Source organism: Pseudoalteromonas sp. PAR1 (assembly GCF_947311895.1).
In the GTDB taxonomy this organism is placed as follows: domain Bacteria; phylum Pseudomonadota; class Gammaproteobacteria; order Enterobacterales; family Alteromonadaceae; genus Pseudoalteromonas; species Pseudoalteromonas lipolytica_C.
Genome location: NZ_CAMZMY010000002.1, coordinates 230686 through 288356, shown reverse-complemented (window position 1 = coordinate 288356; position 57671 = coordinate 230686). Strand labels below are relative to the sequence as shown.

The 57671-nt window shown below is 41.3% G+C and carries 48 protein-coding genes and 1 pseudogene (2 of these 49 only partly in view); 31 read left to right on the top strand and 18 right to left on the bottom strand.

Going from position 1 to position 57671, the window contains the following annotated elements; genetic code table 11:
• On the top strand, positions 1-2010 hold the 3' portion of the coding sequence (locus QL229_RS02810) for an EAL domain-containing protein (protein WP_281546460.1). 990 nt of this gene lie to the left of the window's left edge; only the last 2010 of its 3000 coding nucleotides appear in the window; its start codon lies off the left edge, out of view; the stop codon is at positions 2008-2010.
• Between the two features lie 16 nt (positions 2011-2026).
• Here the strand turns inward: QL229_RS02810 and QL229_RS02805 are convergent, their stop codons facing one another.
• Complete coding sequence (locus QL229_RS02805) at positions 2027-2356, bottom strand: stress response translation initiation inhibitor YciH (protein WP_135923902.1); 330 nt, start codon at positions 2354-2356, stop codon at positions 2027-2029.
• 133 nt (positions 2357-2489) lie between these two features.
• Here QL229_RS02805 and QL229_RS02800 point away from each other — a divergent pair, with 133 nt between their 5' ends.
• The 4 genes from QL229_RS02800 to QL229_RS02785 all read left to right on the top strand — a co-directional run bounded on the left by QL229_RS02800 (position 2490) and on the right by QL229_RS02785 (position 6434).
• A complete protein-coding gene (locus tag QL229_RS02800; protein WP_135923903.1) occupies positions 2490-2795 on the top strand; it encodes an STAS domain-containing protein in 306 nt (101 codons plus the stop codon).
• The gene (locus QL229_RS02795) at positions 2795-4465 is read left to right on the top strand and encodes a fused response regulator/phosphatase (protein ID WP_235382064.1); all 1671 of its coding nucleotides are present in this window, start codon (positions 2795-2797) and stop codon (positions 4463-4465) included. Before QL229_RS02800 ends, QL229_RS02795 begins: the two co-directional genes overlap by 1 nt.
• A gap of 45 nt (positions 4466-4510) precedes the next feature.
• Positions 4511-5170 carry a GAF domain-containing protein gene (locus QL229_RS02790; RefSeq protein ID WP_281546459.1) on the top strand — a complete coding sequence of 220 codons (660 nt, stop codon included), beginning with the start codon at positions 4511-4513 and terminating at the stop codon, positions 5168-5170.
• Between the two features lie 73 nt (positions 5171-5243).
• On the top strand, positions 5244-6434 hold the full coding sequence (locus tag QL229_RS02785; protein ID WP_054553227.1) for an amino acid aminotransferase: 1191 nt from the start codon (positions 5244-5246) through the stop codon (positions 6432-6434).
• A 75-nt stretch (positions 6435-6509) separates the two neighbouring features.
• Here QL229_RS02785 and QL229_RS02780 read toward each other — a convergent pair whose 3' ends face one another.
• From QL229_RS02780 to QL229_RS02745, 8 genes and pseudogenes are all read right to left on the bottom strand, one after another.
• Positions 6510-7259, bottom strand: coding sequence for a DUF3379 family protein (locus QL229_RS02780; RefSeq protein WP_281546458.1), 750 nt, complete (start codon positions 7257-7259; stop codon positions 6510-6512).
• Positions 7259-7801: pseudogene (locus QL229_RS02775) on the bottom strand (sigma-70 family RNA polymerase sigma factor); the annotation flags it as partial. The gene QL229_RS02780 and the pseudogene QL229_RS02775, both read right to left, overlap by 1 nt.
• Positions 7802-7879: 78 nt before the next feature.
• On the bottom strand, positions 7880-9529 hold the full coding sequence (locus QL229_RS02770) for a BatD family protein (protein ID WP_281546457.1): 1650 nt from the start codon (positions 9527-9529) through the stop codon (positions 7880-7882).
• Positions 9523-11400 carry a VWA domain-containing protein gene (locus QL229_RS02765; protein ID WP_281546456.1) on the bottom strand — a complete coding sequence of 626 codons (1878 nt, stop codon included), beginning with the start codon at positions 11398-11400 and terminating at the stop codon, positions 9523-9525. The genes QL229_RS02770 and QL229_RS02765 overlap by 7 nt, the downstream gene beginning before the upstream one ends.
• A gap of 1 nt (position 11401) precedes the next feature.
• The gene (locus tag QL229_RS02760; protein WP_135923911.1) at positions 11402-12388 is read right to left on the bottom strand and encodes a VWA domain-containing protein; all 987 of its coding nucleotides are present in this window, start codon (positions 12386-12388) and stop codon (positions 11402-11404) included.
• Positions 12381-12821, bottom strand: a complete 441-nt coding sequence (locus QL229_RS02755; RefSeq protein WP_138557445.1) for a DUF4381 domain-containing protein — start codon at positions 12819-12821, stop codon at positions 12381-12383. The genes QL229_RS02760 and QL229_RS02755 overlap by 8 nt, the downstream gene beginning before the upstream one ends.
• A 2-nt stretch (positions 12822-12823) precedes the next feature.
• Positions 12824-13768: a DUF58 domain-containing protein gene (locus QL229_RS02750; RefSeq protein ID WP_138557446.1), complete on the bottom strand. Its 945-nt coding sequence runs from the start codon at positions 13766-13768 to the stop codon at positions 12824-12826.
• 3 nt (positions 13769-13771) lie between these two features.
• Entirely contained in the window at positions 13772-14728 is a 957-nt protein-coding gene (locus QL229_RS02745; protein WP_281546455.1) for a MoxR family ATPase, read from the bottom strand.
• 358 nt (positions 14729-15086) lie between these two features.
• Between QL229_RS02745 and fadI the strand changes: the two genes are divergently transcribed.
• The 3 genes from fadI to QL229_RS02730 all read left to right on the top strand — a co-directional run bounded on the left by fadI (position 15087) and on the right by QL229_RS02730 (position 19291).
• The gene (gene fadI / locus QL229_RS02740; RefSeq protein ID WP_063529462.1) at positions 15087-16397 is read left to right on the top strand and encodes an acetyl-CoA C-acyltransferase FadI; all 1311 of its coding nucleotides are present in this window, start codon (positions 15087-15089) and stop codon (positions 16395-16397) included.
• Positions 16397-18622 carry a fatty acid oxidation complex subunit alpha FadJ gene (gene fadJ, locus QL229_RS02735; protein ID WP_281546454.1) on the top strand — a complete coding sequence of 742 codons (2226 nt, stop codon included), beginning with the start codon at positions 16397-16399 and terminating at the stop codon, positions 18620-18622. Before fadI ends, fadJ begins: the two co-directional genes overlap by 1 nt.
• A 138-nt stretch (positions 18623-18760) precedes the next feature.
• The gene (locus QL229_RS02730) at positions 18761-19291 is read left to right on the top strand and encodes a GNAT family N-acetyltransferase (RefSeq protein ID WP_138557449.1); all 531 of its coding nucleotides are present in this window, start codon (positions 18761-18763) and stop codon (positions 19289-19291) included.
• Between the two features lie 14 nt (positions 19292-19305).
• On the opposite strand, the gene QL229_RS02725 is transcribed toward QL229_RS02730, so the two are convergent.
• A complete protein-coding gene (locus QL229_RS02725; protein WP_135923918.1) occupies positions 19306-19692 on the bottom strand; it encodes an MmcQ/YjbR family DNA-binding protein in 387 nt (128 codons plus the stop codon).
• Positions 19693-19882: 190 nt separating this feature from the next.
• On the opposite strand from QL229_RS02725, the gene yeiP reads away from it, so the two are divergent.
• The 7 genes from yeiP to QL229_RS02690 all read left to right on the top strand — a co-directional run bounded on the left by yeiP (position 19883) and on the right by QL229_RS02690 (position 27192).
• Positions 19883-20455 (top strand): elongation factor P-like protein YeiP, encoded by a 573-nt coding sequence (gene yeiP, locus QL229_RS02720; protein WP_135923919.1) that lies wholly within the window; start codon positions 19883-19885, stop codon positions 20453-20455.
• Positions 20456-20632: 177 nt separating this feature from the next.
• Positions 20633-21361, top strand: coding sequence for an RDD family protein (locus QL229_RS02715; protein ID WP_135923920.1), 729 nt, complete (start codon positions 20633-20635; stop codon positions 21359-21361).
• Positions 21358-22308 (top strand): stage II sporulation protein M, encoded by a 951-nt coding sequence (locus QL229_RS02710; protein WP_138557450.1) that lies wholly within the window; start codon positions 21358-21360, stop codon positions 22306-22308. Before QL229_RS02715 ends, QL229_RS02710 begins: the two co-directional genes overlap by 4 nt.
• Positions 22298-23758 (top strand): hypothetical protein, encoded by a 1461-nt coding sequence (locus QL229_RS02705; protein WP_281546453.1) that lies wholly within the window; start codon positions 22298-22300, stop codon positions 23756-23758. The genes QL229_RS02710 and QL229_RS02705 overlap by 11 nt, the downstream gene beginning before the upstream one ends.
• Positions 23748-24896 carry a hypothetical protein gene (locus QL229_RS02700; RefSeq protein ID WP_253038079.1) on the top strand — a complete coding sequence of 383 codons (1149 nt, stop codon included), beginning with the start codon at positions 23748-23750 and terminating at the stop codon, positions 24894-24896. Before QL229_RS02705 ends, QL229_RS02700 begins: the two co-directional genes overlap by 11 nt.
• A complete protein-coding gene (locus QL229_RS02695; protein ID WP_138557453.1) occupies positions 24893-25876 on the top strand; it encodes a MoxR family ATPase in 984 nt (327 codons plus the stop codon). Before QL229_RS02700 ends, QL229_RS02695 begins: the two co-directional genes overlap by 4 nt.
• A complete protein-coding gene (locus tag QL229_RS02690; protein WP_281546452.1) occupies positions 25873-27192 on the top strand; it encodes a DUF58 domain-containing protein in 1320 nt (439 codons plus the stop codon). Before QL229_RS02695 ends, QL229_RS02690 begins: the two co-directional genes overlap by 4 nt.
• Positions 27193-27270: 78 nt before the next feature.
• Here the strand turns inward: QL229_RS02690 and QL229_RS02685 are convergent, their stop codons facing one another.
• Complete coding sequence (locus QL229_RS02685) at positions 27271-27747, bottom strand: DUF4234 domain-containing protein (protein ID WP_199527869.1); 477 nt, start codon at positions 27745-27747, stop codon at positions 27271-27273.
• A 375-nt stretch (positions 27748-28122) separates the two neighbouring features.
• Here QL229_RS02685 and QL229_RS02680 point away from each other — a divergent pair, with 375 nt between their 5' ends.
• Positions 28123-28317: a hypothetical protein gene (locus tag QL229_RS02680; RefSeq protein WP_135923927.1), complete on the top strand. Its 195-nt coding sequence runs from the start codon at positions 28123-28125 to the stop codon at positions 28315-28317.
• On the opposite strand, the gene QL229_RS02675 is transcribed toward QL229_RS02680, so the two are convergent.
• Together QL229_RS02675 and QL229_RS02670 are read right to left on the bottom strand one after the other, a co-directional pair.
• The gene (locus QL229_RS02675) at positions 28314-30551 is read right to left on the bottom strand and encodes an EAL domain-containing protein (protein ID WP_135923928.1); all 2238 of its coding nucleotides are present in this window, start codon (positions 30549-30551) and stop codon (positions 28314-28316) included. The two genes, QL229_RS02680 and QL229_RS02675, sit on opposite strands and share 4 nt — an antisense overlap.
• Before the next feature lie 53 nt (positions 30552-30604).
• Positions 30605-33325: an insulinase family protein gene (locus QL229_RS02670; RefSeq protein ID WP_281546451.1), complete on the bottom strand. Its 2721-nt coding sequence runs from the start codon at positions 33323-33325 to the stop codon at positions 30605-30607.
• 196 nt (positions 33326-33521) lie between these two features.
• Here QL229_RS02670 and sixA point away from each other — a divergent pair, with 196 nt between their 5' ends.
• From sixA to QL229_RS02650, 4 genes are read left to right on the top strand one after another with little or no spacing between them, the layout of a single operon-like run.
• Positions 33522-33998: a phosphohistidine phosphatase SixA gene (gene sixA / locus QL229_RS02665; RefSeq protein ID WP_135923930.1), complete on the top strand. Its 477-nt coding sequence runs from the start codon at positions 33522-33524 to the stop codon at positions 33996-33998.
• A gap of 49 nt (positions 33999-34047) precedes the next feature.
• Positions 34048-34398: a RidA family protein gene (locus QL229_RS02660; protein WP_138557458.1), complete on the top strand. Its 351-nt coding sequence runs from the start codon at positions 34048-34050 to the stop codon at positions 34396-34398.
• Positions 34382-34858 (top strand): ASCH domain-containing protein, encoded by a 477-nt coding sequence (locus QL229_RS02655; protein WP_171040405.1) that lies wholly within the window; start codon positions 34382-34384, stop codon positions 34856-34858. Before QL229_RS02660 ends, QL229_RS02655 begins: the two co-directional genes overlap by 17 nt.
• Complete coding sequence (locus QL229_RS02650; protein ID WP_138557460.1) at positions 34855-35589, top strand: SDR family oxidoreductase; 735 nt, start codon at positions 34855-34857, stop codon at positions 35587-35589. The genes QL229_RS02655 and QL229_RS02650 overlap by 4 nt, the downstream gene beginning before the upstream one ends.
• 3 nt (positions 35590-35592) lie before the next feature.
• Here the strand turns inward: QL229_RS02650 and QL229_RS02645 are convergent, their stop codons facing one another.
• Both QL229_RS02645 and smrB read right to left on the bottom strand, forming a co-directional pair.
• On the bottom strand, positions 35593-36513 hold the full coding sequence (locus QL229_RS02645) for an AEC family transporter (RefSeq protein ID WP_138557461.1): 921 nt from the start codon (positions 36511-36513) through the stop codon (positions 35593-35595).
• Positions 36514-36537: 24 nt separating this feature from the next.
• The gene (smrB, locus tag QL229_RS02640) at positions 36538-37095 is read right to left on the bottom strand and encodes an endonuclease SmrB (protein WP_138557462.1); all 558 of its coding nucleotides are present in this window, start codon (positions 37093-37095) and stop codon (positions 36538-36540) included.
• 101 nt (positions 37096-37196) lie between these two features.
• Here smrB and prmB point away from each other — a divergent pair, with 101 nt between their 5' ends.
• Positions 37197-38132: a 50S ribosomal protein L3 N(5)-glutamine methyltransferase gene (gene prmB / locus QL229_RS02635; protein ID WP_135923936.1), complete on the top strand. Its 936-nt coding sequence runs from the start codon at positions 37197-37199 to the stop codon at positions 38130-38132.
• 65 nt (positions 38133-38197) lie between these two features.
• On the top strand, positions 38198-39295 hold the full coding sequence (gene aroC / locus QL229_RS02630; protein ID WP_135923937.1) for a chorismate synthase: 1098 nt from the start codon (positions 38198-38200) through the stop codon (positions 39293-39295).
• Between the two features lie 68 nt (positions 39296-39363).
• Here the strand turns inward: aroC and QL229_RS02625 are convergent, their stop codons facing one another.
• On the bottom strand, positions 39364-41370 hold the full coding sequence (locus QL229_RS02625) for a fused MFS/spermidine synthase (RefSeq protein WP_138557463.1): 2007 nt from the start codon (positions 41368-41370) through the stop codon (positions 39364-39366).
• A gap of 130 nt (positions 41371-41500) precedes the next feature.
• Between QL229_RS02625 and QL229_RS02620 the strand changes: the two genes are divergently transcribed.
• Positions 41501-43504, top strand: coding sequence for a winged helix-turn-helix domain-containing protein (locus QL229_RS02620; protein WP_138557464.1), 2004 nt, complete (start codon positions 41501-41503; stop codon positions 43502-43504).
• A 13-nt stretch (positions 43505-43517) separates the two neighbouring features.
• Here the strand turns inward: QL229_RS02620 and QL229_RS02615 are convergent, their stop codons facing one another.
• Positions 43518-44357, bottom strand: coding sequence for a LysR family transcriptional regulator (locus QL229_RS02615; RefSeq protein WP_138557465.1), 840 nt, complete (start codon positions 44355-44357; stop codon positions 43518-43520).
• 101 nt (positions 44358-44458) lie between these two features.
• Between QL229_RS02615 and QL229_RS02610 the strand changes: the two genes are divergently transcribed.
• The 8 genes from QL229_RS02610 (at position 44459) to QL229_RS02575 (ending at position 56060) form a co-directional block, all read left to right on the top strand.
• Positions 44459-45109 carry a glutathione S-transferase family protein gene (locus QL229_RS02610; protein WP_138557466.1) on the top strand — a complete coding sequence of 217 codons (651 nt, stop codon included), beginning with the start codon at positions 44459-44461 and terminating at the stop codon, positions 45107-45109.
• Between the two features lie 283 nt (positions 45110-45392).
• A complete protein-coding gene (locus QL229_RS02605; RefSeq protein ID WP_171040406.1) occupies positions 45393-46448 on the top strand; it encodes a GGDEF domain-containing protein in 1056 nt (351 codons plus the stop codon).
• 89 nt (positions 46449-46537) lie between these two features.
• A complete protein-coding gene (locus tag QL229_RS02600) occupies positions 46538-48979 on the top strand; it encodes an HD domain-containing phosphohydrolase (protein WP_138557468.1) in 2442 nt (813 codons plus the stop codon).
• A 122-nt stretch (positions 48980-49101) separates the two neighbouring features.
• Entirely contained in the window at positions 49102-52278 is a 3177-nt protein-coding gene (locus QL229_RS02595) for an HD domain-containing phosphohydrolase (protein ID WP_138557469.1), read from the top strand.
• Between the two features lie 90 nt (positions 52279-52368).
• Positions 52369-52938, top strand: a complete 570-nt coding sequence (locus QL229_RS02590) for an elongation factor P hydroxylase (protein ID WP_281546450.1) — start codon at positions 52369-52371, stop codon at positions 52936-52938.
• Positions 52928-54070 carry an ATP-NAD kinase family protein gene (locus QL229_RS02585; RefSeq protein ID WP_138557471.1) on the top strand — a complete coding sequence of 381 codons (1143 nt, stop codon included), beginning with the start codon at positions 52928-52930 and terminating at the stop codon, positions 54068-54070. Before QL229_RS02590 ends, QL229_RS02585 begins: the two co-directional genes overlap by 11 nt.
• A 2-nt stretch (positions 54071-54072) precedes the next feature.
• On the top strand, positions 54073-54351 hold the full coding sequence (locus tag QL229_RS02580) for a YfcL family protein (RefSeq protein WP_135923947.1): 279 nt from the start codon (positions 54073-54075) through the stop codon (positions 54349-54351).
• Between the two features lie 149 nt (positions 54352-54500).
• Complete coding sequence (locus tag QL229_RS02575) at positions 54501-56060, top strand: AbgT family transporter (RefSeq protein ID WP_138557472.1); 1560 nt, start codon at positions 54501-54503, stop codon at positions 56058-56060.
• Between the two features lie 135 nt (positions 56061-56195).
• Here the strand turns inward: QL229_RS02575 and QL229_RS02570 are convergent, their stop codons facing one another.
• Positions 56196-57671 carry the 3' portion of a DEAD/DEAH box helicase gene (locus tag QL229_RS02570; protein ID WP_138557473.1) on the bottom strand. 351 nt of this gene lie beyond the right edge of the window, so 1476 of the gene's 1827 nt are visible here — the last part of the coding sequence; its start codon lies off the right edge, out of view; the stop codon is at positions 56196-56198.

Sequence of the window (57671 nt, the reverse complement as noted above, 5' to 3'; positions counted from 1 at the left end):
CAGCTAGACTGGTATATTGGTATTTATAAAAAGCGTTCATCGGCATTATCTGCGTTAGAAGAGCTGAAAGTTAAATTTTTTGGCTTATTTATTTTGTACGCTATTTTAGTTGCACTGTTACTTCATCAAGCACTTTATCAATTAGTGTTACGCCGTATTCACTCTTTGGTTAATGCTGTGGTGAGCTTTGGTAAAGGGCAATTGCAAACAGAGTTTCCCAAAGAAAATAAAGATGAAATCGGTACCTTGAATGGTTCTTTCAGAGATATGGCCGTTGAGATCCGTAAATTGATAGATGGTTTAAATCAGCGTATCAGTGAAAAGGAAATTGCAGAAAAAGCGGCAAATCGATTATCTAAGGCTGTTGCATTCTCCGGAACAGGGGTGGTCATTACAGATGAAGAGTTTGAAGTAAAATACGTCAACCCAAAAATGGTTGAGATGACAGGCTTTGAAGAACGTCACTTTATAGGCTCTCCTTTACTGAGCATTATTTCACAAGAGATGGCAATATTAGTTGATGATATTGATATTGACCTGCGAAGCCGAAATTATTGGCGCGGTGATACCTTATTACAAGCAAATGATCGTCAATCTGTTTGGGTTTCTTTAAGTATTTCGCCAATTCGTGAAGACAGTGGTGAGATAACCAGTTACGTGGCATCAGCTCAAGATATTTCTTTTGTAAAAGAAAGCCAACGTAAGATGGAGCAACTTGCTTATTTTGATACCTTAACGGGGCTTGCAAACCGTACTTTCTTTAGAATGCAATTGCGTAAGTCAATGGCCTTAGCAGAGCGTGGTCATTATGCCTTTGCTTTGTTCTATTTTGATTTAGATGAATTCAAGCGTATCAATGATACGTTAGGCCATGATGCAGGTGACCAATTACTGGTTGAAGTAGCCAATCGCTTGAAAAAACGTTTACGCACAGAAGATACCATTGCCCGTTTAGGCGGTGATGAGTTTGCGGTTTTACTTAGTGGTATTGAACATCAAACTCATGCGACAGAAGTTGCTAATACCATTCAACGTACGCTTAATGAGCCAATTAAGTTAGGTAACAATGAAGTGATCATTAGTGCCAGTATTGGTATTACAATGGCACCATTTGATAGCCAAGAAGAAGACCAATTACTCAAACATGCTGATCTTGCAATGTATGAAGCAAAAGCAAAGGGACGAAACACCTATCACTTCTACAGCCAAGAATTAAATGCTGCTGCGAATGAACGATTATTCATTGAAAATGAGTTACGTACAGGTATTCGTGAAGGCCAATTCAGAGTGTACTACCAACCTCAAGTTGATTGTCGTAACAACCAAGTTGTTGGGTACGAAGCGCTGATACGTTGGTTCCATCCGGAAGAGGGAATGATCCCACCGACAAAATTTATTCCTATTGCAGAAGCAACTGGATTAATTGTTGAGTTAGGAGCCTGGATTTTAAAAGAAGCCTGTGAGTTTGCAGCTCGATTAGCAGATCAGAATTTAAAAAATAATATCTCGATTAACTTATCTGCTCGACAGTTTAAAGATGCCAACCTAGTATCGACGCTTGATAACATTATTAAGCAAACCGGTGTTGAGCCAAAGCGGCTGCACTTAGAGCTCACAGAAAGTATGCTGATGGGGCATGTAGAAGCTGCTATCTTGCAACTACATCAACTGAAAGCATTGGGCGTGTCGATTTCGATTGACGACTTTGGTACAGGCTATTCATCATTAAGTTATTTGAAGCGTTTCCCGGTTGATATTTTGAAAGTTGACCGCTCGTTTGTTAAAGATATTCCTGAGGATAGCAACGACATGGAAATCACGGCTGCAATTATCGCGATGGCGCAAAAGCTTAAACTAAACGTGGTTGCTGAAGGGGTTGAAACGATTGAACAAATAGAATTTTTGCAAAATAACAATTGTTATATTGTGCAGGGCTTCTATTACAGTAAACCAGTCCCAGAAGATGAGTTACCAGCACTTTATGAGCACCTAAGGTCAATGAAGTCATAATGAGTGAGGGGGCTGACTAGCCCCCTGCAATTTTTACTTTAAATTTAAGCCCTTCGAGAATAGCTTTGAGTTTTTCTCTGTCGTCACCTTGCACCTCAATGATGCCTTCTTTAACGGCGCCACCTTGACCCATTTTACTTTTAATGGTTTTAGCCAGCTTTTTTAAGTCATGTTGCTCACTGTCAATACCAACAACTAGCATGACGCCTTTGCCTTTGCGGCCTTTTGTTTGACGCTCAATACGTAAAAAGCCATCTTTAAACGTTTTGCTTTGGGTTGGCTTTGTTTCTTTAGGTTGTTCAATACGGCCAGTCGCTGTTGAATAAACTAGATTATTGTCGCTCATAGTGGATCTCATTGTGAAAGCTTGCCCAAATAATAACAAATTTCATTCTAAGTGTTTTAATTTTTGGCTTATTTCTTTTAAGCAGTTATATTTAGATAATTCTGAGGAAGGAATTGTTTGTTAGGAGTTTATTATGAGTTTAACGTGCAGTACATCTGCAGATGGCGAAATTTTAACCGTTCAGATCAAAGGAAAGTTTGATTTTAATCTAGTGCAAACTTTTCGTCAGGCTTATGCTGACTTAAACGATAATATTAACAAAGTTGTTATTGACCTAAGAGAAACAGACTATATGGATAGCTCTGCACTAGGTATGCTGCTTAACATGAAAAAAAACCTTTCTGGTAAGGTCGACACAATTCAAATCAGTAACTGTCAGCCACAGCTAAAGAAAATTCTGCAAATTTCTCGTTTTGACAAAAAGTTTGATATTGATTGATGCTAAATATACTGGTTGTTGATGATTTAGAGTTAAATCGCCGTCTATTAACAGTGATGTTAGAGCAACAAGGTTATCGTGTTTTTACTGCCGATAATGGCTTGAATGCATTAAAGCTATTAGAAGAGAATAAAATCGACATCGTGTTACTTGATGTCATCATGCCAGTTATGGATGGTTTTGAAACTGCATCGATAATCAAAAAGCGCTTCAGCCAAGTTTACCTGCCAATTATTTTTATTACCTCATTAGAAGATGAGGCAAGTTTTGAGCGTTGTTTAGCTGTTGGGGGAGATGACTTCTTACAAAAACCATTTCAAGAAGTGATTCTAAACGCCAAGATAAAAGCACATAGCCGAATTAGAAACTTAAGCCAAAAAGCCCATGATCAGAATTTGCAACTTGAGTACCATCAAAATCAAGTTGAAAGAGAGCATGAGATTGTTGAGCATATCTTTAATAACGCATTAGAAAACCAGCAAGCATTTCCTGCTCATTTAGACTTCCATTTATCTCCTGCCGCCATGTTTAATGGTGATATGTTTCTTGTGGCACAAAGCCCTATTGGCAGTTTATATTGCATGTTAGGAGACTTTACAGGTCACGGCTTAGCTGCAGCGGTTGGTGCATTACCCGCTTCACGCGTGTTTTATACCATGGTAAGTAAAGGTATGTCGGTCAGTGATATTGCGGCTGAAATTAATACTGTACTGGGCAATTTACTGCCAGGCCATATGTTTTGTGCTGCGACTATTTTAGAGTTGAGTAAGTCTGGAAGAAGTGTTTCAGCATGGTTAGGTGGTTTACCTGACATTTATGTTATTAATGAAAAAGGCAACATAACCCGAACGCTAGAATCACAGCATATGGCGCTGGGTATTCTTGAGCCTGAAGAGTTTGAACGTGGTTTAATTCACATCGAAGTTGAGCCATCATCGCGAATCGTGATGGCAACAGATGGCATTATTGAAACAACTAACCTCAATGATGAGTACTTTGGTGAACAGAGATTTAAAAAAGTATTAGCGTCAAAATCGTATATAAGTACAGAACAAATAATTGAGCGTGTTAATCGTTTTGCGCGTGGCAATCAACAACAAGATGACTTGAGCTTAGTGTTGTTAAATTGTTTGCCGGTTCCTTCACCAGAACAGACATATGAGCAGTTTTCGCCTTTACCTTTTCATATCTCAATGAGCTTAAACGCAAAGCAAATTAAAAGTACCGACCCCGTTTTAGAAGTGATCGAACTGCTTAGCAAAATTGGTGGCTTAAATGATCATCGGGCTAATATATTTTTGATGTTATCTGAAGCTTATAATAATGCACTTGATCATGGTGTTCTTGGGCTTGACTCAGAGATAAAAAACCAAGAAGACGGTTTTTTAATCTATTATCAACAACGAGAAGAAGCTCTGGCTTCGTTAAGCGAAGCATTAATCATAATAGATATTCAATATAGTCCCGAAACATTAGAATTAGACTTTACTATTTGTGACTCAGGGAATGGATTTTCAAAAACAGGGCAGAGTCAGCAAAACCTAGTTAGAGAACATGGTCGAGGTCTATGTTTACTTTCTGAGATAGCTTCTAAAGTCTCATTTAATAGCGCTGGCAACCAAGTCGAAATTAATTATAAATTAACTGCAAGCAAAGCTAGCTCACACTAAAATCGCATGTTATCATTTCGGCATTATAGATGTTTGGATGGCTAAATGATTTCTACTTACTTATCTGTTGCCCAACTAGATTTACCTGAAAACCTTGTTGCGGAGCAATTATCAAACCTTGAGCAAAATCTTGCAGAGTCAGCATTACCTTCAGTGCGCTGGCAGTATCAAATCCCTGAGCTAGGCGAGGGGGGTGCGTGTAGCTTATTTGGTTATTTGCAAGATGAACCATTCAAATTAAACGACTATGTTGCAGACAATGCTGTAAACACTGAAAAGCTGGCTAAGCTTCAACAAATCATCGATTTTGTCGTAGCCCAGACGCAAGTAGATTGGTTTGGTATTTATCAAGCAACAAATACAGACGAAGGCCCACAGTTATTGAAGCTGGTTTACCATGGCGCGCCAAGTCGTCCGTTATTTCCTCTAACAGACGCATTCGCTAAGGGTAGCAATAATGTACAGGTTGCACTATCTAAGCAAGGGCGTGTGATCAATAACGTTGCTGATTACCTTGCTCAAGGTGGTGAGTACTATACTTGCGATCCTAAAGTGAAAGCAGAGACCTGTTTACCATTACTTTCAGAGAAAAACGAATGCTTAGGTATTATAGATGCAGAAGCATTTAATACTGATTTCTTTGATCAACAAACCCTTGCATTACTTGTGGCATGTTGTATTAAAATTCCTCAACTCTTGGTCTAATTTAACTAGTAATTAGGCTGGGTTTTTATGTTAAGCTAGTGGCAACGCTAACCCCTATAAAAAGAGATAGTCAATGTTCTCAGAATTAAAACCATTACCAACAGATCCTATTCTTGGCCTAATGGCGGCCTTTAAACAAGATACAAACCCGAAGAAAATCGATTTGGGTGTAGGTGTTTATAAGGATGAGCAAGGCAATACGCCTGTATTAAAAGCGGTTAAAAAAGCGGAAGCGTTTCGTTTAGAAAACGAAACCAGTAAATCGTACATTGGCTTGGCGGGTAACTTAGATTACTGCCAAAAAATGGAAAACTTATTACTGGGTGAGCATCCTGCGTTATTAGCAAACCGTGTTCGCACTGCACAAGCACCAGGTGGTACAGGTGCACTTCGTGTTGCAGCTGAATTCATCAAGCGTTGCAATAAAGATGCAACGGTATGGGTTACTACGCCAACGTGGGCAAACCACATTAGCTTATTTGAAGCGGCAGGCTTAACAGTAAAAGAGTACCCTTACTACGATTACGAAAATAAAGACCTATTATTTGATGACATGATAAACACCCTAAAGCAAGTGCCTAAAGGTGATGTTGTGTTATTTCACGCATGTTGTCACAACCCAAGCGGTATGGATTTAAATGCTGAGCAATGGAGCACAGTTGCTGATCTTGCTGTTGAAGTTGGTTTTACGCCACTTGTTGATATTGCTTACCAAGGTTTTGGTTCAAGCCTTGAAGAAGACGCTGCGGGTCTACGTAAACTAGCAGCAGCGGTAGATGAGCTAATCATCTGTTCTTCATGTTCGAAAAACTTCGGTCTATACCGCGAGCGTATCGGTGCGTGTTCAATTATTGCAAAAGATGCTGCAACTGCTGATATCTCTAACTCTGTATTGTTAAGCGTTGTACGTAGTATTTATTCAATGCCGCCTGCACACGGTGCTGATATTGTTAGCACGATTTTAGGCAGCACTGAGCTTACGCAAATGTGGCACGATGAGCTTGATGAAATGCGTAACCGTATTAATGGTTTACGTACTTTAATCAAAGAAAGCTTAGCAGCGAAAGGGATTGAACAAGATTTCTCATTTATTGACCGTCAAAATGGTATGTTCTCATTCCTAGGTATTAATAAAGAGCAAATCGAGCGCTTACAAAAAGAGTACTCAATCTACATTGTTGGTTCTAGCCGTGTAAACGTTGCTGGTATCAGTGATGCAAACATTGATTACTTTGCTAATGCAGTAGCAGACGTTTGTAAATAATCGGCTCTATAGCGATAAAAAACCGCAGTCACACACTGCGGTTTTTTTGTATCTAAATTTTATTTGCGGACAGGGCTAATGTAACCAGCGTATCGCATCATTTAGCATTGAATTATAGCTATCAAGCGGTGCATCAAGGCTGGCTATCAGTATCGTATCAGCTTGTTTTCCGCGGTTTATATGCCCAGCAAAACGTTCATCACTGAAATCTTCTGAGCCAGTACCAAAAGGCTGTTCGTCAGCAGGGACGATAAAGACAGTCATTGGACCAAAGTCAGATTCAAATACCAAGTGCAGGCCTTTTTTCCCCTGAAAATTACAAAACATTAAATAAGTAACTTTACCGGGTAGCTCATCTAAATGTCCGCCAATTGTGGCAAACTTTTCGTTCACATAGGCAAGGTCAATTGGCTCATGTTTATCAAGCGAGTCAATTTCATGATACAAATGAGTAAAAGCATGCTCACCAACACTGTATAACGTATGCTGTTTGTTAGTAACGAAGAACACACTAATTGCCACTAAAAACGACGCTGCAGCCGCTAAATAAAGGCGATTAAAGGCAAAGCGCGACTTAGCCTCAATAATAGTGTCTAACGGCTGCTCAGAGAGCTGTTCTTCTGCTGCATAAGTATTATCAATAATTCGCTTTGCTAGATTTTCAGGCACGGGTACGTTGAGTGCTTTACTTAGCTCATCATCTAAGGCACGTACATCATCGATAAACGCCTGTTTATCTTCGTCCTGCTCGGCAAGCGCGTCAAGCTCCTTATCAGTCGTGCTTGGCTCGGCGAGGATGCGGCGGCGAAACTCGAGTTCATCCATTAATTTGATGCTCCTCTAAGTTGATCATCATCACTGCTTAAAGCCTCTTTAAGCTGGTTTCTGGCACGGAAAAGACGTGTCATTACCGTGTTTTTATTTAAATCGAGTATCTCGGCAATTTCATCACCCGAACACCCCATTACTACTTGTAACAGCAGTGGCTCGCGATACTCTTCTGATAACTTTCCAATTTGTCGTTGAATCACTGTTTGTTCCATTTCAGCATCAAGCGTCGTGCTTTTTTCATCTACAAGTGTGTCATTTTCAACATCGGCGTAATCAAATTGTTTACGTTCGAATCGCCGAGCATTTTCTCGTCGTAATATAGTGAGTAACCAAGGTTTGGCTGCTTGCTGATCTTGCAGTGAATCCAAGGCACGCCAAGCCCTCAGGAAGGTTTCCTGCACTAAGTCTTCTGCAATACTCTGATCACGACATAACCAATATGCAAAGCGAAAAAGCTCACTGTGGTAGATATGAACCAGTGCTTCATATCGCTTTTGTTTTTCTGTCATAGTAAATAAGACCCGCCCACCAGAAAAAAACTTTCTGAATTTATATTATTTTTATATAAAAAACGGCTAATTGTAGATTAGCCGTTTAAATTCAATGTATTAATATTAATCGTATAGATTCTTTAATACATCTTCTTGGTTTGTCGACTTAACGTGCTTAGTGGCTTGGCTAAGCAAAGCCACAATCTTTGCTAAATCAGGATGCTCGTCTGCTGAACTATAGAGTTTAGCGCGTAATTTAGCAATTTCCTCATTGAGGGCTTGATTGTTAAGTGTTGCTTGCAGGTGCTCAATTGGTCGTGTTGTTTGACCGGTTTGCTGTTTAGCGTAGGCCATTAATGTGCTGTAGAAGAGAGCATTGTTGCGTTGTTTAGCGACCTTCTTAAGCTCATCAAGTGATGTTGAAGAAGCAGCTACTGATTGTGGTGCGACTTCACGTACTGTTGGGCGTTTTTTAATATACAGAACCAAAGTGAATAACCACAGGCCATAGCCTACAGCTGCAACAATTACGAGCCAAGCTGGTGTGCTGACTTGAGTGACAGTTTGCACAGCCGGTGGCATATCTGTCACAGCGGCAGAGTTGTCAGTTTGGGGCTGTGTAAGCGTCGCTGGTGGCGGGGTTAATGGGTTAGTACTTGGTATCACCGTAATTGTGCGTGCAGGAAGCGTGGCATAACTGATACGGTTTATTTTAGTATTAAACCAAGGCAGTTTGATTTCAGGTAAAGTGTATGTTCCTGGTGTTTGAGGTAATAACGCATAAGACGCTGTTTGCTGAGAAATAACGCGACCATCACGCACTAAGTGGTTATTCTCTTTTTGATCAGGGTAACTTCTAAAACCTTGTACTTGTGGCATCTCGATATCAGGCAGCTGTTCTTTGGTGACACCAAGCGCGGTGAGTTTGATAGTACGTGTAATTGGCGTACCTACCTCTACCGTGTCATCTTTTGGTTGCCATTGCTCATCAAGGTTGACTAATTCACTTGGCAGCCAAGCACCTGTGTAGTTATCAGGAATTGGTTTTATGTCTACATCAACATTTTCACCCATAGCTGAAATTGCCATTTGGCGATAGTTTTGACGGATACGGCCATTAAAGACAGGGGCTGTAATGGTATTAATGCCGCTTTTTTGTGGTTGCACTAGGTATTCGCGAGTGATCACCAAATAACGCTTTCCATCAATCAGCTCATAGCTTTCTGATTGTTTATTGATGGCGGTTAATTCGGCATTTTCCATTTTTGGTGTCGTAAGGTTGCCATCAAGTAGCTCTTTATTGTTGTCTATGTATAGCTTAACTGTATAAACACCGGCTTCTTGCACATACAAACTTTGCGGTTTAATACTGGTTTTGATAAATGCATCTTGGCTTTGTTCAGAGTTTTGACTCCGTTTGCTAACCGTTAACTCAATTGGCTGCGAAGTTGCACCAGCAACGGTAAATGCTGGGATTGTGTAAGTCCCTTCTTTGCGAGTCATTAATTTTACAGACCAACTCGTTTGCTTACTGATTTCACCATTAATAATGTTGGTGCGGGTACTAACGCTCGTTGGTCCAACAACAAAGTCTTTTAATAGTACAGAGGTATCAGGTTGCTCGCTGTTGATGGTGTCGTCAGCGGTAATAGTTAATATGAAAAACTCACCTGCAAGGACTGGGTTTTTATCAACACTTGCCTGTAGTTGGGTGGCAGCCCAAAGCGGCGCTGCCGCGATTAGCAATAAACAACATAATAATCGCATTACCATGATTTTTCGGCTCCTCGTGGACGACGTTGATAGTTTCGTTTTTGTGCTTCTAATTGCATTTTATTTCTTAATAAGATCGCAGGATCATCAGGGACTTTACGAAGTAACTGATTAAGCTGTTGTGCTTTTTCTTTCTCTTCATTAGTCAGTTCAGCTGCTTGTGCCTGCAAAGCTTGTTGCTCTGCTTGCTGTTTAGCTTGTTCATCGCTTTGCGATGGCTCTGGCTTTGCATCTTGTTGCTCGGGGGACTGCTCTGGCTTTTGTTCACCTGATTGTGGTGACTGTTGTGCTTCAGATTCCATTTCAGGTTTGTTTTGCTGGCCACTTTCAGACTCGCTTTGCTCACCTTTTTGATCTGATTGTTCACCTTGCTCAGAGGGCTGTTGCCCCTCTTGCTGCTCACTTTGCTCAGAGTTTTCGCCTTGCTGGGAATTCTCGCCCTGTTGCTTTTGCTGGTTATCTTGCTGGCCATCGCTGTTTTGTTGATCATTGTTTTTCTGTTGATCTTGTTGCTGCTGTTGTTGCTCTTGCTGCTGCAATAACTGTTCAACGAGGGCTTGGTTTTCTTTTGCTTCAGTAAAATCATTATTAAGTTGCTGGGCTTGTTTATAAGCCTCTATGGCTTGCTCTAGCTCACCAGCCTTGGCAAGAGCATTACCATAGTTATACAAACCAGTAGCTGACTTATCTTCGCTAAAGGCGTCCATGGCCGCTTGGTAATTACCTTGCTGATAAAGGGCTGCGCCTTTTAGTTGCGCGTTTTCTGCTTGTGCGGCTTGTTCAAATTGATTTTGCTGATAGGCATCAAGGGCGCGTTGGTCTTGGTTTTTAAACACCTCTGGTAACTCAGCGGCGTAAACCTGTTGCTGAGGCAGTAGCATAACAAACAAAACCCCAAGCACTAGGCTGCTTCGGCGAATCAAAAAAAGTGCTAACGGTAGTAAAATAATAAGGCCATAAATACCCGCATCAACACGCCATAAAGCTTGGCTTTGTTTTTCATCTTTAAGCACTTCAGCATTGGCACTAGGTGCGAATGTTTTAATATCTTGATTACTGGTTTGATAGAGCGCAAATTTGCCACCACTATTACGTGCAAGTGCATTTAAGCGACTCACATTTAATTTTGGAATAACAATTTGTCCTTGCATGTCTTTCAAAAAACCACCTTCAGGAAGCTTGATTGGCGCACCTTGCTCAGTGCCTACACCATAAATATTTAAGCGATAATCCGATTCACTTGTAAAGCGAGCAATATCTTCTTGATCTAGGCTATCAACTCCATCGGTGACTAAAATAATATCACCATCTAAATAGCCTGCTTGTTTTAGTAAATCGTCGGCTTTTTCTAAACCATCAATCACATTTGAGCCTTTGCTTGGCATGATATCAGGGCTTAGGCTTGGGATAAGATTAGCCAACGTGCTGGCGTCATTGGTTAGCGGCGAAATAGTAAATGCAGAGCCTGCATAAGCAACCAATGCCGTATCACCTTCTTTGAAAAGCTCAATCATATCAAGTGCTTTAAAGCGAGCTTGAACTAACCGGCTTGGCGCAATGTCGGTACTGAACATAGAGTACGACATATCCATCACAATGACTCGAGCGTTTTTTGCTTGAAACACTGGCACTTGTTTTTTCTCAAAGCTTGGGCCTGCAGAAAACACAATAGCTAATAAGGTAAACAGCGCAACTAACCAAAGTGGTTGGCTTTGTTTTTTGTGGTTGTCGCTCATTACAAACTGTGCCAAATGGGGGGCTATTAAATCAGCCGGGGCGCTCTTTTTATTGCGCACTAACAACACACTAAAAATAATCAATGCTGGGATTAATAACCAAAGTAGGGCAGGGCGAATAAATTCAAAATCCATACTAGCTCTCCTGCTTAAATTGGCGGATAAAACTGACTAGCATTGCTAAGCTTATTAAGCCAAGCGCTATAAGCAGTGGAATATAAAACAAAGAAATTTGTGGGCGGAACGTTTGCTCATCGCTACTAATAGGCTCAAGTTTATCAAGCTCTTGATAAATTTGTTGTAAACCAGCCACATCTTTTGCTCTAAAGTATAAGCCGCCGGTTTGCTCTGCAATACGCTTTAATAAGCTTTCATCAAGGTTACCACCATTCATGCCACCCATATTAAATAGGCTAAAACCACGTGGGTTATCTGAGCCAACGCCAATGGTATATACTTTGATACCTTCTTCGCGGGCTAAGAGTAGCGCATCTTCTGGATCGAGGTTACCAGCGGTGTTTTGTCCATCAGTTAATAGCACAACAATACGATTACTTTCATCTTTGTTGGCAAAGCGTTTTACCGATAAACCTAATGCATCACCGATGGCTGTTGCTCTACCTACTAGGCCAATTTGTGCTTCGCTTAGCATTTGGCTCACAGTTTTAACATCACGTGTAAGTGGCGTTTGTAAAAATGCCGTATCGCCAAATAAAATAAGACCAAGGCGGTCACCCTGACGCTGCTCAATAAAGTCACTTAATACAGCTTTTACCATGGTTAGCCTATCGACATATTGATTCTGATAGGCCATGTCTTGCTCGGTCATTGAGCCAGATAAATCCACTGCAAGCATAATGTCGCGGCCTTCATTAGGCAGTGTGATAGGCTCATCAAGCCAAGTTGGGTTTGCTATTGCAACAACCAGTGAACCCCATACTGCCCATTCGAGTAATGAAACTTTACGGCTATGTTGCTGCACTGTTTGATTATTCAAGCCAAGCTTAGCAAAGCCTGGGATACGTAAACGTAACTGCCCTTGCTGCTTTAGCGGCATAAAGCGGCTTAATAACCAAGGCAGTGGTAAGAGTACAAAACACCATGGCCAACTAAACTCAAACATTGATTGGCTCCTTGAGTTTAAAGTTGTGGATGGCGCTGCGTAATTTAGCCCCAAGCTCGGCATTATTCGTTTGCTGTTGATAAAGTGGCATTAGTTCATCGTAACTAAAATTGTCGCCACTAAGCTTAGACAAGCTTTCTGACCACTTTGCTAAAGGCTGAGAGGCAAGCTGGTTGTTGTAATAATGACGAGTTAAACGTTTTAAAATAATGTGTAGCTGTTGTGCGTCATCATCAGCCACTGTTTTACTTAATTTAATGGCTTGTTTTTTGGCTTTTTTAAACTGCTGGTTTTTATATAAAAGCACTAAGCCGACAATTAATAACGAACCAACTAAGGCGATGATAAGCCACCAAATTGGAGCAAGTGGCCACCATGCAACCTCGGTTGGTGCAATGACATCATGTAAGCCATCTAGCGGATTTTTTTGCATTGTTACTTTCTCACTAATTGCAGCTCAAGTGGGGTGGCTGCACTGAATGAAATTAAACTAAGTCCAGATTTTTGTAAGCGTTTTAATCTATTAGAAAACGACTCTTCAGCAGACTTAGCAAAACGCTCGCGAAATTGCTTATCCATTAACGGTAAAGCCAGCTCTTGACCATTAGCCGACACGGTCACAGTTTGCTTAAAAGCCGGTAACTGATGCTCGAATGGGTCGCTAATATGGCAGCCAATTAACTCACAGTGTCTGCTTAGCATCTCAAGCTGTTTGAAGCTTGCTTCATCAAGGGCACTGAAATCAGAGACGATATAAACCAAGCTTCCTGGTTTTGCTAAATGATTAAGGCGTTTAAGGTTTTCGCTAAATAAGCTGGTGGTTGTTTGATCTATATTAGTCAGTGCTTGGCTGTGAATATCACATAAATTGTGACAAAGCTTTAGCACTGCTTTTTCGCGCGATGTAGGCTTTAATTCGTGATGGCTATGCTGATTAAACACCAGACCACCAATCCGATCACCGCGTTGACATGCTGACCATGCAACCAATGCGCTAATGTGCGCTGCTTGCACTGACTTTAATAATAACTTTGAGCCGAACAGCATTGAGTTTGAAAAGTCAGTAAATACGAAAACAGGGCGTTCTTTTTCTTCTTGAAACAGCTTAGTGTGGGTTTCGCCTGTACGTGCGGTAACACGCCAGTCGATAGAGCGTATGTCATCACCAGCTTGGTAATGCCGTACCTCGGCAAACTCCATACCGCGACCTTTATGAGGCGCAAGGTATTGCCCAGCTAAACTGTTTTTGATTTTTACTTTGGGCGCAAGTTCTAGCAAGCGAGCTTTGGCTTTGTAATACATCAACTCTTTGAGTGATAAGTTTACGCCTTGACTATGGCTTGCCGCTAACCACGCCGCTGTATCAAATTGGCTCGACATAGCTTATGGTACTGCCACCAATTCTAAAATTCGGCTGATCACATCGTCTTTACTAATGCCATCGGCCTGCGCTTCGTAGCTCAATATAATACGATGACGTAACACATTGTGAAGCACAGCTTGGATATCATCAGGGGCTACAAAATCTCGACCTTCAAGCCAAGCATGAGCTCGCGCACACTTATCAAGGGCAATCGTTGCACGTGGGCTTGCACCATATTCAATCCAGCGGCCAAGTTGCTCATCAAGTTCAGACGCTTCACGAGTGGCAACAATTAACTGTACTAGGTACTTCTCTAGTGGTTCAGCTAAATACAAACCTAATATCGCTTTACGGGCAGCAAAAAGCTCACTTTGGCTAATTTGTTGTGTCGTTGCTTGCTTATCAGAGATAGCTTCACCTCGAGTTAGACGTAAAATGTCTAATTCGTGTTCAGCACCCGGGTAATCAATGCTTAAATGCAGTAAGAAGCGGTCAAGCTGAGCTTCTGGCAGTGGGTAAGTCCCTTCTTGCTCGAGCGGATTCTGCGTTGCCATAACCATAAATAGGTCAGACAGTGGATAGGTGTTTTTACCAACAGTTACTTGGCGCTCGGCCATTGCTTCAAGAAGTGCTGATTGTACTTTAGCTGGAGCACGGTTAATTTCGTCAGCCAATATTAGGTTATGAAATAACGGGCCTTTTTCAAATACGAACTCACTGGTTTGCTGACGATAAATATCGGTACCGGTGACATCCGCAGGTAGTAAGTCAGGGGTAAATTGAACTCGTTGGAAGCTGCCTTCAACGCCATTTGCTAATGCATTTACAGCACGGGTTTTTGCAAGACCCGGAGGGCCCTCAACTAATAAGTGGCCATCAGCCAAAATTGCGATTAACAGTGCTTGAGTTAATTGGGGTTGGCCGATAATTTGCGTGTCTAAGTATGTTTTTAATTGTGAAAATGCGTTAACTGCCATAATAAAAAGACTGTCCTAAAAGCGTGAGTCAAAAATTGTTTTTATACCGCACAAACGTGAAACGTTCAGTGCTTATCAATCGTGTTTACGCTACCGTGAATGGGGCGCTATCAACAAGTTATAAGGATTCAAAAGTTATAACACAAGTGTTAGACAGAAAATCCTCAAATAGTTCGTTATTTTTTAAGGAATTTTATCCTAGCCTATAAAAATTTTAGCCTACCATATAAATACAGTGTTTTTTTGTAAATCGGTCGAAAAAAGCCTATGGTTGAAAACTTACTATTGGCATTCGTACACGGGTTGTTTTAGAATCAGGAAAAACAAACAGGTCAGACCTGTCAGCGGGAGAGCATAAATGTCTGAGCAAAATATACTTAAAACAGCAAAAGGCGATCGTATCGCAATCGTTAGCGGCCTACGAACGCCGTTTGCAAAGCAAGCCACAGCATTCCACCATGTACCAGCCCTTGATATGGGTAAGTTAGTTGTCAACGAAATGCTTGAGCGACTAAATTTCGATAAATCTGAAATCGACCAACTGGTATTTGGTCAAGTAGTACAAATGCCAGAAGCGCCAAATATTGCCCGTGAAATCGTATTAGGTACGGGTATGCCTGTATCTGTTGATGCTTATTCTGTATCGCGTGCGTGTGCGACAAGTTTCCAAGCCATTGCTAACGTGGCTGAGTCAATTATGGCAGGCTCAGTGCAAGTTGGTATCGCGGGCGGTGCTGACTCATCATCTGTATTACCTATTGGTGTTAGCAAAAAATTAGCGGGTAGCCTTGTTGATTTAAACAAAGCACGCACTCTTGGTCAGCGATTAAAGATTTTCTCAAAATTGCGTCTTAAAGACTTACTGCCTGTACCGCCAGCGGTCGCTGAGTACTCTACTGGCTTATCTATGGGTCAAACAGCTGAGCAAATGGCGAAAACGCATAACATTAGCCGCGAAGACCAAGATGCTTTAGCACACCGTTCTCACACTCTTGCAAGCCAAGCGTGGGCTGATGGTAAACTGAAAGACGAAGTGATGACTGCCCATGTTGCACCTTATAAGAGCTTTATTGAGCAAGACAATAACATCCGTCATAACTCAACAGTTGAAGGCTACGCCAAATTAAAACCAGTATTTGACCGTCAACACGGCTCAGTTACCGCAGCTAACGCTACACCATTAACAGATGGTGCAGCAGCGGTATTAATGATGAGTGAGAGCAAAGCAAAAGCATTGGGTTACAACATTTTAGGTTATGTACGCAGTTTTGCTTTCTCTGCAATTGGTGTACATGAAGACATGCTAATGGGTCCGGCGCACTCAACGCCAATTGCCTTAGATAGAGCTGGTATCACATTAGCTGATTTAGATTTAATCGAAATGCACGAAGCATTTGCAGCGCAAACACTTGCCAACATGAAGATGTTTGCGTCAGATAAATTTGCACAAGAAAAGCTAGGTCGTAGTAAAGCGATCGGCGAAATTAACATGGACAAGTTCAATGTATTAGGTGGCTCTCTTGCATACGGTCACCCATTTGCGGCAACAGGCGCGCGCCTGATCACGCAAAGCTTACATGAACTTAATCGTCGCGGTGGCGGCTTAGCGCTTACGACTGCGTGTGCAGCGGGTGGCTTAGGCGCAGCCTTTGTATTGGAGAGTGCGTAATGACAGATTCAGTATTTAGTTTATCAGTGGCTGATGACGGCGTAGCCGTTGTAACTATTGATGTGCCGGGTGAAAAAATGAACACCCTGCGCAGCAGTTTTGCAGAAGATTTAAAAACCTTACTTAAAGACGCACAAGAAAAAGCAGTAAAAGGCATGGTATTTATCAGTGGTAAAAGCGATAACTTTATCGCTGGTGCTGATATTAAAATGCTTGATAGCGCCAATAGCCGTGAAGATGCATTAGCGTTAAGCGAAATGTGCCAGCAAGCATTTTTCGATATGAAAAAGCTGCCTTTCCCAACGGTTAGTGCTATACACGGTGCAGCATTAGGTGGTGGTTTAGAGTTTGCTTTAGCTTGTGATTATCGCGTGTGTTCAGACAGCGATATCACTAAGCTTGGTTTACCTGAAGTACAGTTAGGCTTATTACCAGGGGGTGGCGGTACTCAACGTTTACCTAAATTAGTTGGTTTGCAAAAAGCACTTGAGTGGATGCTTACAGGTAAACAAGTGCGTGCAAAGCAAGCGAAGAAAACAGGCTTAGTAAATGATTGTGTCCCGCACAGTGTATTACTAGATGTTGCTAAAGAGTTTGCCCTGAAAGGTAAGGCTAAGATTACTAAACCTAAGCTAGACCGATTAAGCCAATTACTTGAGTCAAACCCATTTGGTCGTAATATTATTTTCAAAAAAGCACAAGAAAATGTGCTGAAGAAAACAGGCGGTCACTACCCAGCTCCTTTAGCGATTATTAAAGCGGTTCGTGCAAGTGTTGAGCTTGATCAGTTAAAAGCATACAAAACTGAAGCTGAAGGTTTTGCCACGCTAGTTATGAGCGATGAGTCAAAAGCATTGCGCGGTATTTTCTTTGCAACCACAGAAATGAAAAAAGAGTGGCGCAATGATGACGCACCAGCAATCGCTAAAGCAGCAGTATTAGGCGGCGGCCTAATGGGCGCGGGTATTGCTCATGTTAGTGCCGTAAAAGCCGGTGTTCCAGTGCGCATTAAAGATGTGGCTGAAAAGGGCATTAGCAATGCAATGAACTACAGCTATAAAATTTTAGATAAAAAGCAAAAGCGTCGTATTTTATCTAAAGCAGAACTACAACAAACCATGAACCGCATTACCGGTACCACCGATTACAGTGGCTTTAAGCATATCGATATCGTTATCGAAGCGGTGTTCGAAGATCTTGCTTTAAAGCAAGGTATGGTGGCTGATGTTGAACGTGAATGCCAAGACAACACGATTTTTGCAAGTAATACCTCGTCATTACCGATTGCGCAAATCGCTGCTGATGCAGCACGTCCAGAAAATGTAATTGGTCTGCATTACTTCTCACCTGTTGAGAAAATGCCACTTGTTGAGATCATTCCACACGCTGGTACATCTGAAGAAACTATCGCACGCGTGGTTAACTTTGCCCGTAAGCAAGGTAAAACTCCAATTGTGGTTAAAGACATGGCTGGTTTCTATGTAAACCGTATCTTAGCGCCTTATGTAAATGAAGCGGCTAATTTACTGCTTGCAGGTGAGCCAATTGAAAAGATTGACCAAGCACTTGTTGAGTTTGGGTTCCCGGTAGGGCCTTTAGCGTTACTTGATGAAGTAGGGATTGATATCGGTTCTAAAATTGCGCCAATCCTTGAAAAAGAATTGGGCGAGCGCTTTAAAGCCCCGGATGCCTTTAATCGCTTAATCGATTCTAAGCGTTTAGGCCGTAAGACTGGCCGTGGTTTTTATCTTTACGACAAGAAAGATAAAAAAGTGGATGAGTCAGTATACGAGCTACTGGGTGTTACGCCATCACCTCGTTTAAACAAGAGCGAAATTGCTAAACGTTGTGTTGCGCAAATGCTGAACGAAGCGGTGCGCTGTTTAGATGATGGCATTATTGCAAGCCCGCGTGACGGTGATATTGGTGCTATTTTTGGTATCGGTTTCCCACCATTCTTAGGCGGTCCATTTAGCTATATGGATAAACTGGGTGCCGCACAAGTGAGCTCAGAAATGGCGACTTTTGCTAACTACAACCCAATTTTCACACCTTGTGATACGTTAAAAGCAATGGCTGAAAAGGGTGGTCGTTTTTACCAAGCAGAAAGCGAAGAGCCGGCAGTTGAAGAAGCTGCGCCTGTCGATCCGGTTGAAGTAACCAAAGAAGTGGTCGAAGACGAGCAAGCGTCAGAAGAAGCTGATACCGAAACAACTAAAAGCTAGTATTTTAATTAATTAGCTAATTTAAAAGCCCTGCTCACGTTGAGCGGGGCTTTTTGCTTCGATATTGGCCATAAGTGGTATTTAACTCGCCATGTCGGTTTGTTATAACTAGGTTTATTTACTAATTGATTAATCACCATGACTCTCACCACTGAGCGATTAACATTACGGCTGTTAAATGCCGATGACTGGCCATTGTTTTATACTTTGCATAATGATGCCCAAGTAATAGCGAAATGCTTTGATAAGCCGTCAGAAGCGCAGCTACGCGCTAAGTTTAATGAACGTTTAAAGCCTTGGCAGCCAAATTCGAATACACCACTGTGTTTAGTGATTGTTGAAACCAGCACAGGAAAAGAAGTTGGCGTGACTGGGTTTACCTCATCAACTGTCCCTGAGATACAAGAAGTTGGTTATTTGCTGTTGCCTAACTTTCATGGTCGAGGCTATGCCACTGAGTCTTTGCAAGCGGTGCTCGATTATGCCGCATCAGAACATGCTGTACGTGAATTTAAAGCGGTTGTTACCGAAGGTAATATCGGTTCAGAAAAAGTACTTGAGAAGTGTGGCTTTCAGCTGATTGAAAAGCAACCTGACGCCTATGCAATTGGTGGTATTTTGTATGCCGATCATCATTATCATTTAAGCTGCACTGATCACAGAGTGTGATCAGTGCAAAACTTTTACAGATGAAGCTCAATCGCTTTTCTGTCTTTTTCTGGCATATTCGCAACCACTAAATTAAACGAATTATCGATCATTCGTTCAATTTCTCCTTGTGGTACGGTGCCATCTAAAATAACCGTATTCCATAAACGTTTGTTCATATGATAACCCGGGATCACAGACGGGAAAATATCACGTAATGCTTGAGCCTCATCAGGGTCGCACTTTAGATTAAGCCACCATACAAGGTTGCCTTCATCATCTGTTTGACCTTCTTTGCCCTCTGCGAGGGTGGCAAACATTTTATGATTAACTTTATAAACATCGACATCTTGGCCAAATGGTTGTGTGATCATCACCAATGGCTTGTTCATTAAATATTCGTGTACTGCGTGTTGATTCATGATCCAATCCTTGAAGTCATTTTTCGTAGTTATAAACATAGCAGCTTTTTCGTAGTTTGGAGACAACTATTGCCATAATTTGCTGAAAAATAGGATAAATCACAGATGTGATTTAAAACTATAAATTTTTATTGAACAAACGCTATTACGTGGTAAATTCCTGTCATCAAAAAACGATAGGAATACACCCATGCCTAAGGCAAGTGAAGTTAAAAAAGGCGCCGCTATTGAGCATAACGGCCGTGTTTTAGTAGTTAAAGATATTCAACGTTCTGTACCGCAAGGTCGTGCAGGTGGTAGCTTATACCGCATGCGTTTATACGATGTAGTAACAGGCGGTAAAGTGGATGAAACATTCAAAGACAGCGACATGCTAAAGCTAGCTGACTTAACTCGCCGTGAAGCAATGTTCTCTTACATTGACGGTGAAGAGTATGTTTTCATGGATAATGAAGATTACACGCCATATAACTTAAACAAAGAAGCGATTAGCGAAGAAATTTTATTCGTGAATGAAGAAACTCAGGGTCTTCACGTAATTGTAATTGATGGTGCTCCGGTTGGCCTAGACTTACCATCAAGCGTTGAACTTGTTGTTGAAGAAACAGACCCTTCAATTAAAGGTGCTTCTGCTAGTGCACGTTCAAAGCCTGCACGTTTAACTACGGGTTTAACGATTCAAGTTCCTGAGCATATTTCTACAGGCGACCGAATTCGTATCAACACGGTTGAACATAAATTTATGGGCCGTGCTGAGAAATAATGGCACTCACTGATAGAAACCGGCTTTTTGCCGGTTTTTTTGTGTCAAAAAATAGTATTTCAGTGTTTTATTAAGCGACAGAATAAAAGTTTGCTCCTACAAAGGCATTGAAAAAGGGACAGAAAAGCCGCATCATTAAGAGCTTACGAAAACAATAATAATGCTAGTTGTAGATTAATGTTAAACCACGGATTGGAAAACAGAGAATATATAAAACTTCCCGAAGGCGTTGATATCGCCATAACTCCTGCTGGCGTTGTTGCCCGAAGCTACGCTTACCTTATTGATTTTATTATCCGAGGCCTTGTTTTAATTGCTGTGAGCAGCGTTTTGGCATTTTTAGGTGATGCAGGGCAAGGGCTTATTTTAATTGCTTACTTTGTAATTTCTTGGGGGTACAACATTCTTTATGAAATGGAGAATGGCCAAACACCCGGTAAAAAAAGACTTAAAATTCGTGTTGTGCAAGATAATGGCTTACCCGCGAGCTTTTCGCAAATAGTGGTGCGCAACTTATTACGCCCCGCAGATATGTTACCGATAGGCTATTTCTTGGGTCTTGTGGTTATGTTGTTTAACAACCGTTTCAAGCGAATTGGTGATTGGGCTGCTGGAACTATGGTTATTTATGAAGACGAGTTAGAAGCGCGACCAGAGCTGTCGAAAGGCCAAGTGCATGTACCTACAGTAAGTTTAACTACCGAAGAGCAACTTGCAGTGCTGGCTTTTGCTGAGCGTCATGACGAGTTATCTGATGCTAGGCGCCACGAACTAGCGCGTATTCTCGCAGAGTCATTTGCGACAGATGAAAACAATATTGAGTGGCAATTGCTCAGTTATGCGCGCCATTATGCTGGACAAGTCAATGATAATACAGATTACCCACCGCAAGAGGGTAAACCATGAAACAAACTCAATTTGTAAAGTCGAATAGTGAACGCTGGGATGAATTTAAGACTTTGTGTGAACAAAAAAGTACAGAGACTTTACCTATTCACTTTCCTAATTTGTATCGAAAAGTGTGTAATGACTTAGCCATTGCGCAAAGTCGTCAATACAGCCCCGTGTTGATTGAGCAAATCAATAGACTCGTGCAGTTAGGGCAAAAGCGACTTTATTTATCGCGTAGTAATCAATTTTCTGAATTATGGCACGTAGCACGCACAGCATTTCCTCGCGCCCTATATGAAAACCGTTTAATGCTTGGTATTAACTTATTGGCATTTTGGGGATTGGCTCTTATTGCTTTTATTTGGGTGACACTTGACCCTGATGCCGTCTATACATTTTTAGGGCAAGGCACCGTCCTTAATATCGAACAAATGTATAACCCCAGTGGTAGCGTACAATCGGCTGAGCGAGGCGCATCACAAGATCTCATGATGTTCGGGGTCTACATTTACAATAATATTGGTATTGCATTTCAGATGTTTGCAGGCGGTGTGTTGTTCTGTGTAGGCGCTGCCTTTTTCTTATTATTCAATAGCTTTTATTTTGGGGCTATTGCCGCTCATATTGTTAATGTTGGTTTTGAAGGGCCGTTTTTCTCATTTGTTATCACCCATGGCTCGTTTGAGTTAACCGCTATCATCATTGCCTCAGCGGCAGGCTGTCAGATTGGTTACGGGCTTTTAAATCCCGGCCAGTTTACCCGTGCATATGCGATGAAACAGGCTGCTCAAAAAGCACTCCCACTGATTGTTGGGGCGTTTTTAATGTTGGTGATAGCCGCTTTTATTGAAGCATTTTGGTCACCTCGTGATATTGCCAATGAAATTAAGTATGTTGTTGGCGCAGGCTGTTGGGCTTATGTGATTTTTCGCTTATATAAGGGCATGCGTTATGGAGCTTAATCACCTAAGCTTTAACCCTCGTAAGCGCAGCGCCTATGAAACCTTTGATTTAACGGTATTACTGGTTAAGCAACACTTTGTAGCATTGGTAGCTATGTATTTAATAATGGCTGTCCCGGTGTTTTTAATGATTGGCCTACTGTTTAATTGGGGAATAAGTGCTTTTGTTATCTGGTGGCTCAAGCCTCTATTTGAGCGGCCATTACTCGATTACATGTCAAAAGCGGTGTTTAATCAGCCGCTAAGTATTAGTCATAGCTTAAGGTCAGTGAAACAGTTAAAAATGACCGACATGGTCGCTCATCTAACGATATATAGGCTTAGCCCAAATCGTGCATTTTTAGCGCCAGTTGAGCAACTAGAACGACTTTCAGGTGAGCGAAAAACCAAGCGTAAGCAAGTATTGTTTGCCTCAACGAAACCTAAGCAAACACTATGGATGCTGTTTTGTGTGCATTTTGAATACATTTTGTTGATGGGGATATCGGCACTGACTATCGCATTAATCCCCCAATCGTTTTCTGCCGAAGAGGCTATGTACCAAATTTTTGAATCTCCAGAGTGGCTAGAGATAGCTTTTAACCTTATCTACATAATTAGTATTTCGTTGGTTGCACCTTTATTTGTTAGTGGTGGATTTCTTGCTTATTTACACCGCCGTGTAGAGCTTGAAGGTTGGGACATTGAGCTGGCATTTAAAAACATTCGTACCCGCCTCGCAGGCTTACTCAGTGCTGTAGGGCTATTTATGCTAACAATGTTTACCCTACAACCATCAACTAGTTATGCTGAGCAAATCGATAAGCAAGCGATAAAAGAGCAAGTCACCGCACTCTATAATGAGCCTAATGTCATCGAAACAGAAACCACCTGGGTGCCAAATTTAGAGCCTACAGAGAGTTCATCACACAGTGATTGGTCATGGCTTATCGACCTGTTTACAGCGATAGGCAATGGGTTTGGTGTATTAGTTTGGCTGTTAGTTGGATTATTACTGGTTTGGCTCGTTTATTACTTGATTAAAAAACGAGGTTTTTTTGCCAACTTAAGCTTACCTGAGCGCACAAAAGTAACTGAAGAGTCAGTGATCCCAACCTTATTTGCAGAGATTAAAAGTAAAGATTTACCAGCAGATTTAATAGCTGCTGCACAGCAATGCTTTGAGCAAGGTGAGCATCGCTTAGCGTTAGCGTATTTGCTTCATCATACCCTGAGTTGGGCTCAGCAGCATCACCAAGTGCGCCTGCACCGTTCAATGACTGAACGCGAATGTAAACGTGCAATTGATGCAAAGGTGCCAAATCAAGGGCAAGCGATATTTGCCCGCTTATTTTCTGCATGGGTCGCGGTTGCTTGGGGTCATAAAACCCCTGATATCAATTTTGTAGAGTTAACTGCACAAATTACAGCAATGACAGCAAATACTCAGGAGCAAGCCCATGAAGCTTAAGGTTGTGCTAATTGCTCTATTAGTCTTGTTTACCGTGTTTATTGTTGCCTCACTGGCCTCATTAGATTGGGAAAAAAGAGAAGTTGAAATAGGGTTTCATTCAGATGTTGCCAAAGATAACTTCACCATGGCCCAACGTCTTTTAAAGGCCAATGGAATAAGTTGGATCAAAGATAAACACTTGGCTGAACAAGCACAAAGTGAAGAGCTTGCGATAGATCCAAAAAGCATTTTAATTTTAGATGAAGCCGTACTTGCTGACTCTTATCTGCTTGATACTCAGCTTGCTGATTGGGTCGCTGATGGCGGGCGTTTAATTTATGTATTAAATAGGCAGCGCGAAGAGCTAGCAATTGATAATTCAGTGTTCTTTGGGCAGCTTGGCATCAATGTGCTAAGTCAAGAAGATGTCTTTGAGTATGATTTTGCGATGCGCAAAGAGGGAGATAAAAACAGTGTGTTGTCTATTGATGAAAATACTGAGCTCGAACTCGAATTAAGCCGTGCCTTTTACATCGAAAACTGCCCTGGTGTAAGTACAAATACTTCTGAGGGCAAAACCCTAATGTGTGATTTTGCCTTTGGTCAAGGCAGAGTAGTTGTGATGCCATCGTTATTACCTTTTACTAACTATCGTTTGCGCCACCTCGACCATGGCAGTCTATTACTTTGGTTAAGTAAAGGCGCTAAGAGTATTAGCTATGTTCCATACCTGACTTACCCTAATTGGCTTGCAAAGCTTTGGCACTGGAGCTGGCAATTTGTAGTGACTCTAGTGTTATTAATTGTGCTTGCAGTGTGGCATATTACGAGCCGTATTGGCCGAGCATACGCCCCTGATTTTGAAGCTAAAACCAGTTTTAATCAGCATATTCGTGCACTCGCTAATTTTTACTCTGAGCACGGCCATGAAGCCGTATTATTTGCCGCACTCAAGAAAGACTTTTACAGCAAGGTAGAAGCGCGTGTACCAAACTTTAAAATGCTAAGTGCAGAAAAACAGGCGCAGAGTATTGCTAATTTAACCCATTTTGAAAAACAACAGGTAGCGCAGTTACTAGCTAGCAAGTTACCTGACTCAAAAACACAAAGAACAAATTATATAAAACGATTTAAACAGTTAAGGAATGCCTTATGAGCACGGAATTAGACACTAATCGCATGAGCTTAGTTGAGGCAGCTGATGCAGTAAAACAAGTAAAGCATAACATTTCGCGTGTGTTAGTCGGTCAAGATGCCATTGTAGAAGATGTGCTTACTGTTCTTTTTGCTGGTGGCCATGTACTGCTTGAAGGGGTTCCTGGACTTGGTAAAACATTACTTGTTAGAGCTTTAGCTAAAAGCTTAAGTGTAAATTTCTCACGTGTACAATTTACCCCAGACTTAATGCCTTCGGATGTAGTAGGGCATAGCTTGTATGATATGAAGTCAGGTGAGTTTAATATCAAAAAAGGCCCTGCCTTTACTAATATCTTACTTGCTGATGAAATTAATCGTGCGCCAGCAAAAACGCAATCAGCCTTACTTGAAGTGATGCAAGAACAACAAATCACTATTGATGGTGAATCGTTATTAATAAACTCCCCGTTTATGGTATTAGCCACTCAAAACCCACTAGATCAAGAAGGGACTTACCCATTACCAGAGGCCGAATTAGACCGCTTTATGATGAAAGTAGAGCTTGGTTTTCCTTCTCATGAATCGGAAGTTGAGCTTTTAAAACTGAATACACAAATAGTTTCTAATGAAAGCAAAGTGGAGCAGCTTCCAGCGGTACTAGATGCCAAGCGTATTGCTGAAATTAAACAGCTTTGTGCGGATATTTTAGTAGACGAGCAAATTCTTAATTATGCCGTTGATATAGTTCGTAGCTCACGAACTTGGCAAGGTGTGCTGCACGGTGCAGGGCTACGTGCCTCAATTAATATCATTAAAGCTGCAAAAGTAATGGCATTGATGAATGGCCGTGATTTTGTTACCCCAGATGATGTGAAGCTAGTCTCGCCAAATATTTTAAGGCACCGTTTAATTTTATCTGCGGACTTAGAACTGGAAGGTGTTTCGTTTGACGAAGTGATCAGTGCTATTTTAGCCAGTGTTGAAGCGCCACGCTCATGAACCGTATCAAGCTTAGGCCAGCAAAACGTTTAGTTGTGTTAACAGCATTCATTCTGTTGCTTATGCTTGTGTGTGCTATTGCTCAGTTCAATGGCATGCTTTTAACCGCCTTGTTATTGGTGCCAGCTTTAGTTGCAATTGTTGATTGCTTGGCAGCTAAGTCATCGCCTTTACTCGAAGTAAGCGCAGAAACTAACCTAAATATGGCGTTATACAGACGCCAAGATTTAAACGTGTTGATTAAAAATAATGCCAAACATGCTAAGCAATTAGATGTGAGTGTGCATTTAAGCAACGCTATTGAATTGTTAAAGCCAGTGCAAACCCTATTCATTGACGCTACGCAACAGGTAAAGCTGGTCTTTATGATACGCGCCCATAAGCGGGGGGATGCACAAATTAGTGCGATTGAGCTGAGGGTAGGGTCGCCACTAGGCCTTTGGCAAGCAAATTGGTTGGCAACTCAAGCTACTCAGTTAAAGGTTTACCCAGACTTTAGCCGTGTTACCTCGAAACAGCATTTAAACGGGGTCGTGAATAAGCCTATTTCGGGGTTAAAACTCACCAAAAAGCGCGGTGATGGTATTGAATTCCAGCAATTACGCGAATATCGCCAAGGTGACAGCGTCAGGCAGATAGATTGGCAGGCAACAAGTAAACGCCGAAAATTAATTTCGCGAGAGTATCAAGAAGAGCAAAACCAGCATGTAATAGTTATGCTTGATGCCTCAAAAAAAATGGCCATAGAAGCCAATGAAGGCAGCCACTTTGATCATGCTTTAAATGCATTATTGCTACTTTCTCACACGGTTTTAAAGCAAGGTGATTGGTTTAGTATGCAGAGCTTTAACCAAAACCTACGCTGGTTACCCGATGTTAAAGGCGCGCAGAATGTATCTCGGGTGATGAATCATTTTTATGATTTATACCCAGATAATAGCAGCAGTGACTATTTGGTAGCTGTAAACCAGTTAATTGCTAAGCGCAGTAAACGCTCTTTAGTGTTATTAGTCACCACCCTAGATGAGCAAAGTATTGACGAGTTAATGCCTGCAATAAAGCTATTGCAAAAACATCACTTAGTGGCACTTATCAATATTAACAATCGAGCCGTGAGTGAAGTGCTCGAAGAGCCTATAGAAAAGTATGAAGATGCAACCAGCTACTGTGCAGCATTAGCACTACTAAATTCACATAAAGCCAATATGGCTAAGCTGAAAAAGCAAGGGGTGATAGCCATAGACTGTAACCCTGAGCAGCTGTTACCGCATGTGCTTAATACCTATTTGAATGTGAAGCACTCAGGGGCGTTGTAATACCCGAATACCAAGCTTTAATAAAAAAGGCATTGAATTCAATGCCTTTTTTATTAATTAACGAAACCTATGAAACGATTACTTTTGATTATCAATGGCCTCATTAATTTTGTATTGGAAATAAATCGCATAAAAGAAAAACGTGAGTATGCCACTTAAATGTACCGGCTCATTGCTGCCTTCATTAATTAACTCTTTAAGTGAAGTACGTAGCGAGAAAATGAATACCAGACCAACAATTAAAGAAATAATAGAAGCAATAGCAGACAAGGCTTCAGAAATATCGGTGAATGCCAAAACAAAGTTGATTACGTAAATAGCAACATAGCCATAAATTAAGTTTTGATTTACCTGATGTTTAGCAAGTGCGTTTGCTTTGTTTGCGCGGCTTACTAGCCAGTATAAGGCGTAGATGCCTAATGTGATAAGACTCAAAAAGAATACGCCCCAAGCGGAGAAGCGCTCAAAGTTTAAAATAGGTTTATTGCCACTTGTATTTGCTTGAGTTAGCTCTGCTTCAGGTGCTTCATATACATTTGTTGATTCTTCAGACACAACGGATCCTCATTTTTTTGTTAGTTCCTTGATTACACCAATCCGCAATAATACTTAATCATTTTGAGGGATTAAACCTGTCGCTATCTGCGTTAAAAATTTCTGATTTAGAACAACTAAATAACGAAATTTTTGCCTTGCTATCAACGAGGTTTTATTGCCTCAAAATAGACCACTTAATTAAGCGAACTGGTATTAGTTTGTTCCTATATTAGTAAATTGTAATTATTTAGTACACATTAATTGTTGCTTTACTTAGTAAAAATAATAAAAAGTTCGTTGTATAAACACGCGTTATGCAGACTATATAAAGTGTGAAGTTCCAAAAGCTGTGTGAATTATGTACACTGCCGCTGATTTTTAATGAGGTGTTGTGTGCTATTTGTTATTTTAAGCTGTATGTTTGTTTTGGTGATGTATTTAGAGTCGTTGTCTAAAGGGATGCCAGTAAAGCGTTGGATGCTTCTCGGTGGAATGCTTGGCCCAATTGCGTGGTGTTTGTTTAACGTACATTATCGACGTGCCTTTATTCGTCATATCGGCCGCCAATCATGTGGCTGGCGACCTTAGGCTTCTACGCTTCTTAATAAACTTGGCGCAGACTTATCGAGCTGGCTTTTTAAAAATTCTGTAAATTCGGGCTGTGATAACGGTTTAGAATAGAAATAACCTTGTATTGTTTGGCACTTTAATTGTTCTAACATTGTCACTTGATCAGCTTGTTCAACCCCTTCAGCAACTACATGTAAATCAAGGTTATGGGCAATGGTCACAATCGAGTCGACCATGTTGCGACCACGCTCTGATTGCATATCATCAATAAAGGCTTTATCAACTTTTAAGGTGTTAAGCGGAAATTGCTTTAAATAGGCCAATGATGAGTAACCCGTACCAAAGTCATCCATTGCTAGGTGAATACCACGAGCGCTTAGTGAGCGCATAATTGTTATCGCTTCTTTAGGGTCATCCATTACCGTACCTTCGGTAATTTCAAGTTCTAAGAAATAAGATGGCAGCTCATTTTTTTGTAAAATTACATCAATGCGAGTGGTCAAATCAGGCAAGCTGAATTGTTTCGCTGATAAGTTAACCGCAACTCGGCCGTTAAATAAGCCTTGATCAATCCAGTTTTTTACATCACGACATGCTTTGTTTAATACCACTTCGCCGATTTCGATGATTTGCCCGGTTTCTTCTGCAATAGGGATAAATACGCCCGGGCTTATAATGCCTTTTTTCGGAGTAATAAAACGAACCAGTGCTTCCATACCATCTAGTTTGCCAGTGCGAATATTCATTTTCGGCTGATAATAGACTTCAAAATGATCTTCTTTTAAGCCGTAGCGCATCAAGTTTTCGATTTGTAGCCTTTTGACGGCTTGGCGGTTCATCGTGTCGTTGAAAAATAGGTAACTATTCCCTTTTTTCTTGGCATGATACATGGCTGTATCGGCATTCTTAAGCAATAACTCTGGGGTATTACCATCTTCAGGAAATAACACAATACCGACGCTCGATGTGATCACCAGCTCATGGCCTGCCATGTTGAATGGTGTAGCTATCGCCGCTAAAAATAGCTTAGCCATACGAGTAATGGTGTGTATGTCGTTGGTACCCGACATGACCAGCGCAAACTCATCTCCACCTAGGCGATAAAATACGTCTTTTTCGCGGGTAAGTTTATTCAAACGCATCGCAAGCTTAGACAGCAAGCTATCCCCAAGTTGATGACCAAGTGAGTCGTTGATCTTTTTAAAGTTATCTAAATCGAAAACTAACAGGGCATGATGGTTATCTTGCTTAGCGAGCTTCTTTAAATTCGTGAAGAACAGATTTCGATTAGGTAAGCCTGTTGTGCGGTCACGGTTTGATAAATTATGAAGTTGCGATTCGGCTTTTTTTCGTTCAGTTTGATCTGAGAATACAACCACATAATTACAAATTTGATTGTGCTCATTTTTGATTTCATCAATTGAAATTTCAATGGGCAGTAGCTGTCGCTTGGCGTTTCTCAGTTTGACTTCTTGTTGCCAATGTTCAGTGGCTTTAACCGTTGCTTTAACTTCATCTACATAACTTTGGTCATAACCATTAAGCATGAAGTCTTTTTTTAGGTATTGCTCGCGGCTGCCACCAAACAAGGTTAAAAAGCTTGGGTTTAAATCGACTAATTTGAAGTTTTTATCGTAAATAGCAATCGCGTCAGTTAATGACTCAACACATTTAGCAAATAAGTTTAAGCGTGCCTCAGTGGACTTTAGTTGCGAAATATCCCGCACGGTGCCAGTCATGCGTAATGGCTGTAAGTTTGCGTCTTTTTCTATAATTTTTCCGCGGTCTAATACCCAGTGCCAACGGTCAAAATTATCTTTAATACGGTAACTTGCTTCGAAAAAAGCAGTGTGTTCTGCAAAATGTTTTTTTAGTGCTTTTTCTACTTGGTGAACATCATGGGGATGGATAAGGTCACGATTAGGAGGGAAGGCGCTGGTATTATTAGTATTCGCGGTGTATTTGTCGTTAATACGTAGCACTTCGCCTGTTTTTATATTCCAATCCCACAATGTATCCCCGCTTCCCTCTACAGTACTTTTTAGTCGATGTTCTGAGATACGGAGTTGATGGCGAGAGCGTTTGAGCTTGAAAATTATAAATAATAGGTACGGCAATAATAACAACATCACCCCACTTGGTATTAACAGCAAAGTTGTTTGCTCAAGTTCTATGGGGCTTGCAGCGGCGCTAAAAACGCTCGCTATACTTATTGTTAGAAAAGCAGAAATCATTGTTATTATTTTTGTCATTAATGCATTACCCTAATTCGCATCAGTTAATTTAATCCAAGCTGACGAATGAGTCAAAGAGAATGCGAATAAAGGGTGGTTTTTGCTGTCTTTTTAGTCTTAGGTTCGCTTAAAAGTTCTATTCTTGGGCGTTCATCGCTGAATATCTCTCTCACATATTGCTGCATATCGCTCAGACTTAATGCTTCTAGGGCAGTTAAAAGTTGCTGCTGCATGTTAAAATCACTGTCGCGATTACCTATGGCTAGCCATAAACGCTGTGAGCGAAGACGCAAATTTTTGTCTTTTTCTGCGATATGAGTCACTAAGCCTGCTTTTGTATCAAGCCATTGTTGCTCACTGATTTGTGAGATCTGTGTTACATAATTTTCAATAAACTGCTTATGACGTTTTAAAATTTCATCAGCGCTATGTTTAGGGGATTGCACATAAAAAGCGATACCAGCGCGGGTATTGAAAGGTGCGTAACCTGCGCCTACCAAATAACCTAGCTGTTGCTTGGTTCTTAATTCGTTGAAGTAATCTTGATTGATGAGGTGGTTCAACAACATCATTTTTACTTTTTCTTCAGTCGCATCGGTTTGAGCTTGGTAATAAAGAACCATCGCATGGTCATTACAATTTAAACAAAAGCGCTGCTGCGACACATCCGTAATAGTAGATAGAGGTCTGGTTAAATCAATAATGGTATTGCTGCCAGCGAGGTGCTCAGCGATTTGTTTTTGAAATTTCAATGCATCGCTGCGCTGCCAATTACCATGCAAAAAAGACTCTACATGCAATGCTTTGAAAAACTCTTCTCTAAAGGAATTAAATTGATGAAAACTCGTATCTTTTAAAGCTTGTGCAAGCGCATTTGGTTCTGGGTTCCAAGGCATTATCTGTGCACCAAGGATGCTAAATAATTCACCTACAGGTTTGTTTTGATTGCTGTTTCGCCAATGCCTAACTAGTTGCTTTTTATATTCTGCAAAGCGTTTTGCGCAGATCTCAACATTAAAGAGTGCTTCAAGTAACTCATTAACCAGCTCTAACTGACTCGATGAAAGGCCTGCAGTATGTAAGGTCAAACCGCCTTGGTGAGAGGTTAAATGATAACTAAGGCCTGCCAGTTCTGCTGGATAAAATTGTTCAGCGACACTGTCCATAAATAGGTCGGCAAACAAACGTGTGAGTGCCATATGCTTAACATCTTTTATCGCAAAGGAAGAGTCCATTGCTAAATAAAAATGCCCTTTTGCAACACGAAAGGTTGCATCTTGCTTAAACCAAAAATCAAAACCTTCTTGTTTTACAAGTAATTCTGGTGTTTTTGTTGGCGCGTCTAAGGGGAGCAACTCAACCTCTTTATTAAGGTAAGGATTCGCGCTTGGTAAGCACATTTTAGGCAGGGGGGTGTTTATTTCGCCGAGTGCTTCTAACCAGCAAGGAGAAATATCCTCAATTTTATAAGGCGTATTGTACCATGCTGTCGTATGCTCAGGTTCGACACCTGGGTGAATTAACACTAAGCGCATATTGTCTGGCGTAAGCCACTGCATAGCAATTTCATGGGCACATTGATTAAAGCCTTCCATAAGGTAGTCACCCTGAACATAGTTAGCTTCATCATAATGCTGCATGTTAATGCTTAAGTTACTTACCCAATCAATTAAGCGTGCTTTTTCTTGATTATCAAAGGCGATTTGCAAGAGGTTCTTTTTATCTTGATAAAGACGCGGCAACTTATCGCAGTTTTGGTTAATTAAGCAGATATATTCAAATACCATTTCGACGATATCTTCATAGTATTCAATACCTTCATCTGTCAACGCCATGCTGATGTTAAAGTCTTTGAAATTACTGCCATTGATACCACCACCTGCAGAAAGCGCGTTGATCCAACCTTGCTCTTTCAAAATTGAATACAGCGACCCTTTGCCTTCATAGCCGAGTAAGTGAGCAATAAAACTCACCGTTTTGTGACGATAAAAGTCATCAATGTTCGGCATTGCAAAACTTATAATTAGCTTTTGCATATGCTTGTGTGGCTCAATATGCAGCACTTTACCTAAGTCTTGTTTGCGATAAAGAGGCTGCTCAATGATCGCCTTACTTTTTTGCTGCCCTTTAATGGCGCTGAAATATTGGCTTACCCAGTCGCTCATCGTGGCAATATCTTCGTTACTGCAAATGACTAAAGTCATCCATTGTGCTTGGTAGTGGCGGTCAAAAAAGGCACGTAATTCATCGCTAATACAACCTTCACGATCTGCAAGTGTTTGTTGGTTACCAACCGAGAACTTAGCAAAAGGGTGAGCAGGATTAACGGTTTCTTTATGGGCTTGGTAAATACGACGGCCATCGTCTTTTATTTTTAATTTAAACTCTGCATCAATCGCATTTCGTTCTTTAGCAGTTTCGTTAGGGCTTAATAGTGGCGCAATAAAAAAGCGACTAAATTGAGCCAGAGCTTCTGAAAATTGTTGGTTATTGATATCAAAGAAAAAGCAAGAATGCTCAGTGCCTGTCCATGCGTTGGTACTGCCACCTGATTGTGAAACAAAATTAGAAAACCCGCCTGACTCTGGGTACAGATCGGTACCTAAAAAAAGCATATGTTCTAAAAAGTGAGCGAGCCCTTGTCTATCAAGAGGATCGTCAAAGTGACCAGCGTTTATCGCCATAGAAGCCGCGGATTTTGTTGACTCAAGGTCTTGCACCAAGAGCACTTTTAGACCATTGTCCAGTGTTAGGGGCTGATATGTTCTGTTATCATTGCGGCTGATATTCAAAAGATGCTCCTGAAAGAATGCGTTAACTCGCTAACAACAGATGATAACTTCAGGAAGGCTAAAAATGGCACAGCAATGAAAATCTACCTGAATATCAATAAGCGGATGTTTAATGTATCTAGTGATGATATTCTAATATAGCTAACAATCAAGCAAACTGGCTACTGTTTTATATTCTTTAATCGGTTGATTTTTTATGAAAACAATCTTAATCATGCGCCATGGCGAAGCAACGCCAATGCAAGCAGATGATGCAGCAAGACAACTGACCGAAAATGGTCATCAAGAAGCCAGTAGAATGGGGCAATGGTTAGCAACACATTATAAACCAGATGCTCTGTTGGTGAGTCCTTACATTCGCGCTCAACAAACCGCTACTGATGCAACGCAAAATATTTCGTTACAATTTAATGAAACTTGTAGCGATATTACGCCAGATGGCGTGCCACAAGTTGCTGCTGATTATTTAGAAACCCTCATTGCCATGCATCCTCAGTGTAATACTTGGTTAGTGGTAGCGCACATGCCAATAGTCAGCTATTTGGTTGATCAGTTGAGTCCTGGTCATATGCCTATTTTCAATACTGGCGCAGTCGCCGTAATTGAATATGATGAGCACAATCAGCGCAGTTACTACCATAGTATTCACTCACCAAATAACGTCGAAATATAACAGTGGATTTGCTAAATTAGCGCCACTGTTAATTTTTTAAGTCCTTACTATGACAATTGAACGCTTACAAACGGGTGCGCGTATGAGCCGCATCGTTAAGCATAACGGCACTGTTTACTTGTGTGGCCAAGTGTGTGCTGATGCCGAAAAAGATATCACTGAACAAACTCAAACTATGCTTGATAAAGTTGAAGCCTTACTCATTGATGCGGGTAGTAGCAAAGAGCATATGTTAAGTGCCACTATTTATCTGAAAAGCATGGAATATTTTGCCGAGATGAATGCTGTTTGGGATGCATGGGTACCCCAAGGCCATGCACCTGCTCGCGCTTGTGTTGAGGCAAAAATGGCGCGCGATGCGCTATTAGTTGAGATATCTGTTGTTGCAGCCGTTAAGTAACGAGCAGCGAATTGCGCAGTTGATTGCTCGTTTTAATGAGCAATCTGGGCGCGCAGTTGTTCAATTACCAAGTTGGCATTTTTGTGATAATGAGCAAGATGCCAATGACTGCGCATTGCTGGTTTTAAAGGGGGTAAAACAAGCAACAACCCCTTCACTTTATTGGTTTAAAGCCAACAATGAAGCCCTTCCTGAAGTGGGTGATTTAGCCATTTTTACCAATTGGCAGGGGCAGCCCCTCGGCATTATTGAAACTGTCTCTGTAACCATTACCGCATTTAATCAAATAAGCGCAGATTATGCCGCGCTAGAAGGCGAGGGCGACAAAAGCCTTAAATATTGGCAACGCGTACATTGGGACTATTATCAGCGAGAATTAGTTGGCACAGGCTATCAATGTCACCCCGATATGCCTTTAGTGTGTGAACAGTTTAAGTTAATTTTTAAGGAGTCAGCATGAGTTCAAATCCTGTGGTTCTTATCACTGGCGGCGGACGAGGTATTGGTGCCGCGACAGCAAAGCTGTTTGCTAAACATGGCTATGATGTGTGTATTAATTATAAGTCAGATCAAGCAAGTGCAGAGCAGGTAGCCCAACAGCTAAAATCCCTCGGTGTGAATTCGTACTTATTACAAGCTGATATCGCACATGAGCAACAAGTAATCGCCATGTTCGCCAAACTCGATGGGCTGGTTGCGCGCTTAGACGTGTTAGTGAATAACGCGGCGATGATGATGCCGCAAATGCCGTTATTAGAGATGGATGCTAAGCGAATCAACGCTATTTTAAGTTGCAATGTCACAGGGGCATTTTTGTGTGCGCGAGAAGCAATTAAGCGCATGGATAAAGGCAGTATTGTCAATGTTTCATCGGGTGCGTCGCGAACCGGCTCGCCAAATGAATATTTAGACTATGCTGCATCTAAAGGAGCACTTGATACCTTCACTATTGGCCTTGCAAAAGAAGTAGCGAGTAAAGGCATTCGAGTTAATGCGGTAAGGCCTGGTCTTATTTATACCGATATGCATCGTGATGGTGGTGAAGCAAACCGCGTCGATCGTTTAAAATCTAAATTGCCGCTGGGGCGTGGTGGAGAAGCTGATGAGGTCGCTTCAGCGATTTACTTTTTGGCAAGTGAGCAAGCATCATTTACAACAGGCAGTTTTATAGATGTTTCAGGTGGTTTATAAAAACTAAAGTAAAATAGTTAACCAAACACTAAAGCTCACTACACTCAACACCGTTGAAAGCACAACGCTACTTGCCAGTGTCGCCTGATGTTGTTTAATTTGATTAGCAATTAAATAAGCGTTTACACCTAAAGGAGAGGCGCTTAAAAGAACAAGTACTTTCAGCAGAGATTGCTCCAAATTAAAAACATGGCTAGCAAAAAAGTATACAGCACAAGGTAGAACGGCAAGTTTGATGATGGTAGCAATAACGGAGGCTTGCCAGTTGTCTGCAACTTTATAGAACACCAAATTTGCCCCTAACACGAATAACGCACACGCAATGGCGGGTTTAGCAAGTAAGCTCAGGCCATTTGCTAAATCATCAAAAAGTGTAAAACCAAATAGGTTAACAGCAAGGCCACTACTGATACTCAACACGACTGGGTTCAGTAGCATGTTTTTAGCAAACGCTCGCCAAGAGAATGTTTGCTGCGACTTAGCGCTGAGCAAAAAGGTGAGGGTAAACAATAATGCGCTGTGAAAAGTGATGATCATAAACACAATGCCGACCATTTGCTGTCCAAGAGCAGCAATAATAATAGGCAGACCTACCAGTACGGTATTTGAGTAACTACTGCCAAGAGCAAATACAGCGTGACGCGATGGTGCAGATTGCGTTGCTATAAAATACCGGTCAATCACATAGCCAAGGGCAAAAATAGCTAATACTGGAATATAAAAACTTAAAAAGCCGGCAACAGAAACACTATTTTTTAAATCGGCTTGTGCCATATTCAAAAATAGAAAAGCAGGCACGCTAATGTAAAAGGTAAACTTGCTTAACCCTGCTATGTGCTCTTTCGATAAAAACTTGCTACGCGAGCTAATGTAACCACTTAAAACGATAAAAATCAGTGGAAAAATAATCGAAAAAATATGCACATTAGGCCTTATGATAAGAAGACGTTAGCGTCTGAACTCATCACTTTGTGGAAGATTAATTAAAATAAGTACCGCACCTTTACCGCCAAACTCAAGAGGTGCTTGATGCATAGCAATTACATCAGGGTGTTGTACTAAATATTGTGGTACTTTGTGTTTGAGTATGCGCTCACCAATACCATGCACAATACAGGCACAATAGTAGTGCTGTTTTTTACACTCATGAATTAATCCAGCCAGCTCATTTTTGGCTAACTCTTTATTTAAGCCATGTAAATCAAGGGTTAGCTCAGGCGGGTAATCTCCACGACGAAGTTGCTTTGCCAAAAAGCTATCATGACCTGGTTTGACATAACTGACAGTGCCATGAGTGTCGATGTCTGGTACATATTCATCAGAAAAGAAAAATTCTGCCTGATGTTGCTTTTTTTGCTGGGAAAATTGCTTCGCTTGTGACACTTTAGGCTTATTGGTGAATCGAATAGTGTCTTGTTTAAAGGCTTTGGCACCACTAATACTCTGACGAAATAAATCAATATCGTCAGGGCTTATGTGATTGTTGGCGTGGGGATCTTTTTTCATGGCGGCAGTCTAAACAAAAAAACGCTAAAAATCGAGTAAAAACCAACTGAAAAGACGGTACAATACGCGTCAGAATAGACTTTGAAAGTTAAGGAACATACATGAACCATTTCCAGATTGAAGATGCAATTTTAGACGAGGCAATTGCAGAACTTTCAACGTTGCACGATTGGTTACGTTGGACAACCAGTCAATTTGCCAGCAGTGGTATTTTCTTTGGGCACGGTACAGATAATGCGTGGGATGAAGCAGTTAGCTTATTATTACCCGCATTAAGTTTGCCTATCGACGCGCCAAAAGAGCTAATGCATGCGCGTTTAACCAGCACCGAGAAAAACCGTTTAGCTGAACTAATTGCAGAGCGTATTAATGATTGTACGCCAGTACCATACCTGACCAACATAGCATGGTTTGCAGGTATGCCGTTTTATGTCGATGAGCGCGTGTTAATTCCACGCTCGCCATTTGCAGAGCTAATTAACAACCGCTTTGCACCTTGGTTAGAAGAGCCAAGCTCAGTAACGCGCATTCTTGATTTATGTACCGGCTCTGCGTGTATCGCCATTGCACTTGCACAAGCATTTGAAGATGCTCAAGTTGATGCGGTTGATATTTCTTATGAAGCGCTCGAAGTTGCTGATATTAATATTAGCGATTACATGCTCAATGACCGCGTACTACCAATTCAATCAGACGTGTTTAGTGGCGTTCCGGGTCAAAAATATGATCTGATCGTAGCAAACCCACCTTATGTTGATGCTGAAGATATGGCTGATTTACCGCGTGAATTCCACCATGAACCAGAACTTGGTTTAGCATCGGGTCATGACGGCCTAGACGTAACGCGTACAATTTTAGCTGAAGCCGCTGAACATCTAACTGATAACGGTTTGTTATTTGTCGAAGTCGGCAACTCTATGGTACATATGGAAGCGTTATATCCAAATGCACCGTTTGAGTGGGTTGAGTTTGAGCAAGGTGGATTAGGTGTGTTTGTGATCAGCAAAGAGCAACTAGTTAAGTATTTTGCTGACTAACGGCAGATTTTAAAAGCCGAGCCTGAGGGCTCGGTCTCAGTAGTCATTAGGAATGAGGAAAGTTAATGGCAGGTAATAGCATTGGACAACTATTTAAAGTGTCCACCTTTGGTGAGAGCCACGGCGTTGCATTAGGCGGCGTTGTTGATGGTACACCAGCAGGCCTTGAAATTTGCGAGGCCGACTTACAAATTGATTTAGACCGTCGTAAACCGGGGCAAAGTCGTTATACAACGCAGCGCCGCGAAAGTGACGAAGTAAAAATTCTTTCAGGTGTATTCGAAGGTAAAACCACAGGCACTAGCATTGGTTTACTGATTGAAAACACCGATCAACGTTCAAAAGACTACGGCAAAATCGCTGAAGTGTTTCGTCCAGGTCATGGCGATTATACCTATTGGCATAAATACGGTATCCGTGATTACCGAGGGGGAGGTCGCTCTTCTGCCCGTGAAACGGCTATTCGTGTAGCGGCAGGTGCAATTGCTAAAAAATACTTAAAACAGTTTCATGGTATTGAAATTCGAGCATGTTTGAGCCAACTAGGACCAATCAAAGCAGAAGACTACAACTGGGATGAAGTAGAAAATAATGCATTTTTCTTTCCAGACACCAGCAAGCTAGAAGCGCTTGATGAGTACATGCGCGACCTAAAAAAACAAGGTGATTCGGTAGGCGCTAAAGTTAAAGTGGTTGCTAAAAATGTGCCTGTAGGCTTAGGTGAGCCAGTATTTGATCGCCTAGATGCAGAGCTTGCACACTCATTAATGAGCATTAATGCGGTAAAAGGCGTTGAAATTGGTGATGGCTTTGATGTGGTTGAGCAAAAAGGCTCTGAGCACCGTGATGAGTTAACTCCTGATGGTTTTACATCAAATCACGCGGGCGGTGTACTTGCGGGTATCTCAACAGGGCAAGATATCATTGCCTCTATCGCACTTAAGCCAACCTCAAGCATTACTATACCGGGCAACAGCATTAATACCAGCAACGAAGCGGTAGAGATGATCACCAAAGGACGCCATGATCCCTGTGTGGGTATTCGTGCAATTCCTATTGCTGAGGCGATGATGGCGATTACCTTAATGGATCACTTATTGCGCCAACGTGGTCAAAACCCACATGTAAGCCACGAACATGGACCAATCAAAGGTTCGATTTAAGCGCAGTCTTAAATAAAGTAAAAGCAGTTAATGAGCGCGATGATTATCATCGCGCTTTTTTATGCCTGTTAGAATTTTAATAAAGGGAGTAGGCTGTGTTTGCTATCAGTCCACATTGCCAGCTCGCTATGTGGGTAGCGTTTAATAGGCGACAAATCACTGATAGATACACGATTTAAAAAAGCCTGACTATCAGTTAGCACCACCCAGTCGGAGCCTATGTCTGATGGGCTATGGCTTTGATAGCTAAACTTTAACATAGTCTTATTAAAGTGTTGGCTATGTGCCTGTAATACAGGCAGTAAGTCGATATGATTATTTGAAATATGCACAATCAATACGCCATTTTCATTGAGCCTTTGCCAATAAAGTGACATTGCTTCTTGGGTTAGCAAATGTGCAGGAATTACATCACTGGTAAATGCATCAATAATTAAGACATCAAATACTTCGTTCGCATTATTTTTTAGCGCAATACGACCATCCCCTAAGCTGACTGTGAGCTTTGCTTCACTGTTTTCTAAATATGAGAAATAACGCTTTGTCATCTCGTACACAGCAGGGTTTAACTCAAAAAAGTGAATACTATCCTGTTGGTCTGCAAACCGAGCTAAAACGCCTGCACCCAAACCAATCACGCCAATGTCTAGTGCGCTGTTTTGCTTTAGTATGGCAAGTGATTTAGCGACACCAGTATGCTGGTGGTAATAACTTTGCTCAAACTGTTGGTTTGGATTTAGTGGCTCTGAGCCATGAATCGTGGTGCCGTCAATTAAGCGCCTTTCTTTTATTGATTGAGTGTTTATATCTTTTACCGCTAAATAGCCATAAAAATTGCGGCTAGTGGCAATGTTATATTGGTTAAAGTTTACCGCTAAAAAACAATAGCATGCTAACCAAGCGATGGAGCAGGTTGCGAGAGTGAATTTGAGCTGGTTTGTCTTTGTTTTAGCTTTTATTTGGTAATAACACACAAAACTAAAAATAACCGCTAATGTAAGTACATACTCGTCAATCTGGACAAATAGCAATGGGGCAATGAGCGTACTGAAAAGCGACCCTAACACACCGCCAAGGGCGATATAAAAATAAAAAATGGTAAATTGCTCGTTTTCAGGGGCTTTGTTTCTCAGCTCACCATGACAGACCATACCGGCGGTTAATAGAATAAAGCTGTAAATTATAAGCTGGGCTAGGGCATTGAATAAGCTGCCAAAATAAAACATCAGCAGGCCTGCAAAAGCCGAAAATATAAACGCATATGCCCACACATGACGCTGATAATTTACTTTGTTGGCAAACGTGTAACTAAAGGTGAGCAAGTAAATTACAAGAGGTAACGACCAAAGTAATGGCATGGGTGGAATATTAGTGCTGATCATATGCGTGGTAGATACCAACATGGCCGAGCTTAAGGCACTTAATAACAGCCATTGACCTTTACCTTTTAATAGCGTGATATGCCTAGTCTGAATAGATGCTCTTGATAAATCGGGTGCTTTTTTTAGTAAAAATATTACAAGAAGTGCTAATAACAAGCAGTAGCTGATAAGTCCAAATAGCCAGTAAGTAGTTTGCTGCTCTAAAGAAAATAGTAATTCATAAACGAGTGGGTAGCTCATTAACGCCATTAAAGAACCCAAGTTTGAGATGGAATACCAATGGTAAGGCACCTGTGCTGAAGCAGTTTGCACATACCATCTTTGTAAAAGAACGCTGGTAGCGCTCAGTAGAATAAATATTGGACCAATTTCTATAAATAAATTAACAAACACCGCAAGCGTAGGCGGCCAATTTGTGAGATTTGGTGCTGCAAATTCTGTCACAACAATGAGTGTGGCAAAGCTGACTAAAACTATATGGGTGACTACCTGCAACTTAATATGAAAGCGACCCATACCATGCGCATAGAAATAGCCAATAAGTAACATGACTTGATAAAACACTAAACTTGCTGACCAGATAGAAGCACCACCACCAAATTGCGGTAGAAGTTGCTTTGAAAGCATCGGCTGAATTTGAAAAATTAAAAAAGCACTGATGAAAATAGTGAGCGTTGATAAATATTTATACATTGTTTTTATTACCTATTTTGAGATAGCAAAAACAATCCAATAGCCAGAGCAAAGTGACAATGGAGTAACGCTTGAGTTTCTCTTAAGAAAACCTTAATCTTTGATTCGTAAATATTTATTGGAGAAGTAAGTGGCGCGTTATCGAATCGGCAAATTTGCAATTGATGAGAGTCGATGTTTAATTTCATCGCAAGATTATGAGCAAATAGTCGAGCCAAAGGTCATGGATGTATTACATACCCTTTATTTAAATAAAGGTGAAGTTGTAAGCCAAGAAGTAATCTTTGCAAAAGTGTGGCCTAATGCTACCTACAACCCAAGTTCTGTACAGCGTTGTATCGCATTGCTACGAAAAGCACTCCAAGAAGATGCCAAAAATCCGCAGTATATAATTACACACCCTAAGCGCGGTTATAGCCTTGAAAAAGTAACACAGGGGCAAAGCAAAAAACTAAAATCGCAACATCTTGGGTTGCTGTTTGTTTTACTAGTAAGCCTTATCGCTATTGCGTGGCAACTAGTCCCTAAGCAACAAGATAATGCTCACTTTACCCAACTGATGCCACTCACTTCGAGTGAACTAAATGAAGCTAATTTGTCACTTTCACATAGTGGTAAGTACCTTGCTTTTGTTCGAGGTAATAAAGGAAGTCAGCAGATTTGGATTAAAGAGCTTGCGACTGAGCGAGAGGTGAGGCTAACTGAAGACGCAGCAAGCTACTACGCTTTGGGGTGGTCTAACTCCGATAATGCGATTGCGTTTGTGAAAAGCGCAGAGCAGAAACAATATCTGAACACATTAAGCATTGATTTATCGAAATTTCAGCCATTAGAACAAGCGACGGTGAGTGTTTTAAATGACACCGTTGTGACCAGTCACCATATCGATTGGCATGCTGATAAGCTGCTCTATTACATAGAAAAAGATAAACTAAACAACGATACTCGACTCGTTTCACTCAACTTAGAGTCTAAACAAAAGGCACATTTACTAGCCGCTACACAGCAAGATTGGTTACTCGTTAATGCGTTATCGAAAGACGGCCGTAAAGTCGCAATGGGGATTGAAGCGGGTCAAAACAAATACCGTATTGATGTACTCGACCTTGCCAGTAAAAAAATACAAACTATTGCTATCATAGAAAACGGTATTCAAGGGTTAAGTTGGCACCCGAACAATCAAGCGCTATTGATAAGTCAACGAAATCAGCTTATTAATCTAGAGCTAGATGGTGAGCTTCAGCTAATTTCATTTAATAATTATCAAATAATTCGTGATGCCCAGTACACACCAGACGCTGAAGCCATTTTGATGGAGTTAGTGAATGTTGATGTAGATATTGTTAGCCAAACACGCGCCACCCCTGACAAATTGACCAAACTCGTTGATACCTCATCAATCGACTTTCTACCCGTGTTTTCGCCAGACTCAACGAAATTTGTTTTTGAGTCACATCGTTTTGGATTAAAACAATTATTTTTATACGATAATGGCAAGCAAACGCGCATTTTTGCTAATCCTGATAACCATGAGTTATTTGGCATTGTTTGGAGCCAGGACACACGACAGGTGTACACCGCAAGTAAAGATACATTGTTTAAAATTGATTTAAGCAGTGGCACTTATGAAACAATTCCTCACGGCAATCATTCTTTCTATTTGAGAGAAATGTATCACAATCAAGACGCGATTTTAGTTTCGTATCGAGCAGAGGATGGACAGACGTTTCATCCGGCTAAATTCGATTTAACAAGCCTAACTTTGACACCATTCACAGGCTCAGGGAAACGTTTAAGTTGCTATGGCATGGATTTAGATGAGCAAGACCAGATCTATTTTTCAAATAGCAACGAAGTGTTTCGAGTTAATAGCCGTGGAGATATTGAGACTGTTTGGCAAGCTGCTAACAATGACATCATTGGTATATCTGTAAGTAACCAGCAATTAGCGGTCACTATGGAGCATGCTGATACTATTAATTTCCAGCGTATTGATTTGGCAACTGCCGCAACCGAAAGTTGGCAATTAACTCAACCTAAGCAACATATGCTGATCAACAGTGCCCATGATTTAACAGAGTTTTTATACCTTACAGAGCCTAATAGAACTCGTAAGTTAGTAAAGCTTCTTTAGCTTGATATGGTCTTTATGCCTTAATTATTTCCACAAGCTGTTTAATTTTTTCATGACTTAGCGGGTTGTGGGCATGATTACCGTAAAGCAGGACGATATCAATGACAGGCAGTATCGGAAGTGAGTTATCGCTGATTTCTTCCACACCTGATTGCATGCTTATTCGCGCCATACTGCCAATTGCCAGTCCCTGTTTAATCAAGCCATGTAACGCTCCCGCTGAGCCACAACAGGCAATAATATTAAAACGGCGTTCGGCTTTTAAAAGGCCTTCAATACTGGCTTGGTGAAACTTACAGTCTCGTTGAAACAAGGCGATAGGAAGTGGGGTTGAATTGTTAATCTTAAAACTGGGGCATTTCACCCACACACCTTGGCTTGATTGTAATAAGTAACCTTCTTCGCTGTCTGGCGAGCGAGTGGCAATCACTAAATCGAGCATACCTTGGTCTAGCTTGGCTCTAAGCTCAGTACTTGGGGCGCAGCTTATTTGTAAATCTAGCGCATTAAACTGTTGATGTAAGGCACCAACAAGCTCTGGTAGTAAAGAGTGGGCATAGTCGTCAGGACAACCTATGCGTACGCGCAGATTGCCTGTGCCTGCTTTTAATTGCTTAAACGCTTCATCATGAAGCGCTATCAATTGTTTTGCATAGCTTGCTAGTTGGTGGCCTTGATGAGTTAGCACCAGTTGACGACCTTGCTTTTCAAATAGGGGGCTTGCAATGTCTTGTTCAAGCTTTTTCATTTGCATACTTACCGCCGATTGGGTTCTGCAAATCTGTGCTGCAGCGCGGGTAAAACTGCCTGTATCAACAAAGGCACAAAAAGTCCTGAGGGCATCAATATCCATAATGTATCAACTTTACTTATAGGTAGCATAAAAACAATTGGCGAGTAATTACCCAATTGCTGTTTTATAGTGAGCCTAATCTAAACGTTAAAGGAAGCGCAATGCAATTATTTATTGGCAATAAAAATTACTCAACTTGGTCATTAAGAGCGTGGTATTTACTGAGTAAATTCAATATCTCTTTTATGGAGCAACAGTTAGTTTTAGATACGCCTGAGTTTTATGAAGCATTAAAAAGTAAGTTTCCAGTGCAAAAAGTGCCGGCCCTTATTGATGCTGAATTAACTGTGTGGGATTCACTCGCTATTTGTGAATATATCAATGATGCTTATCTAAATGGTGCTGCTTGGCCTAGTGAAATAGCCCAAAGAGCAAAAGCGCGAAGTCTAGCTGCCGAGATGCATTCTGGTTTTGCTGCACTTCGCAATGAAATGCCGATGAACATTCGCGCTAAAAGGCATGTTGAATTATCAGAGCAAGCTAAAAAAGATATCGCACGTATCGATGAGATTTTTTCGGCTCAGCAGCAGCGTTATCCTAATGCGTGGTTATTTGGCGAGTTTTCTATTGTTGATGCGATGTTTGCACCTGTGGTGTTGCGTTTTAAAACCTATCAGGTGGAGCTGTCGAGTGCAGCACAAGCTTATTGCCAGCGTGTGCTAGCCTGCCCTGTGTTGCAAGCCTGGATCAATCAAGCATTAAAAGAAACCGATATTGTTGTATGTGATGAGGCAGGAAAAGAAATTTCATAACATAATTACGGAGTATTTCATTAATACTTCGTTTGCCTCTACTTATATTGTGCTGGTTAAAATGTGTTATTTTTATACAAAATAACTAGTTCAATTCTAATCTCTTCCTTCTATAATAGAGTTGTTGCTCTTTAATTCAACACTTCTCATTCTCCCTTTTGTTGTAGGCACATTTATGGGCGTTTATGCTGCAAAGTTATTAAACAAAGATATGACTATTAACCGTTATGCTTGTCAGTTCAAGTCGAAACAGGTTGAGTTGTTGTTTATACAAAGTAAATTGGTGCAAGATAAAAAGCTTGCTCAATTTCTTGCATGTATAATCGCCGTTGTGACTATGCTCGTCACTTTTTTCGATAAGATGATTATTCAGCCAGATTTCTGGCCTGATATTGCTTTGATTGGCAGAACTATCACTGTATTTGTATGCGTTAGCGCTGCTTTTGGTATTAGTTTTGTAAAGTCACCGAAGCAATTAATAAAGATGGTCATCGCCTTTATGATGTTTATGTTTTTGAATATGCAATTTATGGTTATCACTTATGAGCGTCATTATATATTGCATATGTTTTTTGATGTCATTGTATTGATTACATTTTACTTCTCGACTTTGCTCTCTTTGAAACTATCAGCGCTATTAGGTGTGTTTTATAGCTGTTTGGCTATTTCCGTTATTTATTTTAATAAAGATATAAATTTGCATTCTTTTTATGTGGTTATTTTAGCTCACATAGCGGCTAATTTAGCGGGATCTATCATGGCTGCCCATGAACACATTATTCGTCGTGAGCTATTTGTACGTAATACGCAATTAGGTCAATTAGCTCAAGAAATGAAAAAGCAGGCCTTGAAAGATGCGCTTACACAGTTACCTAACCGCAGAGCGTTTGATAATACTTATGAGCATTACCAAAAACTCAGTAAAGAAAATCAATATAAATCAAAACAAGTATGTGTTGTTTTAGCTGATATTGATTACTTTAAACGTGTTAATGACACCCATGGGCACGAAGTTGGCGACGCTGTGCTAGAAAAGTTTTCAACATTCCTTACAAAGTCTTTGAGAGCTTCTGACGATGTTTATCGTTTTGGAGGAGAGGAGTTTGTAATTGTGTTGCCGCTTTGTTCTGTTGAAGATGCGACGATAATTGTCAATAAAATGATTGAAACACTGAATGCTGAGCCGTTACATCTAAATGATATGTCTTTATCAATAAGAGCAAGCTTTGGTTTGACAGTTATGCGTGAGGAGCTTCAAAAGTCTGTTATTGCTCGAGCTGATTCAGCGTTATACGAAGCCAAAGAGGCTGGTCGCAATCAACTGGTCGTTAAAATCTAGCGAGTCTGTCTAAATAAGTTGTTTTAGATTTCACTTTTATTTTTATTTTATACCTAGATAGGTATATTCAGCATGCAAGGAGCCGCAATATGCTACCAGGCCAACCTAAGGGCTTTAAAGTTTCAATTCGCGTCAGTGTGTTACTGGTGTTTGCCTTGGCAAGTTTATTAACAGGGATTGTGGCAATTAGTCTCCATTATTACTTTAGTGAAAAGTTTGTACTGCAGACAAAAACGGACCAATTTAAGCAGACCAGTCAACAAATAGCAGACCATATCTCGAGAATAAATCATCGGGTTGATAATACGCTCAGCGTAATGATCCATGATACTCGACTCTTTTCTGAAGATAGCAAGGATAAAGACACCTTGCGTAATGTGTTGATAGAGGTACTAAGTCGACATGCGGATTTTTACTCATTAATTCTTGCGCATCAAAATGGTGATATGCTGCAAGTAATTAATTTAAAAGGTGATGCAACCTTACCCGCTAGTTTTCAAATCCGGCCTTTGGAGCGTTGGTTGATTTATAAAGTCTCCGGGCAAGGTGATGCTCGCAAAACCGTAAAGTTATTCTTGGATGAAAGCCTTTCGGTTATTAGAGTCAACGAAGAAAAAACTGACTATGATCCTCGTACCCGAAAGTGGTTTAAGGAGGCCTCTAGTGAGTCAGTCTCAAAGTCTGAGCAGTATGTTTTTAATCTATTAGAAATGCCGGGCTATACCTATTCAATACAGTCAGCAGACACAGGTGATGTACTTGCACTTGATATAGCCAGCTCCAGTTTGAGCCACTTTCTTGTAGAGCAACAACTTAAAATGCAGTACTTAGTTTCTTCTGAAATGTATGTTTACCGGGGTGATGGCGAAATCATCGCAGCAAGTCGTAATCAAAGTCAGCAACGAACATTCGACGACTTATCTGCGCTTATTCGACTTGATGAGCAACAACCTGGGCTTGCCAATAAAAAGCAACAGTTCGGTAAAATGCTTGATGTGCACGAAAATGGTCAAGAAAAATATATGTTTGTAGTGCCATTGCCACTTAGTGGCGATATGCACTCTGATGAAGTGGATTACTTTACAGTGCTAGTTGCGAAAGAAGATGTGCTAGCAATTATTAAAGAGAAAATCAGAATCTCAATTTTAGTCACAGGGTTATGTTTATTGTTACTTTTGCCCGTATCGTGGTTTTTTGCATCTTCGATTGTTAATCCTATTTTGAAATTGGTGGGCGAAAATAAAAAAATCCAACAGCGTGATTACAATGAGGTTTCTACACTTTCGAGCCATATTCTAGAGATTCATTATTTAGCCAGTTCTATGGTTGATATGAGTCGCTCAATTGAGCAGCATGAAAACTCGCAAAAAGCGTTAATGGAATCTTTTATTGAGCTTATAGCGCAAGCAATTGATGATAAATCACCTTACACGGCAGGGCATTGTGAGCGGGTGCCAGAGCTCGGTATTTGGCTTGCTGATGCAGCATCAGATTCAAAGGATGAGGCGTTTTCTGAGTTTAGTTTTAAAACCCCAGATGAACGACGAGAGTTTCGTTTAGCAGCATGGTTGCATGACTGCGGTAAAATTACTACGCCAGAACATATTGTTGATAAAGGCACTAAGCTGGAAACAATTTACAACCGAATTCATGAAGTTCGTATGCGCTTTGAAGTACTGCTGCGAGATGCAAAACTAGACTACTACGAAAAACTGCTTGTAAACCCAGAACAAAAACAGCAGTTACAACAGCAATTAGACGCTGAGATTGAAAAGTTGCATGCAGATTTTAGCTTTATTGCGGCATGTAATGTCGGCGGAGAGTTTATGGATGAGTCGCAATTAAATCGTTTACATCAGATTGCCAGCATCAAGTGGTATCGTCACTTCGATGCTAGTCTTGGTTTATCGCCACTTGAAGAGTTGCGCATGGTAAACCTTAAAGATCAAACTTTGCCTGTTGAAGAATCACTATTGAGTGATAAACCAAGTGATTTAATTCCTCATGAAAAGGCCGTTGATTATGAACCTGATTTAGGGATAAAAATGACAATCCCTGAGTATAAATACAATCTAGGTGAGATTTATAATTTATCTATTTCACGCGGTACGCTTACTGCTGAGGATAGGTTTAAAATTAATGAACATGTTATCAGTACTATTCGCATGCTTTCTAATGTTCCTTTTCCGAAAGAGCTTGCTCGGATCCCACGCTATGCCTCGACGCATCATGAAACATTAAAAGGTACTGGATATCCTCGCCAATTAACTGCAAAAGATTTATCAATACCTGAACGAGTGTTAGTGCTGGCTGATATTTTTGAGGCTCTAACTGCGACAGATAGGCCGTATAAAAAAGCCAAACCTCTGAGTGTTGCCGTTGATATTTTAGCGAAGATGGTCGATGACGAGCATATTGATCGTGATGTATTTGAGCTATTTTTAACCTCAGGCATTTACCTAAAATATGCAAAACAGTTTTTAGATGAGTCGCAAATCGATTCGGTCGATATTCAAAAATATCTAAGATAATTATTTGCTTATGCTTTAGGCTAATATTGCAGTGTTTTTGTTTGTAATACAAAGTTATTGGTGTATACATATTATACAAGCTAATATTATTTACGAACAAAGCATTGCAAGGAGATGCATAAGTGCTGGTATCTGCTTTTCAAAAACTCAAACAAAAAATTCGTTTTTCGATTCGTCTTACCGTTGTTGCTGTGTTCGTATTAGCAACCTCACTCACCGCGTTAATTGCCATCAGTTTGCAATATTATTTCAGTGAAAAAATGGCGTTAGAAGCCAGTGTCAAAAACTTTAATTTAGCCACTGGCTCTGTCGCTGATTACCTGACCGGTGTGAACGAAAAATCTGAAAACACTTTAAGTGTGATGGTACAAAACGGTAGTCTTATCAGTGCCAACAATGAAGATAAAAGTGAACTGAGAAATGTCATGAGTGAAATCATGCAGCTCAATCCATTGTTTTATGCTTTATATGTGGGGTATGAAAATGGTGACTTTTACGAATTAATTAATTTAGAAAGTAGTGAAATAGTTCGCCAACAGCTGCAAGCCATCGAAGCTGATCGCTGGGTGGTGATCCATATTACCGATGAAGGGGCAGATCGAGTTCAGCACACTCATTACTTTGACCAGCAATTTAATTTACGCATCTCTCAAACAAAAGGTACCAGCTATGACCCCCGAGAGCGTTTGTGGTTTAAGCAAGCAAACTCTACCCGTGTCAATAAAACCAAACCATACTTCTTTACCCACCTGCAAGCACCAGGGCAAACCTATTCGATAAAGTCAGCAAGCGAAAATAGTGTGTTGGCGTTAGACGTTAGCTTATCGAGCATTTCAGAGTACCTAAGCAAACAGCAAAGTAAAATGAGCAGTCAATATTTAAGTGAGCTGTATATTTATAATAAAGAGGGTGAAATTGTCGCCTCTAACCAACAAAAGCATAGCTTACTTCTGCCAACGCTCGAAAAACTCCCTCTGACTGAGGCCCAGCAAAGTGTCTTGGCAAAGTACCCTTATTTAAGTGTTTCAAACGAAACTAATTGGCCGCCAATGGATTTTAGTGTTGGCGGAAACCCCAAAGGCTATAGCATTGATTACATTAATGGCTTGGCCAATATGCTCGGAATTAAAGTGACCTTTATCAATGGGTTTACTTGGTCTGAGTTTTTGAATCAATTTGCTAAAAAAGAAATAGATGTTATTCAGCCTATTTTTAAAACGCCTGCCAATGAGCCGCTTGGTATTATGAGTCAAACCATGGCAACCCTACCATTTAGTATTATTACTGCACAAGGTACGCCTCCAGTTGTTAGCATGAAGCAGTTGGCGGGTAAGCAGCTTGCAATTGGCGAAGGTTGGTCGGTGATCAAAGTGATCAAAGAGCACTTTCCCGACATCGACATTGTTGAGCTGCCAAGTACAAAAGCGGTACTTGATGCGGTAAGCCAAGGGCGGGTCTTTGCAGGCCTAGATAACGAGGCGGTGTTTAAATACACCCAAAAGCAGTTTTTTATTGATGGAGTTCAATATAATCAGCTTGATAGTTACAGCCATGACCTTTTACCCGATACGCTGCATTTACTGTTTCACCCGGAGGATGCAGCGCTTAAAGATTTAATTGATATGGCAATAGAGCAACTGCCAGATTCGTATATCGCAGCACTTGAGCGTAAATGGTTAGGAAGCGACCCCAATCAGCAACCACAAGTGATTGGCACCGTGCCTTACCCTGAATTTTTAACCTTAATTAAAGATAAAACAAACTTTGCCCATTTACGTTTGATGACTCTTAATGGGGTTGAAAAGTACGTATATATCACCCCGCTTTCTGAGATGGGCGATAATAGCGATTTCCTAGCGATAGTGGTGCCCAAAGAAGGTGTATTAAGCTCTACTCGCGAGAAAATTAAGCTGTCAATTTTAATCACTGCGGCATGCTTAATTATGGTTTTACCCGTGTCTTGGTTTTTTGCCTCACCTATCGTTGCACCAATTAAGACCTTAGAGGGCGAAAACTTAAAGATTAAACGGCGTCAATTTGACCAAGTTTCTACGCTAAAAAGCAGTATTAAAGAAATTAACAACCTATCTCGCTCTATGGTGCAAATGAGTCAATCGATTCAGCAACATGAGCAAAAGCAAAAGGCCTTAATGGAGTCATTTATTGAGCTTATCGCACAGGCTATCGATGATAAGTCTCCCTATACAGCAGGGCACTGCGAACGGGTACCAGAGCTTGGCATTATGCTAGCCAAAGCAGCTTCAAGCTCAAATGAACATGCTTTTAAAGAGTTTGCGTTTAAAAATAAAGACGAGCTAAGAGAATTTAGTCTCGCAGCGTGGCTACATGACTGCGGTAAAATTACCACGCCAGAACATATCGTAGATAAAGGCACTAAGTTAGAAACAATATACAACCGTATACACGAAGTGCGTACACGCTTTGAAGTACTTTGGCGAGATGCAGAAATCGCTTATCTAAAAGCATTGCAAGCCACACCCGAAAAGCAGCCAGAGCTTGAGGCTGAACTTATTAAACGCCAAGCAGAGCTGCGGAGTGATTTTTCGTTTATCGCTACCTGTAATGTCGGGGGCGAGTTTATGGATGAAGCTAGCCTTGAGCGTTTAGAAGCGCTCAGCACTATTACTTGGCAGCGCTATTTTGACGATAAAATAGGCCTTTCACCAGTGGAAGAGCTGCGAGTTCATAGCAATGATGAGCAACTCCCTGTAACTGAAAAGCTACTTTCAGATAAGCCTGAGCATTTGATTGCCCACGATAAACCAATTCACTATGATGAACGGTTAGGGATAAAAGTAGATATTCCAGAGTATAAATATAACTTAGGAGAGTTATATAACTTACAGGTTCAGCGCGGTACTTTAACAAGTGAAGACCGATTTAAAATTAATGAGCACATTATTAGCACTATACGTATGCTCGATAATGTGCCGTTTCCTGAAGAATTAGCCCGTGTGCCACGTTATGCCTCGACTCACCACGAAACTTTAAAAGGCACGGGGTATCCGCGTAAGTTGTCTGCGGGTGATTTATCGATACCTGAACGCGTGTTGGTGCTTGCTGATATATTTGAAGCATTGACCGCAGCCGACAGACCCTACAAAAAAGCCAAACCGCTGAGTGTTGCCATTGATATTTTAGCCAAGATGGTGGGCGATCAGCATGTTGATGAAGATGTATTCAAATTGTTCTTAACGTCAGGTATTTACCTTGAGTATGCAAAGCGCTATTTAAACCCAGAGCAAATTGATGATGTTGATATCGCAAAATACCTGTAACTGAGGGCGGTTGCTTTTACTTTAGGCTGAAAAGTCCGTACAATTCGCCTCGTTTTTAGTGACGCTTTTAACGAGACGAATTCAAGCCGTATGCATCAGATTGCTGACTTAATCACTATTTTTGAAAACACCTTTTATCAAAGTCATAATACACGTTTGATAAAAGGTGATGATGAACCTATTTACCTGCCTGCTGATGAGCAAACGCCTTATCATCAAATTGTATTTGCCCACGGTTTTTATGCCAGCGCCTTACATGAGATTGCCCATTGGCTGGTGGCAGGAGAGGCGCGCCGGTTAAAAGAAGATTATGGCTATTGGTATTGCCCAGATGGCCGTGATAAACACCAGCAAGCTGAATTTGAAGCGGTTGAAGTAAAACCGCAAGCCATTGAGTGGGCGCTCAGTACAGCAGCGGGTTTCGATTTTAATGTATCGGTTGATAATCTTAATGGCGAGCAAACCTGCCGGTTTGACTTTCAAGCGCGGGTTCATCAGCAAGTATTGGATCTATTAGCATCTGGCTTTAATCAGCGCACAGAGGCGTTACTTAAAGCATTGAGCGATTTTTATAACACCCCATGGCCATTATCCGCTGCACAGTTTACGTGGCAGCGCGATTTTCATCGCAACCCAGGAGTTTTAGCTGATGCAGTTTAAATTAGGTTTGATTGTAAATCCGGTTGCCGGCTTAGGCGGCAGTGTCGCACTCAAGGGCAGTGATGGGGCAGATACCGCAGCAAAGGCAATGCAACTTGGCGCAGAGCCAAAAGCAAACTTACGCACCCGAGCGGCACTTGAGGTTCTGCTTGCACATCAAGATAAGTTAACCATTTACACTGTAAACGGTGAAATGGGTGAGCAAACGGCAAGCCAGCTTGGTTTTAATACTCAGGCCATTTACCAAACCAATGAAATCACTACTCCTGATGACACAGAGCAGGCAGCCAAGCTATTGGTCGAGCAAGGTGTCGATCTTATTTTATTTGCTGGTGGTGACGGCACTGCTCGCAACATTTGTCACGCAGTTGGTGATAGCACACCTGTGTTGGGTATTCCTGCTGGCTGTAAAATACACTCTGGTGTTTATGCGATTACTCCAAAGGCAGCAGGTCGCGTTGTCGAAATGCTAGTAAAAGGTGAGCTTGTAAGCCTTGGTGATGCCGATGTGATGGATATCGACGAAGAAGCATTTCGCGAAGGCACGGTAAAAGCTAAGCGCTATGGTGAAATGCAAGTACCTAGTGAAGTGCGTTATGTGCAAGCAGTTAAAAATGGCGGCAAAGAAACGGATGAATTAGTCCTTGCTGATATTGCGGCTTATGTTGTTAGTGAAATGGATGAAGACTGTTTATATGTGATGGGCAGTGGTTCAACCGTGGCTGCAATAATGGAAGAAATGGGCCTTGAAAATACCTTGTTAGGTGTTGATTTAGTGGCTGATCAAGAGCTCGTTGCACAGGATTTAACGGCTCAGCAATTACTTGAGCTTACCGAAGGTAAAGCGACTAAATTAGTGATTACCTTAATTGGTGGCCAAGGCCATATATTCGGCAGAGGAAATCAGCAATTAAGCCCTGCACTTATTCGTGCTATTGGTCGTGACAATATTATTGTAGTGGCGACTAAAACTAAATTACAGGCCTTAAATGGCCGACCGCTGATTGCCGATACCGGCGATAGTGAGTTAGACGATGAATTAAGTGGTTATATACGCGTAACCACCGGTTTTAATGACCATATTATGTATGCAGTGGGTCATCAAGATGGGCTGCACCCAGAGGAGAAGTAACAATGAGTTTAGTAAGTTATATTGATGCAGCGCAGCAATATTTTGATGATTTAGTTGATAAAGCGACTGACGACGAACTGTTTGCGGGTGGCTATTTACGTGGTCACTTTGACTTAGCGGTAGGTTATGCACAAGTAGAAGAATTAAACTTGTCAATTGAGGAACTTAACAATCAAGTAGAATCAAGCTTAGTTAAAGCTTACCGCAATGGTGAGCTAAACGAAGAAGATAAAGAGCTTGTTGTGCGTCTGTGGGATGAAGTTAAAGCGCTAGCAGCTTAACTTAGTATCTAAACTAAATTTATAAAGCGACCTGTGTCGCTTTTTTTACAGCTAGACCTTAGCATTATCAGTAAAGCTATTAACTTAAAATTTACCTTATTACTTAGATACGTTAAGGTTAACGAGAATTTTTTCTAGGGAATTTGAAAATGAATAACAATAATGATGTGCAAGCACAAAGCGGTGCGATAGCACGTTTTCTAAATACGATTGAAAGGGTGGGTAATAAACTGCCCGATCCGGCGATTATCTTCTTAGTCGCTATGCTATTAATTTGGTTTTTATCTTGGCTCTTTTCGGGCACCACATTTGACGCTATAGACCCACGCACAGGCAAAGCCATCGTTGTAAATAACTTACTTGCGGGTGATTCATTAGCCACCTTCTTATCGTCGATGGTGAAAACATTTACCAGCTTCGCCCCGCTTGGTGTGGTACTCGTTGCTATGTTAGGTGTCGGGGTTGCTGAGCATTCAGGCTTCATCAACACTGGCCTCAAATTAATGTTAAAAGTAACGCCAAAACAGCTTTTAACGCCTTCTATTATTTTAGTGGCGATTGTCAGCCATACCGCCACTGATGCTGGTTATGTATTAGTTATCCCATTGGCTGGGGTTATTTTCTATGCGATGGGTCGTCACCCGCTTGCCGGTATTGCTGCAGCGTTTGCTGGGGTAAGTGGTGGCTTTAGCGCAAACTTTATTCCATCAGGCATTGACCCGTTACTACAAAGCTTTACCCAAAGTGCGGCGCAAATTATTAATCCTGATATGGCAATAAACCCGCTTAACAACTGGTTTTTTACCTCGGCTTCGAGCCTATTTATTATCTTATTAGGCTGGTATATCACAGATAAAATCATCGAGCCGCGCTTACAAAACACGCCACTTGATGGTGACACACAAGATTTACCTGCCTTTGATGAAGCACGCAGTGATGAAAAACGAGCGTTTTATATTGCAAGCACAGTGATGATTGCAGGCCTTGCTTTACTTTGGTTTGTTTCGGCCCCAGCCGATTCAGCAATGCGAAGCAGCGATGGCTCATTAACTAACTTCCGCTCACCGTTAATGCAATCAATTGTACCGCTTATTTTCTTGCTGTTTTGGATCCCAGGTGCCGTCTACGGTTTTGCCGTGGGTACCTTCAAAAGTTCTAAAGATATGATAGATGCCATGAGTAAAGCCATGAGCGGTATGGCTTACTATATTGTTATGGCGTTCTTCTGTGCGTTATTTATTGCTGCATTTAGTAAATCAAACCTAGGTGCATTACTTGCAATTGAAGGTGCAGAGCTACTTAAAGCAATGGCTCTGCCAAGCTCAGTCACTGTGGTAGGTATTATCTTCTTAACGGCGTTTGTGAACCTATTTGTTGGCTCAAGCTCAGCAAAATGGGCGCTGTTAGGGCCAATCTTTGTTCCAATGCTGATGCAACTGGGCATTTCACCTGATTTAACGCAAGCTGCGTATCGTGTAGGTGACTCAAGCTCGAATATCATAACGCCACTGATGCCATACTTCCCACTGGTTGTAGTGTACTGTCAGAAGTATGTTAAAGGCACAGGTATCGGCACATTAATCGCGATGATGTTACCGTATTCAATCGCCTTCTTAATCGGTTGGAGTATCTTCTTACTTGCGTACTGGGGCTTAGGTATCCCACTAGGTCTACAATCAAGCTACGCATACCCAGCCATCGGTTCATAATGATTAAGTTGTAAAGCCTCAGCAATCCAGCTTGAGGCTTTAAAAACTGCGGTCTGGTAGCTGACAGCTTTACTACAGACACAAAAAAACCTTGTCACTCGCATGACAAGGTTTTTTTATTGCTTACAGCTTACATTAGTTAGCTGTAAAGCTCACTGGACGACGCTCTTTACGAGGGCCACCACGTTTTTCGCCACGGTCTTTGAAGTTACGCTTTTTATCACCACGGTCACCACTTGGGCGTTCTGTGCGAGGAGCTGCAGGACCTTGGTCTTGCGTTAGCGTCATATTCATAGGACGTTTACAGATAAATACCTTTTGGAAGTGATCAAGCACATCTTTTGGCATGTTCTGTGGTAACTGTACTGTGCTGTGGCTGTCGTGTAAGCGAATATCACCAATAAACTTGCTTGAGATATCAGCTTCGTTAGCAATCGCACCAACAATGTTTTTAACTTGTACACCGTGCTCGCGACCTACTTCGATACGGTAAGTATCCATAGGACCCATGCTGCGGCTATTGCGCTCACGCGGCTCGCGCGGTTCACGAGGTTTACGCTCGCGTGCAGAACGCTCACCACCACGATCACCACGTTCGTTGCGACGACGGTCGCCACGTTCGCTGCGTTCGCCACGCGGTTGAACTTTAACTTCTTCAACCTTGATTGGTGATTGTTGCTGCGCTAAACAAAGTAACGCACCTGCTAAGTCTTCAGTACTTAACTCAAGTTTTTCAGCCATGTTAGCAGCTACTTGATTAAAGAACGTAATGTCTTTGTTTTCAAGCGCAATTGTTAACTTGTCTTGAAGTGCTTTAATACGCTTTTCTTCAACGACTTTTGCAGTTGGCAAATCAACTTGTGCGATCTCTGATTTCGTATGACGAATGATATTTTTAAGTAAATAACGTTCGTTGTGTTTTACGAAAAGAATCGCTTTACCTGTACGACCTGCACGACCTGTACGGCCGATACGGTGAACGTAGGCTTCTGAGTCTTGCGGGATATCGTAGTTGATAACTAAGCTTAAACGGTCTACATCAAGACCACGTGCAGCAACGTCTGTTGCAATAACGATATCAACTAGGCCGTTTTTCAAACGGTCTACTGTACGTTCACGTGCTTGTTGGTTCATGTCACCATTAAGTGGTGCCGCAGAGAAACCTTCGCGCTCAAGTAATTCAGCTAACTGTACCGTGTCGTTACGCGTACGTACGAAAACAATTGCACCATCGTATTCCTCAGCTTCTAAGAAGCGAACGATTGCTTTGTTTTTATGTACATGTGCATTCCAAAATACTTGCTCAACTGTTGATACAGTTGAGTTACGAGCAGAAATATGAACTTGCTCAGGCTCATTCATGTACTTGCTGCTAATATTTTGGATTTGCTTAGGCATGGTCGCAGAGAAAAGACATGTTTGCTTTTCACGTGGCGTTTTCTCCATGATGCTTTCTACATCATCAATGAAGCCCATGCGTAACATTTCGTCTGCTTCATCAAGAACAAGGGCTTGTAAGCTCTCAAACTTGATAGTGCCACGGTTAATGTGGTCAATTAAGCGGCCCGGAGTTGCAACAATAATTTGCGCGCCACGACGAAGTGCACTTAG

Bases quoted from the DNA above. Each gene is read 5' to 3' on its own strand.
- QL229_RS02805 (WP_135923902.1), bottom strand. From the start codon at position 2,356: ATGAGCGACAATAATCTAGTTTATTCAACAGCGACTGGCCGTATTGAA.
- QL229_RS02800 (WP_135923903.1), top strand. From the start codon at position 2,490: ATGAGTTTAACGTGCAGTACATCTGCAGATGGCGAAATTTTAACCGTT.
- QL229_RS02795 (WP_235382064.1), top strand. From the start codon at position 2,795: ATGCTAAATATACTGGTTGTTGATGATTTAGAGTTAAATCGCCGTCTA.
- QL229_RS02790 (WP_281546459.1), top strand. From the start codon at position 4,511: ATGATTTCTACTTACTTATCTGTTGCCCAACTAGATTTACCTGAAAAC.
- QL229_RS02785 (WP_054553227.1), top strand. From the start codon at position 5,244: ATGTTCTCAGAATTAAAACCATTACCAACAGATCCTATTCTTGGCCTA.
- QL229_RS02780 (WP_281546458.1), bottom strand. From the start codon at position 7,259: ATGGATGAACTCGAGTTTCGCCGCCGCATCCTCGCCGAGCCAAGCACG.
- QL229_RS02770 (WP_281546457.1), bottom strand. From the start codon at position 9,529: ATGGTAATGCGATTATTATGTTGTTTATTGCTAATCGCGGCAGCGCCG.
- QL229_RS02765 (WP_281546456.1), bottom strand. From the start codon at position 11,400: ATGGATTTTGAATTTATTCGCCCTGCCCTACTTTGGTTATTAATCCCA.
- QL229_RS02760 (WP_135923911.1), bottom strand. From the start codon at position 12,388: ATGTTTGAGTTTAGTTGGCCATGGTGTTTTGTACTCTTACCACTGCCT.
- QL229_RS02755 (WP_138557445.1), bottom strand. From the start codon at position 12,821: ATGCAAAAAAATCCGCTAGATGGCTTACATGATGTCATTGCACCAACC.
- QL229_RS02750 (WP_138557446.1), bottom strand. From the start codon at position 13,768: ATGTCGAGCCAATTTGATACAGCGGCGTGGTTAGCGGCAAGCCATAGT.
- QL229_RS02745 (WP_281546455.1), bottom strand. From the start codon at position 14,728: ATGGCAGTTAACGCATTTTCACAATTAAAAACATACTTAGACACGCAA.
- fadI (WP_063529462.1), top strand. From the start codon at position 15,087: ATGTCTGAGCAAAATATACTTAAAACAGCAAAAGGCGATCGTATCGCA.
- fadJ (WP_281546454.1), top strand. From the start codon at position 16,397: ATGACAGATTCAGTATTTAGTTTATCAGTGGCTGATGACGGCGTAGCC.
- QL229_RS02730 (WP_138557449.1), top strand. From the start codon at position 18,761: ATGACTCTCACCACTGAGCGATTAACATTACGGCTGTTAAATGCCGAT.
- QL229_RS02725 (WP_135923918.1), bottom strand. From the start codon at position 19,692: ATGAATCAACACGCAGTACACGAATATTTAATGAACAAGCCATTGGTG.
- yeiP (WP_135923919.1), top strand. From the start codon at position 19,883: ATGCCTAAGGCAAGTGAAGTTAAAAAAGGCGCCGCTATTGAGCATAAC.
- QL229_RS02715 (WP_135923920.1), top strand. From the start codon at position 20,633: ATGTTAAACCACGGATTGGAAAACAGAGAATATATAAAACTTCCCGAA.
- QL229_RS02710 (WP_138557450.1), top strand. From the start codon at position 21,358: ATGAAACAAACTCAATTTGTAAAGTCGAATAGTGAACGCTGGGATGAA.
- QL229_RS02705 (WP_281546453.1), top strand. From the start codon at position 22,298: ATGGAGCTTAATCACCTAAGCTTTAACCCTCGTAAGCGCAGCGCCTAT.
- QL229_RS02700 (WP_253038079.1), top strand. From the start codon at position 23,748: ATGAAGCTTAAGGTTGTGCTAATTGCTCTATTAGTCTTGTTTACCGTG.
- QL229_RS02695 (WP_138557453.1), top strand. From the start codon at position 24,893: ATGAGCACGGAATTAGACACTAATCGCATGAGCTTAGTTGAGGCAGCT.
- QL229_RS02690 (WP_281546452.1), top strand. From the start codon at position 25,873: ATGAACCGTATCAAGCTTAGGCCAGCAAAACGTTTAGTTGTGTTAACA.
- QL229_RS02675 (WP_135923928.1), bottom strand. From the start codon at position 30,551: ATGACAAAAATAATAACAATGATTTCTGCTTTTCTAACAATAAGTATA.
- sixA (WP_135923930.1), top strand. From the start codon at position 33,522: ATGAAAACAATCTTAATCATGCGCCATGGCGAAGCAACGCCAATGCAA.
- QL229_RS02660 (WP_138557458.1), top strand. From the start codon at position 34,048: ATGACAATTGAACGCTTACAAACGGGTGCGCGTATGAGCCGCATCGTT.
- QL229_RS02650 (WP_138557460.1), top strand. From the start codon at position 34,855: ATGAGTTCAAATCCTGTGGTTCTTATCACTGGCGGCGGACGAGGTATT.
- smrB (WP_138557462.1), bottom strand. From the start codon at position 37,095: ATGAAAAAAGATCCCCACGCCAACAATCACATAAGCCCTGACGATATT.
- prmB (WP_135923936.1), top strand. From the start codon at position 37,197: ATGAACCATTTCCAGATTGAAGATGCAATTTTAGACGAGGCAATTGCA.
- aroC (WP_135923937.1), top strand. From the start codon at position 38,198: ATGGCAGGTAATAGCATTGGACAACTATTTAAAGTGTCCACCTTTGGT.
- QL229_RS02625 (WP_138557463.1), bottom strand. From the start codon at position 41,370: ATGTATAAATATTTATCAACGCTCACTATTTTCATCAGTGCTTTTTTA.
- QL229_RS02615 (WP_138557465.1), bottom strand. From the start codon at position 44,357: ATGGATATTGATGCCCTCAGGACTTTTTGTGCCTTTGTTGATACAGGC.
- QL229_RS02610 (WP_138557466.1), top strand. From the start codon at position 44,459: ATGCAATTATTTATTGGCAATAAAAATTACTCAACTTGGTCATTAAGA.
- QL229_RS02600 (WP_138557468.1), top strand. From the start codon at position 46,538: ATGCTACCAGGCCAACCTAAGGGCTTTAAAGTTTCAATTCGCGTCAGT.
- QL229_RS02590 (WP_281546450.1), top strand. From the start codon at position 52,369: ATGCATCAGATTGCTGACTTAATCACTATTTTTGAAAACACCTTTTAT.
- QL229_RS02585 (WP_138557471.1), top strand. From the start codon at position 52,928: ATGCAGTTTAAATTAGGTTTGATTGTAAATCCGGTTGCCGGCTTAGGC.
- QL229_RS02580 (WP_135923947.1), top strand. From the start codon at position 54,073: ATGAGTTTAGTAAGTTATATTGATGCAGCGCAGCAATATTTTGATGAT.
- QL229_RS02575 (WP_138557472.1), top strand. From the start codon at position 54,501: ATGAATAACAATAATGATGTGCAAGCACAAAGCGGTGCGATAGCACGT.